Source organism: Variovorax sp. J22G73, assembly GCF_030317035.1.
Taxonomy (GTDB): domain Bacteria; phylum Pseudomonadota; class Gammaproteobacteria; order Burkholderiales; family Burkholderiaceae_C; genus Variovorax.
Genome location: NZ_JASZYK010000021.1, coordinates 1 through 57671, shown reverse-complemented (window position 1 = coordinate 57671; position 57671 = coordinate 1). Strand labels below are relative to the sequence as shown.

Annotated in this window: 45 protein-coding genes and 1 pseudogene (1 of these 46 running past the window's edge); 15 read left to right on the top strand and 31 right to left on the bottom strand. The window is 61.8% G+C overall.

Annotation, left to right across the window (positions count from 1 at the left end; genetic code table 11):
* From QTI51_RS37325 to QTI51_RS37265, 13 genes are all read right to left on the bottom strand, one after another.
* Positions 1-98, bottom strand: the 5' portion of a protein-coding gene (locus QTI51_RS37325) for a peptide arginase family protein (protein WP_286517768.1). It extends 400 nt beyond the left edge of the window; 98 of the gene's 498 nt are visible here — the first part of the coding sequence; it begins with the start codon at positions 96-98; the stop codon falls past the left edge of the window.
* Positions 95-2056, bottom strand: coding sequence for a DUF3732 domain-containing protein (locus tag QTI51_RS37320; RefSeq protein WP_286517770.1), 1962 nt, complete (start codon positions 2054-2056; stop codon positions 95-97). The genes QTI51_RS37325 and QTI51_RS37320 overlap by 4 nt, the downstream gene beginning before the upstream one ends.
* Complete coding sequence (locus tag QTI51_RS37315) at positions 2053-2541, bottom strand: three component ABC system middle component (protein ID WP_286517772.1); 489 nt, start codon at positions 2539-2541, stop codon at positions 2053-2055. The genes QTI51_RS37320 and QTI51_RS37315 overlap by 4 nt, the downstream gene beginning before the upstream one ends.
* Positions 2538-3761 (bottom strand): ABC-three component system protein, encoded by a 1224-nt coding sequence (locus QTI51_RS37310; protein WP_286517773.1) that lies wholly within the window; start codon positions 3759-3761, stop codon positions 2538-2540. Before QTI51_RS37310 ends, QTI51_RS37315 begins: the two co-directional genes overlap by 4 nt.
* 321 nt (positions 3762-4082) lie before the next feature.
* Positions 4083-5465, bottom strand: a complete 1383-nt coding sequence (locus QTI51_RS37305; RefSeq protein ID WP_286517774.1) for a hypothetical protein — start codon at positions 5463-5465, stop codon at positions 4083-4085.
* Between the two features lie 18 nt (positions 5466-5483).
* Positions 5484-5945 (bottom strand): toll/interleukin-1 receptor domain-containing protein, encoded by a 462-nt coding sequence (locus tag QTI51_RS37300; protein WP_286547708.1) that lies wholly within the window; start codon positions 5943-5945, stop codon positions 5484-5486.
* Positions 5946-6028: 83 nt separating this feature from the next.
* Positions 6029-6406 (bottom strand): hypothetical protein, encoded by a 378-nt coding sequence (locus QTI51_RS37295; protein ID WP_286517777.1) that lies wholly within the window; start codon positions 6404-6406, stop codon positions 6029-6031.
* A 96-nt stretch (positions 6407-6502) separates the two neighbouring features.
* A complete protein-coding gene (locus QTI51_RS37290; RefSeq protein ID WP_286517779.1) occupies positions 6503-7495 on the bottom strand; it encodes a hypothetical protein in 993 nt (330 codons plus the stop codon).
* A 29-nt stretch (positions 7496-7524) separates the two neighbouring features.
* Positions 7525-8079, bottom strand: a complete 555-nt coding sequence (locus QTI51_RS37285) for a DUF262 domain-containing protein (protein ID WP_286517780.1) — start codon at positions 8077-8079, stop codon at positions 7525-7527.
* 138 nt (positions 8080-8217) lie between these two features.
* Positions 8218-8916, bottom strand: coding sequence for a phage tail tape measure protein (locus QTI51_RS37280; RefSeq protein ID WP_286517782.1), 699 nt, complete (start codon positions 8914-8916; stop codon positions 8218-8220).
* Positions 8913-10916: a GTPase family protein gene (locus QTI51_RS37275; RefSeq protein WP_286517783.1), complete on the bottom strand. Its 2004-nt coding sequence runs from the start codon at positions 10914-10916 to the stop codon at positions 8913-8915. The genes QTI51_RS37280 and QTI51_RS37275 overlap by 4 nt, the downstream gene beginning before the upstream one ends.
* Positions 10913-13165: a hypothetical protein gene (locus QTI51_RS37270; RefSeq protein WP_286517784.1), complete on the bottom strand. Its 2253-nt coding sequence runs from the start codon at positions 13163-13165 to the stop codon at positions 10913-10915. The genes QTI51_RS37275 and QTI51_RS37270 overlap by 4 nt, the downstream gene beginning before the upstream one ends.
* Positions 13166-13294: a hypothetical protein gene (locus tag QTI51_RS37265; RefSeq protein ID WP_286517785.1), complete on the bottom strand. Its 129-nt coding sequence runs from the start codon at positions 13292-13294 to the stop codon at positions 13166-13168. It lies immediately after the preceding gene.
* A 144-nt stretch (positions 13295-13438) separates the two neighbouring features.
* Here QTI51_RS37265 and QTI51_RS37260 point away from each other — a divergent pair, with 144 nt between their 5' ends.
* Positions 13439-14038 (top strand): nuclease-related domain-containing protein, encoded by a 600-nt coding sequence (locus QTI51_RS37260; RefSeq protein ID WP_286517786.1) that lies wholly within the window; start codon positions 13439-13441, stop codon positions 14036-14038.
* Positions 14039-14072: 34 nt separating this feature from the next.
* On the opposite strand, the pseudogene QTI51_RS37255 reads toward QTI51_RS37260, so the two are convergent.
* A pseudogene (locus QTI51_RS37255) lies at positions 14073-14907 on the bottom strand (helix-turn-helix domain-containing protein); the annotation flags it as partial.
* Between the two features lie 211 nt (positions 14908-15118).
* On the opposite strand from QTI51_RS37255, the gene QTI51_RS37250 reads away from it, so the two are divergent.
* Both QTI51_RS37250 and rpsU read left to right on the top strand, forming a co-directional pair.
* Positions 15119-15385, top strand: a complete 267-nt coding sequence (locus tag QTI51_RS37250; protein ID WP_286517787.1) for a type II toxin-antitoxin system Phd/YefM family antitoxin — start codon at positions 15119-15121, stop codon at positions 15383-15385.
* 893 nt (positions 15386-16278) lie between these two features.
* Entirely contained in the window at positions 16279-16491 is a 213-nt protein-coding gene (rpsU, locus tag QTI51_RS37245) for a 30S ribosomal protein S21 (RefSeq protein WP_286517788.1), read from the top strand.
* A gap of 652 nt (positions 16492-17143) precedes the next feature.
* On the opposite strand, the gene QTI51_RS37240 is transcribed toward rpsU, so the two are convergent.
* Positions 17144-19120, bottom strand: coding sequence for an Ig-like domain-containing protein (locus QTI51_RS37240; RefSeq protein ID WP_286517790.1), 1977 nt, complete (start codon positions 19118-19120; stop codon positions 17144-17146).
* Between the two features lie 514 nt (positions 19121-19634).
* On the opposite strand from QTI51_RS37240, the gene QTI51_RS37235 reads away from it, so the two are divergent.
* Positions 19635-19964 carry an SDR family NAD(P)-dependent oxidoreductase gene (locus QTI51_RS37235; protein WP_286517894.1) on the top strand — a complete coding sequence of 110 codons (330 nt, stop codon included), beginning with the start codon at positions 19635-19637 and terminating at the stop codon, positions 19962-19964.
* A gap of 116 nt (positions 19965-20080) precedes the next feature.
* Here QTI51_RS37235 and QTI51_RS37230 read toward each other — a convergent pair whose 3' ends face one another.
* From QTI51_RS37230 to xseA, 4 genes are all read right to left on the bottom strand, one after another.
* Complete coding sequence (locus QTI51_RS37230) at positions 20081-20725, bottom strand: hypothetical protein (RefSeq protein ID WP_286517791.1); 645 nt, start codon at positions 20723-20725, stop codon at positions 20081-20083.
* Between the two features lie 63 nt (positions 20726-20788).
* Positions 20789-21121: a hypothetical protein gene (locus QTI51_RS37225; RefSeq protein ID WP_286517792.1), complete on the bottom strand. Its 333-nt coding sequence runs from the start codon at positions 21119-21121 to the stop codon at positions 20789-20791.
* 97 nt (positions 21122-21218) lie between these two features.
* Positions 21219-21536, bottom strand: coding sequence for an exodeoxyribonuclease VII small subunit (gene xseB, locus QTI51_RS37220; RefSeq protein ID WP_286517793.1), 318 nt, complete (start codon positions 21534-21536; stop codon positions 21219-21221).
* Positions 21533-23272, bottom strand: a complete 1740-nt coding sequence (gene xseA, locus QTI51_RS37215; protein WP_286517795.1) for an exodeoxyribonuclease VII large subunit — start codon at positions 23270-23272, stop codon at positions 21533-21535. Before xseA ends, xseB begins: the two co-directional genes overlap by 4 nt.
* Before the next feature lie 253 nt (positions 23273-23525).
* Here xseA and QTI51_RS37210 point away from each other — a divergent pair, with 253 nt between their 5' ends.
* Positions 23526-24257 carry an H-NS histone family protein gene (locus QTI51_RS37210; RefSeq protein ID WP_286517796.1) on the top strand — a complete coding sequence of 244 codons (732 nt, stop codon included), beginning with the start codon at positions 23526-23528 and terminating at the stop codon, positions 24255-24257.
* 1488 nt (positions 24258-25745) lie between these two features.
* Positions 25746-27248, top strand: coding sequence for an integrase catalytic domain-containing protein (locus QTI51_RS37205; protein WP_286517798.1), 1503 nt, complete (start codon positions 25746-25748; stop codon positions 27246-27248).
* Between the two features lie 1273 nt (positions 27249-28521).
* Here the strand turns inward: QTI51_RS37205 and QTI51_RS37200 are convergent.
* Positions 28522-28761, bottom strand: coding sequence for a hypothetical protein (locus tag QTI51_RS37200; RefSeq protein WP_286517799.1), 240 nt, complete (start codon positions 28759-28761; stop codon positions 28522-28524).
* Positions 28762-29475: 714 nt separating this feature from the next.
* Here QTI51_RS37200 and QTI51_RS37195 point away from each other — a divergent pair.
* On the top strand, positions 29476-30792 hold the full coding sequence (locus tag QTI51_RS37195) for a site-specific integrase (protein ID WP_286517800.1): 1317 nt from the start codon (positions 29476-29478) through the stop codon (positions 30790-30792).
* A gap of 66 nt (positions 30793-30858) precedes the next feature.
* Here QTI51_RS37195 and QTI51_RS37190 read toward each other — a convergent pair whose 3' ends face one another.
* The 5 genes from QTI51_RS37190 to imuA form a co-directional block, all read right to left on the bottom strand.
* The gene (locus QTI51_RS37190) at positions 30859-31323 is read right to left on the bottom strand and encodes a hypothetical protein (RefSeq protein WP_286547707.1); all 465 of its coding nucleotides are present in this window, start codon (positions 31321-31323) and stop codon (positions 30859-30861) included.
* An 882-nt stretch (positions 31324-32205) separates the two neighbouring features.
* Entirely contained in the window at positions 32206-33522 is a 1317-nt protein-coding gene (locus QTI51_RS37185) for a type II toxin-antitoxin system HipA family toxin (RefSeq protein WP_286517802.1), read from the bottom strand.
* 989 nt (positions 33523-34511) lie between these two features.
* A complete protein-coding gene (locus QTI51_RS37180) occupies positions 34512-37631 on the bottom strand; it encodes an error-prone DNA polymerase (protein ID WP_286517803.1) in 3120 nt (1039 codons plus the stop codon).
* A 38-nt stretch (positions 37632-37669) separates the two neighbouring features.
* Complete coding sequence (locus QTI51_RS37175) at positions 37670-39007, bottom strand: Y-family DNA polymerase (protein WP_286517804.1); 1338 nt, start codon at positions 39005-39007, stop codon at positions 37670-37672.
* Complete coding sequence (imuA, locus tag QTI51_RS37170) at positions 38949-39815, bottom strand: translesion DNA synthesis-associated protein ImuA (protein WP_286517805.1); 867 nt, start codon at positions 39813-39815, stop codon at positions 38949-38951. Before imuA ends, QTI51_RS37175 begins: the two co-directional genes overlap by 59 nt.
* Before the next feature lie 130 nt (positions 39816-39945).
* On the opposite strand from imuA, the gene QTI51_RS37165 reads away from it, so the two are divergent.
* The 5 genes from QTI51_RS37165 to QTI51_RS37145 all read left to right on the top strand — a co-directional run bounded on the left by QTI51_RS37165 (position 39946) and on the right by QTI51_RS37145 (position 41621).
* On the top strand, positions 39946-40197 hold the full coding sequence (locus QTI51_RS37165) for a hypothetical protein (RefSeq protein ID WP_286517808.1): 252 nt from the start codon (positions 39946-39948) through the stop codon (positions 40195-40197).
* A 73-nt stretch (positions 40198-40270) separates the two neighbouring features.
* Positions 40271-40468 carry a hypothetical protein gene (locus QTI51_RS37160; protein ID WP_286517811.1) on the top strand — a complete coding sequence of 66 codons (198 nt, stop codon included), beginning with the start codon at positions 40271-40273 and terminating at the stop codon, positions 40466-40468.
* A gap of 78 nt (positions 40469-40546) precedes the next feature.
* Positions 40547-40669: a hypothetical protein gene (locus QTI51_RS37155; protein WP_286517812.1), complete on the top strand. Its 123-nt coding sequence runs from the start codon at positions 40547-40549 to the stop codon at positions 40667-40669.
* Positions 40670-40860: 191 nt separating this feature from the next.
* On the top strand, positions 40861-41424 hold the full coding sequence (locus tag QTI51_RS37150; protein ID WP_286517827.1) for an ATP-dependent DNA ligase: 564 nt from the start codon (positions 40861-40863) through the stop codon (positions 41422-41424).
* Positions 41421-41621 carry a hypothetical protein gene (locus tag QTI51_RS37145; RefSeq protein ID WP_286517829.1) on the top strand — a complete coding sequence of 67 codons (201 nt, stop codon included), beginning with the start codon at positions 41421-41423 and terminating at the stop codon, positions 41619-41621. Before QTI51_RS37150 ends, QTI51_RS37145 begins: the two co-directional genes overlap by 4 nt.
* 595 nt (positions 41622-42216) lie before the next feature.
* On the opposite strand, the gene QTI51_RS37140 is transcribed toward QTI51_RS37145, so the two are convergent.
* The 4 genes from QTI51_RS37140 to QTI51_RS37125 form a co-directional block, all read right to left on the bottom strand.
* Positions 42217-48930 (bottom strand): autotransporter-associated beta strand repeat-containing protein, encoded by a 6714-nt coding sequence (locus tag QTI51_RS37140; RefSeq protein WP_286517831.1) that lies wholly within the window; start codon positions 48928-48930, stop codon positions 42217-42219.
* A 677-nt stretch (positions 48931-49607) separates the two neighbouring features.
* Entirely contained in the window at positions 49608-49826 is a 219-nt protein-coding gene (locus tag QTI51_RS37135) for a hypothetical protein (RefSeq protein WP_286517833.1), read from the bottom strand.
* 95 nt (positions 49827-49921) lie between these two features.
* Complete coding sequence (locus tag QTI51_RS37130; protein ID WP_286547705.1) at positions 49922-50194, bottom strand: hypothetical protein; 273 nt, start codon at positions 50192-50194, stop codon at positions 49922-49924.
* 345 nt (positions 50195-50539) lie between these two features.
* Positions 50540-50785, bottom strand: a complete 246-nt coding sequence (locus QTI51_RS37125; protein WP_286517838.1) for a hypothetical protein — start codon at positions 50783-50785, stop codon at positions 50540-50542.
* A 401-nt stretch (positions 50786-51186) separates the two neighbouring features.
* On the opposite strand from QTI51_RS37125, the gene QTI51_RS37120 reads away from it, so the two are divergent.
* The 3 genes from QTI51_RS37120 (at position 51187) to QTI51_RS37110 (ending at position 55356) form a co-directional block, all read left to right on the top strand.
* The gene (locus QTI51_RS37120) at positions 51187-52110 is read left to right on the top strand and encodes an SOS response-associated peptidase family protein (protein ID WP_286517839.1); all 924 of its coding nucleotides are present in this window, start codon (positions 51187-51189) and stop codon (positions 52108-52110) included.
* A 62-nt stretch (positions 52111-52172) separates the two neighbouring features.
* Positions 52173-52460, top strand: a complete 288-nt coding sequence (locus QTI51_RS37115; RefSeq protein WP_286517840.1) for a hypothetical protein — start codon at positions 52173-52175, stop codon at positions 52458-52460.
* A 499-nt stretch (positions 52461-52959) separates the two neighbouring features.
* Positions 52960-55356, top strand: a complete 2397-nt coding sequence (locus QTI51_RS37110; protein WP_286517841.1) for a catecholate siderophore receptor Fiu — start codon at positions 52960-52962, stop codon at positions 55354-55356.
* Positions 55357-56009: 653 nt separating this feature from the next.
* On the opposite strand, the gene QTI51_RS37105 is transcribed toward QTI51_RS37110, so the two are convergent.
* Entirely contained in the window at positions 56010-56159 is a 150-nt protein-coding gene (locus QTI51_RS37105) for a hypothetical protein (protein WP_286517842.1), read from the bottom strand.
* Between the two features lie 344 nt (positions 56160-56503).
* On the bottom strand, positions 56504-57671 hold a 1168-nt coding region (locus QTI51_RS37100; RefSeq protein WP_286547704.1), incomplete at its 5' end, for a GAF domain-containing sensor histidine kinase.

Sequence of the window (57671 nt, the reverse complement as noted above, 5' to 3'; positions counted from 1 at the left end):
TTGTGGTTGTCCATCAACCACACGGATTGACCCAGATCGACGAAGTAGTCGTCGTCCCGCTTCAATGATTCAATATTGATGCCTATTCTCGTCGTCATGACGATGAACCTGGCTGCAGAGGCCAGTCTTCCGGTACCAGCGCGGGAGGCTTAGTCCAAGGCTGTTCGACCAAAGCGTCCTGGAACCATTGATTTCGAAGGTTCGCGTGTTCGGTCACGATGAGCTGAAAGCCGGGGACATCAACCTGCGTGAACTTCAGTAGCAGTTCGAACAACCGACGTACCGCAGCCAGATCGGCATCCGCCTCAGTCTTTTGGATAGATCCATCGGCCTCTTGATAGACCTTCTCCGAGGGGAAGTAGACCTGAGTTGGCTGATCGATGAGCATGAACTTGGGAATCGGGCAGTTGTTCTTCGAGGCGAACAGATGCAGCGCCAACAATGCGGAGAGGTGGTAGGCCAGATAATTTTCACCACCACCGGTTCGACTCATCGGAACCGGGCGGTCCGGACGATCAAAGACGATCGTGAGCTGGTTCAGATCAAGCCGTGCAGGATACGGGCTGAACTCTGCCTCGAAGGTCTGAATGTACCGAGACACCTGTGCCGAGATGTTGCTCAAGATGGAGATTAGTCGTTCGTGACTGTCGTCGGCACCAACCTTCTTTTCCAGTTCCTCGACCTTGAACTTCAGGCGACGGTGCTCTGCCTCGCGCAAGGTCAGTTCTGCATTGGGAACGAGGTTTTCCAGGAACAAGCTGATGCGACCTACAACCCGTGCCGCCGCATTGTTGCGCGTTCCCATTTGTGCAATCACTTCATTTGCCGAGATCGCTGCAGAGAGCTCCGCCTCCTTGCTTTTAATCGCATCGACTATCTCTCGCACCTTATTATCTTGTTCAGCCAGGTACGCCTCCAATTTGGGGCGCTGCCCCGCAACGATGCTCATCTCCGCGTCCAGCGTTGCTAGCTCGTTGAGGAGCACTTTCGCGACGGGGGATTCAAGGGCCAGATTCGCTTCGCAGAATGGCCACTGCCATTCACCTGTCTCGGGGTTCTTGGGCAGAGCCTTGACTGAAGCGAGCCGGTCTTTCTGCTCCAAGGCCTCGCTTTCAAACCCACCAGCCTGCTTCGAGAACTGGCGGGCGGCATCGATCTTCGATTGAACCTCACGTCGGTCCTTGCGTAGCTGGCCAATGTTTTCTTCGAGCCGAGATATCCTGTGGCCGTCATCCTCGGGAATCGAGGCTGGTTTCCATTGCAACGCAGTGCGCAAGGCATCGATCACGCCATCGGGCCCGGCCTGTTGATCTTCCAGCGCAATGATGCCGACCGTCTTGGCCTCGGAGAAAAGACCGATGCCTTTCTGCTGGGATGTATCGATGGCGTCACGGGCTTGTTCCAGGAGCTTCGCATTGAGCTTCAGGTCTCGCTGTGCAGCGCGCAATTTCGCTTCCCACTCGTAGCGATCATTGGAGGATATGCCAAGGAGAATCGGCAGCGTGTCACGGATTGCCTGCGGTTGAAATGCCTCGTTCTGTCGGTAGAAGAGCTGATCCTTGTTGGCGACGATACCTTGCTTTTGGAACAGGTAGTAGTGCGTGTGCTTGACGTTTGCGTTGTAGCTCTCTCGACTCTGATCGATCGCGACATCGGTGCGGTTTTCCGGGATGCCAAGCAACCGCGACAGCAGGGCGACCACCGCCTCATCATCGGTGTTGACCACTAGGTCCTTGAAGTCAGGGGCTGCCAGTTGAATTCCCCGTCGCTCCATGGCGATGCCGCAGCTTGTACCGCCGGCCGTTGGCGTGGGTTTCGCAATCAGTACCTGCTCTTGAGGAAACTGATAGATCACAGCGAACCACGCCACCTTGTCGCGAATGATGCCTTCCGGTACGTTGAAGGTCGAGCGCCCCATGCAATATTCGATGATCTCGGAGAGAGCCGACTTCCCGGTGGACGAGCGACCAGTGATGACGTTCAGACCATCGGTCTTGAACTGAAGGTCTCGGCGCTGTCCGTCGTGGCTGTAGATATGAATCGACTTGATCTTCATGGGCGTATTCCAAAGGTCGTGTACACCGTCACGCGGTCCGCGATGCGGGCGAATTCTTTTCCAACGATGCGTGCGACGCGCTGGCAGGAGACGGATTCGTCGGTCCCTGTCACGGACTTTCGGACTCGGTCGGGCACTGTCTTCAATCGGCCGTCCGGCGACACGACAAAGCAACCCCGCTCCATCAGCACGCCGAAGGCTTCGAGCCCAAATGGCAGTAGGTCGCTGACGCGATCGGCGAAGCCGATCAGCAACTGAGGATTCTTCTCGACAGTTTTCAGAAGATAGCTGCGAGGACTACCCGCAATTACTTGACGAGAGTCCTTCTGCAGACAAAGCGGCAACACAAGCAATGCAAGAGAAAACGGCATGCCGTCCGGATTCTCTTCCTCGTAGCCCTGCAACGCCCTGAAGAGCACCAGGCCGCAGAAGGCAGGATTGAAGAGATTCCTGACTTCGAATGGCCGTTGATCCCATCGCTTCATTCCGTGGCCCCCAGAAGCCGACTGACACGGTCGAGGAAGCGAGGATGCCAGTACACCCTTGGACGCGGACGATTGTTCGCAAGAATATGAAATCCTCCACGCACGACGTAGGGCTCGGTCACCCGTTCTCGGATGCGGAGCGTGCTGCTGTCGCCGCTCTCGAGATCTACCCATCGATACAGCGCCTTACCCGCTTCTAGAAGAACGGCGTCGGCGCTTTCCTCATCGAGTTCTTCGAAGACCACGTCCCGGTAGCGACTCCATTCATCAATGAGGCGGTCTTCGTACTCTTCCATTTCTCCGGAAACCAGAAGGCTTTCGCGAGCCCAGGAAGACCGCTGCTCGAAAGCCCGGTAGTAGTCCAAGATGGCGTTGCGTATGCGGTTGGAGGCGATGCCGATTTCTCGCAACTGCACAACGAAAAGTCGTGGATCGTTGTCTGCGTCGATTTCTCCAGCGGGCACCTTCCCTCTGAATGTGATTGGGAGGTTGTCGGACTGGTACTCCTCCGAAAACGCGGAAAGTTTGTCTGAGAGTTCGTAGCCGAAGATGGCGTCTGCGCGCCTGCCGACCAGTAAATTGGTGATGGTGTCGTTCCACCAACCTTCGAGACGCTCGAAGATGGCGTCACGGTTGTCGCGCCGGATGCTGCGCATGTGTTGGCTCTTGATGATCGAAGGCACATCCTCAATGCGAGGCGCCCCATCAAATATCACGATGCGCGAGAGAAAATCTTGCTTCTCATCGTCGTTGAGCATATGAAACTCGACGGCGATTTTACCGACGAGTTTTGCTTCGGATTTGGCAAGGACATCCGCCGCAATCTGTGACAGTGGCGTGACCTGATCGTCTTCCTCGGGCGGGTCAAGTAAGAAGCGCCGCAGGAATGATGTGCTGGAAACAGTACCCGTCGAAAACAGGAAAAAACGCAGACTTGATTCGCTGCGTCCGTCACGGTTGTAGCGCGCGAGCCAGATTCGGACGGACTTCCAGAAGTCTGTGGACAGATCCGTCAGACGATCACCAATCCCTTTATGTTTGAGCGAGGCTAAAGTCTTGACGCCATTCTGATCGATGAAGTCGAGGTCATCGTCCTTCTCAATCAGGATCGATGTATTTTCCGGCAACTGCAAAAGTCGGAGCAGAGCAAAGCGAGGTTGATAGATGTACCCCAGGCCTTGCTCGCCGGCAGAGTACTGATCATTGGAAGCCGGTGCCATGCGCAAGTCCCCCCATCTCGATTCTTGTCTGTCAGCTGAATTGCCCCGCGGTGATCTCTAGCCCCGTCCGCAGCAGCTTGGACTTCGATGCTTGAGTACGGTTGGCTGCATCTTGCTCGAATGGTAACAAAAAGATGCATTCTTGGTCGTGCCCGGTGCTCACCGCCGCGCTCTGCGAAGCATGGGAAGCTCAGACCAAGGTCTTCACGTCGTCCCGGCGAGCCGGGAGGGCCATAGTGAGCAGCGGGCGTCAACGAACGCACTTGGAAAGCGCATGGCACGTTGGCACGACAGCCATGGCGCGGCATGTCGCTGGATGGCCTATTCCTGCCAATGCGGACCAGACCGATTGGCAACACCCGATGCAAGGACCAGAAAGCACCTCTCCAAGGGCTTTTTCTGGGTGGCGCGGATAGCGCACCATTGCGTGGTCTCATCAAACGCCCAGGATTGGTCCGGGGGGCTCTCTGGCACGAAGTAGTGGCAGTAGATGTATTCCAGCTGTTTCTCACCTGGATCGAATTGGCGCGCCGTCGCGAGGATCTTGTCGTAGCGCAGTCGCTCGACCCTGTCTCCTTCGACCGCTTCGAAGCCGATGTGGACGACACATGGCCGACCATCAGGCAGTTGCGCGTTCGCGTTGGACAGATTCTTGCGGATGTCGCGCGCCTTCTTGTCCAGTGCTGCTTCGCTCAGGCTTTCCCAGTTCAGGACGACAGCAAGGTTGCACGCATCGACGTAACGCGGATTCTCCCCGGGCATGGTCCGCAGTAGCGTTTGGTAGGCGGCGTTGCGGACGTAGCGACCCGTCAGCAATTCGAGAATGCGGTGACTGCTGCCCAGCACCAGGTCCTTGGACAACACCGCCTGCAGGGGGCGCAGATCCAGGGTGCCGATGTTGCCGGACGCGATGGCGTCGTCCCAGGCCTGGCTGTCCTGCTTGGAGGCGAGCCAGTCGTGCACTTTGTCCTTCAGGTAGTCGCCAGGAACGCTTGCAAGTTCCACGCGAAAGCTCGCCTGACACAGCGTACTTCGTTCAAGCCCCGCCAGATAGGCGGAAGAAACTGACCAAAGCCTTCCAAGCTGCAGTCGTTCGCTCTCGGCGTACTCCCCGACTTCCATGCGCTTGCACTCGACCGCCCAGCTTTGGCCATGGAGCGTGACGTCCATATCGTGAGTCTGCTTCTTGCCAGGCTTCTCGTCGACGAAAGCAACGGTCGCGCCCGCACGCCTGTAACACGCAGCGACCAGCAATTCGAACAGCCCTCCATTGGGCTGACCTCGCTCTTTGGTGACCATGCGTTGGACGCGCAACTCGCTGCCTTCGACTTGTCTCAGCAGATGAAGATCGCGCCCGATGGCTTGAAAAACAGGCACAACACGGGAGCCGAAAACATAGTCGTAGTTGCCGATGTGGTCCAGGACTGCTTCGGCCAGAAACAGGTACCAGCCGAAACTGTCCTTGGCATCGAAAAAACGTCCACCTTCGTCGCCGATCCCCAAGGCGCTCAGGTAGAGCCGGCGCGCGGCCTGCTCTCGGCGCTGCACCCACTGTTGAGGCGAGATGAAGCTCTTGAACCAGTCCACGGCTCGGCGCAGGTCCGGGTTGTCCGGCCAGAAATCGGGGCGCGGGTCGGGCGGGTCAAAAAAATCAGGTGGGTACGTCAATTCTCTGGCAAGGCGGGCTGCACGGGATTCGGTCATGGACAAAGTTCTTGACGATTAAAATGGAGGCCGTCCGAGAGGCGGCAACGGCACGCCAACGTCATGCAGATCACGCAAGAGGCGCTGCTGGTTAGCGTGCTGCTCCGGGCCGTCTGAAAGGTCTATGTACATGCGCGCGGCCAGTTCGTCGGGCAGTTGCCGAGGGTGGGTTGTTTGCCGGATGATCGGGATGAACTTCGCGGTGCCGACCTCCCTCATGAGCTGCGCCGTGACAAGCACTTGTTCATAGCCGACACCACCTTGGCGTTGTTGCGCTTTTTGTACGTAGGCCTCGGTGCAGATCATCAGCACACGATCGCTCTCGCGTAGCCCTCTTGCCATGAAATGAGCCAGGTCTTCTCCGGGGCGAACATGCCACTGATCAAGTGTCACTTCGACCCCGTTTAATCTGAGCGTCATGGCCAGTTGCGCGACCCATGTGCGGTGCTCCGGCGAATCCCATGAGTAGGAGATGAACACATGCGGAGGGCGTCGCAGAGGCCCCAGCAAGCCCGTTGGGAGCAGTCCGGCGCGGTGCAGGACATCCGCGAGATCAACGTTCTTCACGGCCCAATGGCTGCGATTGACCTCCCCTTCAGGTCGATGTCGAGTTCCGGCAGCAGTTGCATGAAACTGGCATGGGGGATGGGCGCGACGGCGTCATCGAAGTTGAATGTGAACGCGAACTCTTTCTGCCGACGGCTGATGCCGGTGATTCGGCCCACATGGGCCGGCGCGTTCACGAATCTTTCGTAGGCAAAAAGTGTTGGCAGTTCCAGTAGCGCGGCCAGCGCAGCGTCGTCCAGCGTTTCGAACTGCTGCTTGACCTGCGCGTTCGTGTGTTCGAACACGCGGTCGTATTCCATTACCCACGATGTGCCGGTCCACGCCGTCTCATTGCCGGACATCAACAGGTTGTAGAGGTTTTTCTGGATGGCCATGGGTTTGCATCGAGTGAGTGGGTTTGGCGTGCCGGTATGCGCAGCCACGATTTCGCGTCGGCTCCGTACAGAAAGTATAGGAAGCAGGGACGCAGGTTAGGCGATGGCGACCACCTGCTTTTTGAACTTCGGCGCGAGCGTGAGTCTATGTGTCACATAGGTCACGCTCCGCTTGGTATCGCGCTTGTCGGGCACGGTCTTCTCGACGGTATCGGCGGCCTTGCAGATGCCAAACAGGACAATCTCGCTTCCGACCGCGAAGCTGCTCAACCAGACGCCATCCGCATGGGCAACGCTGACCTCGAAGGTCTCCACTCTGTCTGCGCGGTCAGTCTTGCGGTACAGCGAGTCGCAATTGAGGAAGCTCATCCGGTACGTCGCGGTGGGCCCAGGATGGTGATGGCGCTTCACCACGCCGCACAGGGCGATCGGATGGGGGGTGATGCCGCCTTGCCGGACGCACTCCCAGGCCTCGTCGAAACGGTCGCGTTCGAAGAAGAACTGCTTCCACGGAAGCTTCTTGCTGCCCAGGCGCAAGATCAAGTCGTCGGCGAGGTCGTCATCGGACTCGCATAGGGCGCGCAAGGCGAGCAGATCGGCGGTCGTGCGCAGATAGCTGTCGAGTTTCGTGTTCGACGCGAGGAGCTGCATCCTCGTCTTTCCTGCGCCTGTCTCAGGCCCGCGACCCGTGGCTGCCAGTCCATCGCCAGACAGGCCGGGTTTGCTCAAGCCGTTGTGTAGCGCGAGCAGCCGAAGCTCCCGTTTTCCGCCGTCGAGTGCGCTCAGGAATTCCGGGTCGGATTGCGCGGCAATGGCGCTCAGGCGTGCCTGCGCGTTGTAGCGGCAACTGGCGGCGTGCCCGGAGCCCCGGGTGAGTCCGATGTAGGCGGGCACGTCGATCGGCTCGATTCGGTTGGCCCGGTTCTGCTGGTAGCGCGGGACGAAGCGCACGGCACAGGCGCACGTGTGATCGTCGCAGACGAGATCGGCGGCGCCGATGCCTGAGTCGCTCAATCGTTGCAAAGTTTCGACTGTGTACGGATGACCCTGGCGATCCTTGGCAGATCGCATCTTGATGCCTTTGCTCATGTCCTCATCAGTTCCTTGGATGGGGCAGGTCACCTTGGTTGGGTGTATCTAAAGTGGGCTGAGCTTGACCACCAGCCAGGCCTTGTCACGCAGCGCCTGCACATGCTGCTCCTCAGCACCTCGACACGCGACCCAGCGCCTACGACATCGGCGAACTGCCCGCGATCAAGTTGCGTCGGCCAGACCTTGAACTTGTCCACTTCGGCGTCCGCCATCAGTCCCTTGTTGAGCGTGAAGCTGGCGATTTCTCTTGCCATGTCTTCGCAGCCTTGCTCATTGCAGAAATCGCGGAACGCCGACAAGAAAACCTGGAGCGTGGTCAGGCGTTGCTGACCATCAATGACCTGACGCTTGCCGACATGCGTTGCCGGCGTCTGCTTTAAGTCAAGCACCATCGCACCGAGGAAATGAACCGGCGCGTCCTTGCGACCGTCAAGGTAGTCGGTGAACTTGCGCGCGATGTCCTCCCAGAGCGGCTCCCAGTGCTTCTCGCGCTGCCAGACGTATTGCCGCTGAAATAGAGGCACCTCAAGTTGCATCTTGGTCTCGAAGAGGGCGAGCAGCGATACCGCCGTTGCTTTCATGTGCGGGTCCTTCTTTCTATCGGTGTTGAAAAGTGCTGTGAGCCCAAGTCGTCCGCAAGCTCAATGCGCCGTTTGAGTGCTCCGTCGTCGGTAGCGCAAGCCAATCGCACAGGCGCACACGGTGCCTGTAACCAACCATCAGTGAAATTGCCGGATCCATAGTCCCAGGCAACCCAACGCGGCGAGGCCCGCCACCGATGCGACGAGCCACGAGAGTCGTCGCAGACGGTCGAGCTTCTCGTCCACCACTCGCAGCAGCTCCAGGTGTCGCTGTTCGCCGAACGCACGTGCATCCTCTACCACCCTTTGCGACGCCTCTTCTATCGCGCGCAGAAGATCCTGCTGGGTCGAGCGCATCTGGTCGGTGACAGCGACAGCGGCTTTCCGCATTTGCGCTGCAGAGGACGAGGATAGCTCCCTTGACAAGGTCTCCTGGCTGCCCGCGCGTCGTGACAAGTCGTCCAGCTTCGCGAGCGCCTCCCCGATTCGGCTCTCGCTGGTTCGAAGTGCCAGTCCCAGTGGCTCGGCCCCCAACTTGATGGTGTTCTGGAGATTGTCCAATCCCCGGTCAAGAGAGGGAATGAGCGTATCCGTGAGTTCGTCGGCCAAGTCATTGCTGGAACGCCGGAGATCCCCGATTGCCCGATCTACCTTCGAGACCTGCGCCATGAGCGCTGCGATCGTCCCGGTACGGAGATCGTCCACCTGCTGCTCAAGTGATTCGAGACGCGACGTTGTCTTGTCGAGGCCTTCACTCAATGGCTGCAGCGGTTCACGCATGACGCGTTGCAGCAATTCTTTGATTTCGCGCTCCTGGGCGTCAATGTGTGGCGTCATGGCAGGGAGGAAATGGGTGAAGGGGAGGTGATTGGCATTGAGGCACCAGCATGGTGGAACAAGTGGGAGCGGGCCTCGACCATCTGCGCCGCGTTCAGCAGTTCGATAAAGGCAGATGAGGGAGAAGGGTGGCCGCCGATCCGCCGCCGTGACGCGTCCAGCTCAACGCGGTACTCCTCTTCGAGCAGCGCGGTGAACGTCGCGCATCGCGCCTCGTCGGCGGACAGGCGAGCCTGGCAGGCGTCGCGCTCGGCGATGGCGCGAGTGACAAAATCGACGCATTGTTCGTGAACGCCCCGCAACCGGGCCCGGAGCGCCCTGGCGCTCCGAACCGCCTTCTTCGCATTGTCGAGGTCCTGCTCCCATCGATCTACCGCAACTTTCAGAACCTGCTTTCGCTTCTTCTGGAATTCGCGCGTCAGGGATTCTGCGGACGTCTTTATCGCGAGCCTCAACGATTTTTGATCCTCGGCGCGATTGCTCGGGATCAAGTAGCTGTCCAGAAAGTATCCCTCGAGGCGCGTACTAATGGCGCCGAAGTCCTTGTCGATGGCGAGATCGATAGCGCGACCATCCATCGCAGTCGCGGCCAGCATGTTCAGCGGCCAACGCTTGACGATGGCGATGCACTGGCCATGAAAATCCCCTTCGAGCCTGCTCCACTCTCCACGGACCCATGCCCGGTAGTCCTCGATGCGCGCCTTCAATCCACCCACCGTAGTGGGGTCGACGTTCTTGAACTTGTTGGAGAACGCGTCCGCGTCGATTGCGAGGCGGGGACCGGGCGCCCCGGTCTTTATTCCCTCTAGTTGTTCTTGGCACGGCTTGACTCGCTTCTGGCTGCGGAGCAGCGCTTTGTCGGCCATCTCGAGGTCCGTGCGGGCGGCCTCTGCACGCTGGTCGAGCATGGCCAAGCGATTGATCTGTTCTGCCAACTGCGCCTGCTTCACTCGGGCTACGATCAAATGACTCTGCAGCGCTGCACGCAGGCGGGCAAGTGGCGTTGCCGATGCGCGAATATCCGCCAGAAGCTCAGCCTTCAATTCGTGAACAAGCGGCCGCACCCGTTCCGCCAGTTCGGGAGCGTACCTGGCAGCGCGATCCAGACTCTCGCCGAACTCCAGCGGGAAGAGGCGATTCGTCGAGCGGGCCTCGGGCGTCAGGGTGACGAAGGTGCCGAGTTGTTGCAGCAGACGCTCGCGAACAACGCCGGGTGTCAGACCCTCGGCTGCCGTTCGGACGTAGTCCCGCATAGATTCCGAGGTGAACGAGTACGTACTGACGATACGGAAGCGATCAGGCACGATTTGCCAATCCTCGATGCCCGGCAAGGCCAGCCCGCCCGGCTTCATGAAACCGAGGTCGTCGATCCTACCCACGAGCAGGATTAGATCCGCGCCGGGCACATAGCGACCCGCCATCTGGGCAACGTGGCGTCGCTCCACGGGATTAGCCGCCTGGTCGCCCGGAAGATCCAGCATGCGCACATGCAATTCGTCCGCACGGGTCGGCGTGAAGCAATCCGAAGGGATTGAGACACGCACAGGCGACTCAAACACGAGGGCGGCGCCCTCCATGTGTAGGCGCAGTTCTGCGAGGGCCAGCGTCGCCGCGTCGTCGGTGTCGAAGCTGGCCGTAGTACGGCCCTGCTGCAGCCACCATGCACTATCGGGCGAGCGTCCATACTCCATGACCGTGGCGGTGGCCGACTGGCCCCGCGAGCGCCCGCCGCGCAGCACCGTCGAAACACGCTGCATGGCTTCCGGCGCAACGCCCATCAACTCCAGCAGCAGCGTCGTCTTGCCGACCTGCGTCTTTCCGAAGACGACAACATAGGCCTCGGCATTCCCACCGGCGAGGAAGGGGCGTACCTCGTCGCCCACTGACTTGATCAACCGGTCGAGTGCGCGGAACGCCCAGTTGAGGTGGCGTCTGCCGTCCGCCGGCTTTCGCGCGGTGAAGGCGACGTCCGCGGACCTTGCCGCACCGCTTTCCGTCACGCGGGGGTCTCGGAGAACCAATTCACGGACGCGCCGGAACGGGCGATCTCCTCGAGAAGTTCGCGTCGATGCGACTCGACATCCGACAAAGCCTTCGCGAGGCGGTCTTGGGTCATCAGCTTCTCGTCGAGGTGGTACCGCCGCCGGAGTTGCTGCGCCAGCCGTTCGCGCACCCTGTCGAGGACCTCGTCCACTCGCTCCATGAAATGGATCTGATGCCCATCCGCAATGCTGTGTAGCATGCCATGCGCGATGCTGCGCACCTGGCCGTCGTGGCGCCGCACTTCCTGCAATGCCGAGTGCGCCAGATACGCCACCGCGACGACGCCAACGACCGCGCTGGCGACCGTTCCGGCCGCTGCTGCCGCACCACCACTGCCCGTCAGTACGTTGATCAGGGCGGGGACCGAATTGAGCTCTCCGTCGACCCCGACGTCCACGGCCATCACTACGGCGACGCCCCGCATGATCGACTTCGACAGCTCGGTCGCTTGGTTAAACTGCTGGCCGACCTTTTCGAGCGAAGCGGCAAGGTCCGCGGCAGGCAAAGGCTGCAAGGTCTTCGGATCGACGCCGACCAGGCTGGGATGCAGGGTCGCTGTCCGCAGGAACTCCAATGTAAGCGCCGGCAAAAGCTGGATCGTCCTCTCCAACGTTTTGTTGGTTTTCGTGATCGATTTTTCGTTACCGGCCTGCTCGACGGGATACCGGTCATGAAACAGGATCTGTAGATTGGCGATGTCGTCCGCGTTGGGGCGTACGGCATCGGGGCGCTCCGTGGCCCTGGTCTCGGCAGGCGCAGGTTGCCGCGATTGATCGATGGCCAATGTGTGGCTGCCGATGCGCGCAGGCGTTTCGGCGGAGCTTTTCGGAACACCCATTGCAAGCTTCGAAATGCCCTCCGTCTCCTCCGCGAAACGCTTCAAAACCGGGCCAGACATTGCCCATGCATCCTTGACGCTGCTTTCGAGTTGTTGCTGCGATTCGGAGACGGTGTCGAGTACGCCTTTGAACTTGTTCATCAAGCCCTCGTGCCGCTCCGGCAGGATCCTGTCGAGCTCGTTACGCGCACAGTCGAAGTGCTTCTGCGAGAGCTTAGACACCGCTTTCCGTACCTCTTCGCGAAGTTCGTCGCGGGAGCCGTCGAAAGCCTCTAGGAATCGCTTCACGACTTCGGTAGCGCCGCCGACATCCTCATCCACGGCGTAGTGCAGTTGAGCCCGGACTCGGGCAAGGTCCAGCACGCGACCGAGGTCATCGGATACGACGGATTCCAGGCGCGTGAGCTGTGTCTTACGCGCCGCCGATCCGCCCAGACTGATGTCTCTCAAGGCAGCCGAGAGTCGCGGCAGCCACTGCAACGCGTAGTCGGGGTCCGCCACGCCGATGCAGTGGACGCTCGCGTCCAGTCGATCCGAAGGAATGTCGAAAACGTCGGCAGCTCGCTGTTTCAACCGTTGCACGCTCTCGGGCTGGCTGGCCAACCCTTCGGTCTTGCTGATTGCGACCAGCGGCCGCATTCCGTTGAGTTGGGTGGCAAGCATGTCCCGCAGGATCGCGGACTCCTGTTCCCCCGCCATCCGAGTCTCGTCGGTCACAACGATGCAGCCCGCGGCACCCACGAGCGCCAGTCGCATGAGGTTCTGCCAAGCATTGTTGTCGCGGTCGATCACTTCGTAGCCGGGCAATAGAAGCATGGCCTGCCCCTCTCGATGGAAATGCCGAAGCGGGACGAGGAGCACCGGCAGGACGACCTCGGGGAGCTCGCCGCAGACCGCCGCATGGAATTCCGCCGGTTTGACGTCCCGCGTCGCGAGCGCAGTCCTGTCGCCAACACGGTCCAGAACGCGCAACGTCCCCTGCGGAATCTTGCACGCCGGATCTTCAACCACGAGAACGGGCATCTTCTCGCCGCGCCCCTCGTTGGGTTTGAGCCAGGAGTCCGGCCCTGAGGCTAGGCCATAGAGCGCCTGAACCAGCGTCGTCTTGCCAGCCCCCTGCGAGCCCGCCACGGCGATGATCCAGTTTTTCGACATAGTCTCCGCGACGATCAACTGGCTCAGCGCCTGCTTCAGCGCCAGGGACAACTTCGGATCGCTGAGGACAGCGCTCCCCGCATGCAGGTCAAGCAGCGCGGCGTTCAGTTTGTTGAGTAGGAGTTCCGGAGTTTGCATGTCGATCCTGATATTCGTTTCAAAGTGTAATGCCGCCGGATTCGGCCAAGGCGAGGCAGAAGTCTCAATTGGCATTCATTTGATGTTTGCCTCTCCCTTCAGCACAGCGATATATGCGGCAACGCATGCCGAGGACAGGACGCCTGCAGCGAATGCAAGGGCGAAGGCCGCAAGGTTTTCGAGCGGCGAGTAGTTGAGTTTCATGAGGGGCCTTCCGCATCGGCGAATTTCTTGGACGTGGTCAAGTTTTCCGAGCCAGGCGACAAAATATGTCGCAGCGCGTGCGTATTGCACGTTTTCGGTGGCCGGCCTGGGCTGTGGCGGTCCGTGCGTCGCATAGAGTTCTGCATGGCCGAATTGCATCCTGAAGCTTCCCGCGCGTTCAGTCCGGGGCAGTACCGCGAGGGCGAAATGCTGCGCCTGCTGGCTGACGCCCTGCCTGCGGCCTGCAGGATCTACCACGGGCTCCAGATCTCGCATCTGCACGACGCATCCCAGCGCTATGGCGAGCTCGATGCGGTGGTCGTGTTCCCGAGCGGTCACCTGGCTGTGCTCGAGGTCAAGGCCGACGAGGTTGAACTGTCCGAGCGCGGGGTGTTTAAGCGCTACGGCGCTGTCGAGAAGAACCTCGCGCATCAGGCCCACGCCCAATCGCAGGGCTTGATCGGCCGGTTGCGCGAGTGCCAGCTCGGCGAGGTGCGGATCGCCCATTTCCTGCTGCTGCCCGACTTCCGGGTGGCGCAGGGCAGCATCGGCTATCCGCGTGAGCGGATCATCGATGCCAGCCAACTAGACGGCATCGGGGCGTTGCTGACGCAGGCCTGCCAGCATCCGCCGCTGGCGCAGGACCGGGTCGATCGCCTGCATGACTTCCTGGCCAACCGCTTCGGGGTGGCGCCAGACGCGGCATGCCGCCAAGGACAGCGCCAGGCCGCCACGCCACTTTAAAGTAATATCATCTGCGACCTCCCATCCATGCTCAGTCCCGCCTGGCCGGCTTCGCACACCGCGCATTGAAGTCCGCCATGAAGAGCGGGGCGAAGGCCTTTGCCGCATCGCGCGTGTTGATCCCACACAGGCACAGTTCCTTGATCCAGCCGGTCTGCAGCGTCAGCTTGGCACGCTCGACACGACCCTTGGCTTGGCTGGTGTTGGCGCACATGATGTCGATGTTGAGCTCGAACAGCGCACGGCCGTATTGCGTGGCGCCGCGGCCGAAGTCGGTCGAGGTCTGCACCGCGCGAAAGATGGCGGCCTTGTCGCTGTCGAACGCCACCACTTGCCATGCTGCTCGAGGTACGACCACGTGGCTTCGAAGTAAACAAAGCAAAGGCCGATTCCGTCGGCACGAAGTGCAACTGCATCAGACGACTGGTCGCGTCGTCGATGAACATCAGCAGCGCACAAGCCGGCGCACGGTCTTCGAACAGAGCGTGGTCGCTGGCATCCACAGGCCTGTGCCACCATCAACGCGCGAACAGTTTCCTTGCTGAGCACGACACGCATGACATGCGTCCAGCTTCTCGGCAGCCGGCGTCGGGCCGAAGTCGGCGTAGCGCTCGCGTATCAGATTGGCGGCGCGCTCGGCAGCCTTGGGGCCAGTTGGTTATTGCTGGGGCGCCCGCGCTTGCGTGAGACCAAGCCGGAAGGCCCGTCGTCCTGGTACCGGCTCACAAGTCGCTCGATTTGCCTTCGACTCTTGCCAAGCCGCTGCGCCGCTTGGCCGACCCGCGCATCCGGTCGACCACCGCATGAACTGTCTTGAGCCGATCGATTTCTTGCATCGACATGGTGATAGTTGCTGTGGTTGTGGCCATCGCTGTACCTCGGATCCAGAAACTGGACCGCACAACGATGCGACATTTCTATTTGGTCAAAACACGACATTACTAATCAGCGAATACAGAATAAACCAACACAATAAAGCTTATGTTAAATCAAATGGCATGAACGGATTTTCGGGCACCCACACACCTAACTTGCCATTCTCCGCATTTTCCGTAAGGTACGGGTACACGGAGGTGCGTGATGATCACTGTTGCTGCAAGCGAATTCGCCGAAAATTTTGGTTACTACCATGAGGTTGTCCAAGCCGAATCGGTAGCTGTTACTAGCCACAATCGTGTTACCGGCTACTTCATCTCGAAGAGAGAATTTGACGAATTCGAGCGCCTTAAGGCTCGTGCGGTCAGGGCTTATGCGATCCAAGACCTCCCCTTAGACGTCGTTGAGGAAATATCAAAAAGCCGTATGGACTCGAGACACGACGCATTGAACCTACTGCTGGACGGCTAGGCTAGGCAATTGAGTTGCTTGCGTTGAATCAGGTGTGGGTGCATCCGATTGTGATCGCAGAGCTTGCTTGTGGAACTGCGCCGCCGAAAACACAGACTTTCGAAGAGTGATGAGACTGCGGCAGACGCTGCAAGAAATTCTTTGCGAAGTGCTGCCCTTCATTGAGAAGGAACACAACCTCGAATCTTCGAGGGAAGAATCGCTTTGACCAGACGAGCTCGTACAGTTTTAGATCAAGCGTCTCTACGGCCGCCGCCGCGACGCTCGTGAGCCCATGTAATGGCAAGTTCCTTGGCACGCTTCAACGCATCGTCTGCTGAGCCATATTGCTCAGAATCGAGAACAAGGGTCCGAATCTGATCGTCGGGCGGTGCTTTGTAGCGCACTGTCGCCTAGAACACTCCTGAAGGTAGCTGCTCGCCACCGCACAGGAAGTGCCAGCCTTGGTAGTCGAGTGTCTCCAACTCGTCCATCTTCGCCTTCCGATCAAACGTTTTCATTCTTCAGTCGTACGCGAGCTGTTGGACGCACGACGGCTGTTGAATGGCAGCCGTCGTGCAGCAAAGCGCGCTGATGCGAAGACTCGGATGGGTCTGGCAAAGGGCGTCCATGGTAGACGTGGCTTGGTAGAGATCGCGCATGGCACCTGTGCGTCAAGCCTCAAGGACTTTTAGGGGATTCACCACCCAACGTGTCACCGCTGTCTGTCGCGCGAGGTGCTGCTGCACCGAAATGCCCTTCTCCATCGCGAAGGCTAGGAACTGCATCGTGGACATGGAAAAAATACGGACCGTAAAGCGCTGATAATTAGGTTCCGATAACTAAGCGGTATCTCGCGGACCGGCACATCATCTGCTGGGATCCTCGGGTGCCTCCCAGCATCAACTATCTGCATGACCACTGTCCGCATCAAAGACAATGAGCCCTTCGAAGTCGCTTTGCGGCGCTTTAAACGAACGATCGAAAAGGTGGGGCTACTTACGCTGATTCGCGCCCGCGAGTTCTACGAAAAACCCACGACTGAGCGCAAGCGGAAGAAGGCTGCAGCCGTGAGCCGCCAACGCAAGCTGGTCCGCTCTTCGCAGTTGCCCAAGAAGATGTACTGATCCAGCGTTCGATCGCGAAAGCCCGCCTGGTCGCAAAGTCCGGGCGTCTTTTTAAGGGTCGGGCTAAACAGCCATCCCATCTTGACGAAGCGATACCGCCCCTGCCGGCGGGCTAGACTTCGGCTGTCCGCCAAAACCAGACATGCGACGAGGATCACCACTTCGCTTACGACAGCCGCCACAAACCCTGCGACATCAATCTTGGACATCGAAGGTTCGAAGTCACGTCAGCGGTGGTTCCGCAAGTCGACGCACTGTGGAGCGCGTAAATCGAGAGGAAGCCGAATTCGTGCGATGGCGAGATGTGGTCATTCAGGCTGTACCGCCACGGGTCGCAGGTGCTCACGCAGACGCAAAGCAATCTGTAAGGCCTGAGCACCTCGTCGTGCGGGAAGAAATCGGACGCGGCGTACCTGGATCTGGAGCCAGGGTTAATACACGTGTTTGGTCATCACGATGTGTACGAGCCGATGTCGACGTCCAGCCGCCTGAACGCGGGGGCACATCGAACTCCCGTGGGACGGGCTTTGCGACGTATTCTGTTCCGGCGGCTGCACGGGGGCTGTACCCTTTCAGTACCGCGGCATCGCATTGGTGCGCCGCAGTTGATGACAGGGCACGGCTGGGCGTCGATGGCATCGGTCGACGAAGGTCAATAGGTGAGAGTGATCGAACCGTCACCTCCGCGGCCTTGGTTCACGCCCGCACCGATGTCCCTGCCACCGTTGTTGCTGACCGAATAAATTGCGCCGCCGGGGCCTGTACTGCCGCCGCCGCCACCACCGCCGCCGTAGTTGCCGTTGTAACCGCCGCCCCCTCCGCCGCCAAAGCCGGCGCCGCCGCCGCCACCGTTATCGGCGCTGGTACCACCATAGGTGCTGGTGCCGTTCTCGCCGGGCAAGCTGGTGCCGACTCCCGCCGACCCGCCGATCCCGCCACCTCCCCCGGCGCCGCCACCCACGCCGGAGCCCGGGGCTCCTGAAGCCAAGCCATATCCCCCGCCGTCGCCTCCGCGCGTTCCACCGGAGCTGTGGCCGGCACCACCACCACCGCCGGCAATGAGCAACACCGTGACGCCTCGCGCGAACGTCGTCGCATCACCGCCACCTGCGCCAAAGATGGCGATGCCGCCGCCGCCGATACCGCCATTCCCCCCGGCGGCAACGCTGCTGCCGCCACCGCCCATGAAGAGGGTCAATGCCTCGCCCGGCGTGACCGTCAGCAGCGCGCTCACCCGACCGCCGTGGCCCCCGTCATCCGAAAAGCCCGCACCGCCACCGCCGCCGACTGCGACAACCTGCACGGATGTGACACCCGCCGGCACGGTCCAGGTTGCGGCTCCCGGCACAGAGAAAACCGTCTTGGGCTGCACGGTCAGCGGCGCGCTTGCGCTGACACTGCCCAGGGCAGCCGTGATGGTCGCGCGCCCAGCAGCCACGCTGCTCGCAAGGCCTGTCGATCCCGCAGCGTTGCTGATGGTTGCCACGGAGGGAGCATCGGACGTCCACGTCACCAGGCTTGTGATGTCTTGCGTGCTGCCTTCGGTATAGGTTCCCGTGGCGGTGAATTGCGTCTTGCCATCGGAAGTTCCACCGATCGTGGCGCTTGCCGACGAGGGCGTCACCGCAATGGAAGCCAGGATTGCCGGGGTGACGCGCAGCGTCGCCGTGCCAACGGTCGTCCCGGACATAGTGGCCTCGATATTCGCCGAGCCGATTCCCAGGGATTTGGCCAGGCCGAGGGCGTTCACCGTCGCCGTCGAGACGTCGCTCGAGGCCCAGCTGACCTGTGCGGTGAGATCCTGCGTGCTCAGATCGCTGTACGTGCCGACAGCCGTGAACTGCTGCGTCGTGCCAAGCGCGATGCTGGGACTGGCGGGCGTGACGGCCAGCGAGGTCAGGGAGGCTGCGCTGACGTCGAGGGTTGCCGTTGCAGCGGCCGCCGTGGGGCACAGGCTTGCGTTGCGGCAGGTCGCCGTGATCGTCGCACTCCCTACGCTCAGGCCGCTCGCCAGACCGGTTCCGTCGACTGTTGCCACCGCGGTGCCGGATGAACTCCAGGCCACGTCGGCAGAAATATTCTGCGCCGTCCCGTCCGAGAAGGTGCCCGTGGCGAGGAACTGCGCGCGCGTTCCCTTGGCGATGGTTGCAGTGCCTGGCGTGATCGCGATGCTCACCACGGTGGCCGGTGTCACCGTTAGCGTTGTGCTGCCGCCTTGTCCACCGAAGCTGGCCGTGATCGCGGCAGGCCCTGCGGCCACACCAACCGCCTTGCCCGACGCATCCACTGTTGCCACGCTCGCATTGGCGGAGGTCCATTCTGCGCCCGTCGTCACATCGGTGTGCGTGTTGTCGCTGTAGATGGCCGTGGCCGCCAATTGAACCGATGTGCCCGCCGCAATGCGAGGCTCGGCAGGAGCGACCTTTATCGATACCAGCGCGGGCGGCGCCGCCGGCGCGGCAGGCTGAGGAAGCTGCGCAAACGATGCACCCGACGAGCCGCTGCCTCCGCCGCAGGCGCCCAAGGCAGACAGCATCACGAAAGCGACCATCATCATGACGGCGCGCTGGAGGTACGGGGTCCCTGAGTATCCTGAGCGCCGCAGGCGCAATGTCTTGAAGGCCGTCATTTGGTATTCGCGTCTGGAAGGGTTGATGGAACTGCAAACGCGCGCGGCGGCCCACGCGCAGAGCGCGGTAGCCAACCCTGGCATCGATGTCGCGCGACACCGAACGATCCGCACGGAGCGTTCGAATCGGCAGGTTTGGTGTTCGCGGCGGCGATGAAAGCCAGGGGCCCATGCGTTGGTGCGGGGAGCGTTGATCAGACTGCGGGTCGCCCAACCGCGCGTCGCAACACCGCCACGCAACTCACAGCAAGCAGCGAGTCGGGATCCTAGTGGCGAGGGCTTTTCGGGTCTATCGCCGAAAACAAGTAGATCCCGAGTTGAGGGCCAGCCCGTGGTGCACAGGCGTTCGTCCAACCTCAAGGCGTGATATTCACGGTGCCAGCGCAAGGCGCGGTTGCACTGCCGGCCCTTCGGAGGCCATTTCGGGGTAGTGCGGACGGCCTTCTGGAGCGATTTGCTTCAACGGCACATGCGGCTGCAGTCGGTGAGCAAATCGGAGGGAGCGCGCATCTTGATGGTCACCAGCGGGCTGGGCTCGATCACGCTGACCGAAGATATGAAGACGCGCACTTGGAGCCAGCACGCCATGGGTTATTCGGCTTCCATGGCCGCGCTGAACATGTTCACTGCGAAGCTGGAAAAGGAGCTTCTCGGCGACGGCATCAAAGTGAACGCGGGTTGCCCCGGCTCGATCGCCACCGACATGGGCGGTGCAATGGCACCGCGGACGGTCGAACAGGGCGCGGTGATTGCTGTACGCCTGGCCACGCTCGGGTGGGCCGGACCGACCGGTGGCTATTTTCACGACGGCGACGGTCCGGGCCTCGCACCGAAAGCTTGGTAAGTGGCCGCGATTTCTGGACGAGCCTTAAAGTGAGAGCGACATATAGTCGCCTTCCGCTCGGAGCCCCACCAACGTTCTGATGCGGCTCCCCGCTCGGAGTTTGGCCAGAGTCGCCGTTATCGCCGCCAGGTCGCAATGAAATCAGGGCTTCCATTGACAGCACGCGAGAAGATCCAAGGTGGCGTCAGCTTCTCGTGAGGCAGCTGCCAGATGGGCTTCTGTGTGTGCACGTGATCGTTGCCGATGAAGATGTACTCTTCGCACGAGGCGATCAGTGCTTCCTCATCCACACCGGTCAGGCTTCCCCCTGCTTCCGGACGATTTGGTTCGAAACGGTGCGTGACCCAGCATGCAATCACGACCTGTGGTTTGTACTTGGTCACCGCGGCCAATGCATCCAGTTTCTCTACGTTGTCGCCGTAGCGAACCGTGGGCTGCCTGATCTCTTCGTAGTACCCCTTCATGCCCTCCTCTTCCTGTTGACGATTGTCAGTGGCAGGAATAGCGAGCGCCTCAGCGAGGCTTCCGTGACCAGCGCCAATTTCGATCGCAGTTCTGCCTGCAATTCGAGCTCGTAGAAACTCGCAAAGCTCTTCAGTGGGAAAGCTGTACAAGCCCTCACGTACGCCGAAGAGCAGGCGCTCCTGTGCAGTCGTCCTTTTGAGGATGTCTGCGGATACAACCCGAAGGCGTCGGTGGCCGTCGAGCAGCTCGGGTGATATGTCTCGCACCCTTTTCGGATCGATCTTGAATACGTCCATATGGAAGTTTTTGCCCAGGATGACATGGGGTGTTTCCAGAGGCCGGAAAGCGCGTTGAGAAGCTCAGCAGAAATCCGGGTTCAACAGGTCGATACCAGAGCCCTTGCACTTGATCCACGGACCGGATGGATGCTCTTCTCCATCCCATTCCGCGAGCGCGGTCTGAGCGTCGGCGCGGTGCTCGTAGCAATATCGACGTTGATACCCAATAGGGTCCAATCCGACCACGACGGCCGTGGTGTAGTTGAACTGTTTTACCGCGCAGACCTTGCCGTCCAATATGCGTATATCCGTATAGCCGCTGGCCGAAAACACTTCTGTGTGCGCAACCCAAGCAGCTGCGGCTTTTGACTGGCGACGAGCGCGCGAACGAATGACGGGAGCGGCTTGGGACATCTTCATATTGTGCCGACGCTATGGCGCGTGTCTGCTCCAAAGCGCTGAAGTTCTGTGTGAAAAGTCAGGTTCCGGTAGGTCGAAGAGGGCTTCAGAGCTAGAAAGGAATATCGTCGTCCGCCTCTGCCGAGTTTGGGATCGTGTCGCGACTCATGCGACCCGTTGCCGAGTTGGGCGTCCGTGCTCCTGGGCGCACGGGCGACGCCTGCGGAGGAGCGCCTACTCCGACGCCATCAAGCGCTGCTTTCAGAGCTCCTTCCACGGCGTCAATGCGGTCCTTACAGACCTTGTATGCCTCAACCGACTCTATGACGATGGTCAACAGGTCATCGATGTTCGGGTCTTCTTGATCGCGCAACGTCTCTGCATGCCGTTGCAGCACGCCGTAGGCTTCCTTGAATGTTCTCTGGGTCATTTCGATTCCTTTGCTTCGGCGGGACTGATTCGAACCCTGGCCGAACCGTCTCTGAATTGAATATTGAGTGCGATTTCTTCCTTGGCTTGCGCGCTCGACGTCACGGGGTGCCCATCGTCATTTCGCACGATGGCGAAGCCACGGTTCAGCGTTTTCGCTGGCCCTTGACCAGTGACCTCACGCATGAGAGCTTGTGCGTTGCCGCGAGCAGCTTGAACAGCGCCACTGGCACGTTCAGACACGCGCTGGAGCCGGTCGTCGAGCGCCTGCGCTGTTGTGCGTGCCACCGCTGCCGTGCGGTCGACCACAGTATTGAGCACGACGCGCGTCACTGCCCTGCCCTCGCCCAGGGTCGCCAATGCATCAACGCGGATAGCGGTCATCAGCGCAGGCGTTTGCTGCTTGGCCGCGGCCAAGGACTGCAACGTTTCGGAGCGCACTTCGTTGAAAAACGCCAGGCTGTGGCGAGCGGCACCATGCACATGTTGCACCGAGCTCGCGGACACAGCGTTGAGTGCTGCGGTGACGTCCTGCTTCGCACGCGCGAGATGGTTTCTTGCGTCGACTTTGATTCCTGCCTCGCGGCGCTCGATGCTCAGCCGCGCGACACGTGCTTTTTGTGCGCTAATGGTCAGGATCGCGTCGAACGCGGAGCGCGCCTCTCCGACGCGGCGCATGATTTGCTGCTCGATGCCGCCTATGACCTTGCTGGGCGTATCGAATCGTGCATGGGCCACTTCGTCGGGCAGGGTGCTGTCGCGTTCATGCCCGATCCCGGTCAGCACAGGAATGTTCTGGTCGCAGATGAAGCGGGTGAGCCCGTAATCATTCAGCCATGCGAGATCGTTGACTGCACCGCCGCCGCGGATGATTGCGATGGCATCTGGTCGCTCGCCAGCCCTGAGCTCCCCAAGGGCGCGCTCGGCGGCCGAAACGATCTCTCGCGCAGCACCTTCGCCCTGAAAGCGGCTGTGCGCATAAACGAACCGGCAGATACCGAACTTCTCCAAGCGCTGTGCTTCTTTCCTGAAGTCCCCCAAGCCCGCTGCATCCTGCGGGGCGATGACTAGGACGACCCGAAAATCCCAGGGTGGCGGAAGCCGGCGGTTGCGCTCGAACACGCCTTCTTGCTGAAGCCGGGTTCGGATCTCTTTTTTGCGTGCCTCGAGGTCACCCAGGGTGTATTCGGAGTCGATGGCATCGATCTCGAGGCTCAGGCCGTACTGAGCCTTGAAAACGGGCCGAGCGCGCACAAGCAGCTTGATACCTGCGCCGATCACGGCGCCGGTGGCCTTTTCAAATTCCGGTAAGACGCGCGAGGCTGTGCCGGCCCAGATCATGGCGCGTGCCCGAGCAATTGGTTGGCCCGTCGCATCTCGCTCGGCAACCTCTAAGTACACATGGCCGTTGCGCACGGTTGCTTCGTTGACTTCGACCAACGTCCAGACGCCAATGGCAAAAGCTTGTGCAACAGCCGATGCAACGCTGTTGAGCAAACGGGACAGCGCTATGCCTTGTTTGACGTTGGACAGGCTGGTTCCGGCGGGCATCTGAATTGCCAGGCTGGCGGCATTTTCAGATGCAATTTCTCGAGCTGCCGGCAGCCAAGCGGTGAAGGCGCCCAAGTCGATGCCCGCCTCAACATACCAACGTTTGACAGCGCCGTCGAAGCGCGCGCCGAGTGCTTTGGCCGCGTCCTTGGACTTGTATGGAACATCGAGGTACTGACGAGACATAGAAAGGGGAAGCTGACGCGAAGTGCGGCGATTTGTCCCGTCGCGAAGTGGTAGTGAGATGGTATCTCTGAGTGCACCATTTGAGAGCGCCGCACACGCGGTACGGAAGAACGGCAGCACGATTCTCGTTGATTCACGAGTTGTGACACTCACTTCACACTCTGCTTGGTACCTTCGGAATTAGCAGCTTGTGGAGCTTCTTAAGCTTAAGCGGCTATGCTCCGGTCCTCAATCGTTCAATAGGACTCCCAATATGGCACAAACCCTCGCGCAAATTACCAAGCAGATCGAAAAGCTCCAAAAGGAGGCCGATGCGCTTCGCGAAAGTGAGCTGAAGGGCGTGGTGGAGCGCATCAAGGCGGCCATATCCCATTACGGCTTGACGCCGGATCAGCTGGGCTTTGGCAGGACTGCGGTGAAAAGCCCGAAGGTTGTAAAGGCCGGCGCGTCGAACAGCAACAAATCAGCAGCACCGCGATTTGCCAACAACGACGGTCAAGTCTGGTCAGGGCGCGGTCCGCGGCCACGTTGGTTGCGCGAGGCATTGTCCAATGGTCGCTCCTTGGAGGAATTCAGCACTGAAGCCCAGCAGCGCTCGGCGAGTGCATTCGCATCGAAGCAAGGTGATGTAGCTGCGGTTGTGGCGAAGCCTGACACGCTCGATTCGATGGCGAAACGCGCCAAAGCTTCCGCGAAAACGCGTATCGCAAATGCGGCGAACTTGTCGACCGACGCAACCGTTCCCTCGCAAGGGGTATCGAAGGTCGTTGCCCGCAAGGCCCAGCGCCAGGCGAAGACGAGCCCCAAGAAGACGGTACGTGTGAAAAAGACTGCCTTGCCCAAGGCGGCGCGCGCGTCGGTGAAGGGCGCGCCGCAGTCCAAGAGCAAGCGCGTGAAATCGGTGGCACCCGTGGCCAACAAGGGCACTGCGACGGCCGGTGCCGAGAAGTCTGGCCCCTCTGCCACGACGTCTGCAGGGGTCTGAGGCTCAGGTCTCAACACGCTTGCAAACAACCAGCCATTCCAGCTGAGTAGGCCAACTAAGTGAGCATCCGGCAAATGTGCCTGGCACTTGTCGGACAATGAGTGCAATAGCGCTTCAGTTGTTGGGATGCCTTTGGAGTTGATGTGCGGGGTGAACGGGTGCGTGCCCCGGCGTCTCTCACTTCGCGCGGGCCTACTTGTCGAGTAGGCTGCGATGTCGGCAGTGAGGTGTAGAGTTGCTTGGCATTTCCTCACCGAAGCGCATTCAGGTTGCATTCGCAGGGCGGGCGCCTGGCGGTCCGAACTTGCTCGCCGCGACCCTCTTCGAGCCTAGCGTCCACCTAGTTTTAGCTGACGCCTATGCATCCCAGTAGCTCCGATCGCAGAGTCCACCGTGCGTAGTTCAAGAGGTGCATCTTGGCCGAAGGCCGCCAGCCCGGCGCATCGGTTTCGGCTCTGGCCATCGAGTGCGGCCGGAACACCAACGTCGTACGCAGGCGGCTCGCGGCTTCAAGCGCACGGGCGATGCGATGCCTGCGACCAATGGCGTCGCACCTACCCTGCAGCGCGTCCCTGTCGAGTTGCAGCTGGCTGACTCGTAATCGTTCCCCGGCATCTCATCTGGACATCCGCATCGACACGCTTTGGCTGTTTAGCCAGCCGCAAGACCGCGCGCGCAGGGGTCGGCCGCTTGCTCGACACCTCGCGAACATCGTCGGCATAGCCCGAGCGCATCACGGATACCCACCTCGCTAAACATCTGGAGCTGCCGAGCAGCATTGCGCCGCTGCAGTGGGCAGCGTCGCCAGCGGTGGGGTTTCAAAAAGGGAAGCGACCAATAACGCAGTAAATACACTAACGGCATAAGCGTTTATTGAAGGCAAGCCCGGGAGCCATCCATCTAAACACAATCGCCCGCCGTTAGTGTATTTATTGGCTTACTCGGTCGAGTGTTTGCTAGCTAAGCCGTAGGGAGAAAGGCTAATAGTTAAGGAGTTCCAGCGGGCCGAAGGTTCGCAGACAGGCGGTGCAAGCTGGACTTCACCCGTCCCTATGACTGCTGCGCCGCTGAGGCCACAAGTTGGCCCAGCCGCCTATCGACCCAGTCGACAGTAGCGCTAAGCCCGCTGGCTCTCATCTCGCTGCCGATGGTGGAAGCAACCGCGCCGCGTGCACCGAGGCGGCGATCCCATACGCCTCGAAGACCGCCGTGACTTAACTATCAACACTGTGACCTGGTCAGCGTCCGTGGCCGACGCATGCACTTCCGGATGCTCGAGTTACTACTTCGTCCCTGTCGACTCGGTATTGCATGCAACGAGCCCGCTTGACTTGCGCGCCGGCATTGATAAGGCTGCCCGGCGTCAACTACTTTGAGCGGCCGCATTGACTCAGTAGTTTTGCTACCCAAGGCGACCCGTTGCCTCACGCAATTTGCTACCCACCGGATGGTCCGGCGGGAGCAAGCAATGTGAAGAGGCAAATCAGCATGACCACCCGCAAGGAACTCACCGCGGCGATCCGTGAGCGATACCACCAGGCATCCAGCGTTGATCGGAGTCGCATCCTCGATGAATTCGTGGCCGTCACCGGCTATCACCGCAAGCACGCGATACGCGTTCTTGCCGGTGTACTGCCGAAGCCGCGCCGACCTCCGACGAACCGCCTGTACGATGAAGGGGTACGGCAAGCTTTGATCATGCTGTGGGAGGCAAGTGACCGCGTCTGCGGCAAGCGGCTGAAGATGCTCATCCCGATCCTTGTTGGTGCCATGGAGCGGCACGGCAATTTGCGGCTTGACGCCGAGGTCCGCGCCCGGTTGATGCAAGTCAGCGCCGCCACGATTGACCGCACCCTGGCCGCCACGCGTGCCAGCATCGACGGCCAGCGCAAGCGCAGAACAGGCGTGGGTGCGGCCATCCGGGGCAGCGTTCCAGTTCGCACCTTTGCCGACTGGAGAGACCCGCCGCCCGGCTTCTTCGAAGTTGACATGGTTGAACATTGCGGCGGCTCCAAGGTCGGCGGAGACTTCGTGCATACCTTGACGCTCACCGACATCGCCAGCGGCTGGACCGAATGCGTCGCGATGCCAGTTCGCAACCAGGCGCTCATCGTGGAAGCCCTGTCCATCGTCGGTATCGCGCTTCCCTTCGACATGCTTGGCGTGGACAACGACAGTGCCTTTATGAACCAGACTGTCTTCGACTATTGCCGGACGCATGGCTTGGAGCAGACCCGTTCGCGTGCGTACCGGAAAAATGACCAAGCCTGGGTCGAGCAGAAGAACGGCTCGATCGTGCGCCGTCTCGTCGGCTATGGACGCCTCTCTGGATTGCCAGCGACACGCGCACTGGCGCAGCTCTACAACGCCTCGCGGCTGTACGTCAACTTCTTCCAGCCCTCGTTCAAGCTGAAGTCGAAGTCGCGCGACGGTGCGCGCGTGCACAAAACCTACTACCCGCCGGCAACACCGTGCAGCAGGCTGCTGGATTCCGACCGGGTGTCCGATGCTGTGAAACGCAAGCTGCGTGCGCAGTTCGAACAGCTCGACCCGGTGCTGCTGCTGCGAGACATCCGGGTAGCACAGCAAATGCTGAGCGACTTCGCTTCCTCTCCAGCCGGTGCATTGATGACATCGGTTGGAAGCGTGGAGGTGACGGCGTTCGTCGACAGTCTCGCCACGGCATGGAAGGCCGGCGAGGTCCGACCTACGCACCGCAAGAGTCCATTGCCAGAGCGCTGGTGGAGAACGCGCACAGATCCCTTCGAACACGCGTGGGGCGTCGTCGAAAGCTGGCTCGACGATGCGCCGACGTCGACCGCCAAGGAGTTGATGGAGCGCCTCTCGATCATGTTGCCCGACGCCTACCCCACCAAGGCACAGTTGCGAACGCTGCAGCGACGCGTCAAGGCTTGGCGGGCTGAGAAGGCCAAGGACCTGATCCTGGGACAACTGAGAAGGTCGGCGCTGCCTTCGGTTGCCACGCGTTAAACGTGCACGGCCAAGCCGAGGGAGGGGGCGCTGCGCGCCCGGAAGACATTAGAAAAATGAAATCAAAGAAGACAACTTGGCTGAGTAACATTCCTTGGTGAGGCAACACGACCGCTCAAGATAATTGTCGTCCGCCAGATAAGGCGTTGGCCCGGGTCGTGTAAGTCTATGGTGATGCCATGCATGCCTGGCTATGCACCAACCGTTTCGGCACAAGCATATATGTTTCGCGGTTAATGGCTTCGGCGCTTCGCTGGCAGCATGTCGGCTACATCAACGCTAATTCATCCGGCCGCACGACGTGATGTCGGATCGAATGCCGCTGAAGCAATCGCAACTACGAGCTTCTGCATTGGGCTTGTAAACGCGTCGCGGACAACGTGCTTATCCAGTTGCTGCGAGCAAGCGCTGCTGACGCCAATGCGCGCGCCGCTCGTAGCCATAACCATGGAGTCCAATCGCGAGGCAGTATCTGCAGACATCGTTGCAAGCGAGGGAGGTGTATCTTGTGAAAAACCAAAGTCTCGATGACTGCCGCTTGGTCGGGCGCACGTTTGCCGAGATAACGTTGACTCTTGAGAACAACTAGGCCCGAATCGGGCTCTCTGCCAATTCTTGAGCGAGCGAAGTCGGAATGCATTTTTATTCGCACTGGCCTCACAAATGAGCGGCCGGCTCCATGTTGGATGCTGCACCCACCGATTACTCAGGTGCGATCGTGCCGAGCCGTACGCTGCTACCTCTCTGGACGCTTATTAGGAGTTGTAGATCCACATATCCGAGTAGCAACTTGCGCTCTGAAATCACTGCCTCAGCGCATTGACAAGTTCGGAGTAAATTGGCGGTCTCGCCTTTCCTAGCCCGGTAGGCGAATGCAACGCACTGCGGATTCTGCAAGAGCTTCCTAAAACGGCGCTGCATCACATCTTCACCCTAATTCGGACGACTATCTACTTTGCCCATTCAATCATCACCTCTTTCTTCAACGGGCCGGCTTGCACTAGACGGTCTAATTGATGAACTAGTGCTCAAAAATCCGCATCTGTGCGGCGCAATTTTCGCGGCGTGCAGTCGATTTTTAGACGAAAAGGCGATTTGAGTAGCGCCCCAAAAAAATCGAATGGTGAAGCCGTGGGTGTCGAGTGAAAAGGCGTCTGCCCTTCTAGTGGAAAAAACGCCAAGAGCGGCAGCCCTTCAAACGGTCCCGCACGTTGCGAAGGTCCTTCTAGCCCCGCCCGGTCCACACGTATAGCGCCATCGCGAACTAAAGACATCACAAGAGCTGCAGCGCAGCTTCAAATTCGCTGATTAGAGCAAGGCTTGGACTGCTTTTATTCATTTCGGCCAAGAAGGATGCAACTGCTTGACGCTTCAAGCGTTCTGGTGGATTCAGATCACCTTTTCGCACGCGCGCCAGTGTCATCAGAACGCGGAAATCCGCGGGCGATTTTTCCAACGATGGACCGTAGGGTCGATCAATTTGTTCACGACAGACCGCGTCAAGCACATACATGCGTGGCCGTTAGACGTGCCGCGCATCTCACTTGCCAATCATCCTGACCGGCTCGCGTCGGTCTCGCTCCGTTGCACCTGGAACCGTGCGGACCGCAAGCATCTGTTCGGCTTCCATCGAATCCCGAGATCTATCCCGCTGCATACCTGCCCCCGGCATGTCTGCTAGCTCAAACAGGCGCTCATCGAAGTACTTGCTGACATGCCAAGTTCGAGTACATCCCAACATCATGATCGTCGGGGCGAAGCGGACACGAACGGTCACCTTCGGCACATGCCGGCAGCAAGGTATGGCGGATCAGATGGGCGTGTGGCATCACTAGGCGACGATGGCCAGTGCGGCCCGCGGCGAGTAATAACAGCGAGCAAGCAGGAGTCGGCAGGAAAAACGAGCGTGTCGGAACGGAGATTGGCGTCGGGCAACGAAGACCAATCTCCGGCGTCCACGCGCCCGGCGGGTAGCGATCAGCTCGATCGGTGCGATAGCCGGCTATCCGGAGTGCATATCTAAGCTCGCAGAGCACAGATTTATCTGCCTGTGAAGCCAGAAAGAGTGAAGCAAAAGGCAACGGAAGCGAATGTCCGAAACTTCGCAGTAACACTCGCAGTAACCCTCTTACGAACCGCACGTCCGTAGGCCAAATGAGCAAAAGTGGCGCGCTTTTAAACTGGACAGTAACATCAGCGTGCAACACACACGAAGCCCATTCCGCATATGTTTCACAAACAAAAAAAGTTGACCCGCACGGTGGACACGATCGCGCGCTATGAGGGCCTCTTTGACAGGTTTACGCGCGAAGGACTTGAGCGCAGATTTCAACTGGGGCGCCTTCAGATAGCGATCACTTCTGATGAGGAATGGGCAGTGGAGGCATTTCTCGCGACATGCCCGGAATGGGCGGAGGCAACAGAACGCCTCTATCTCGCTGCGATGAAGCATGCGCTTGATTCGAGAATCTCCCAACGTATACCGTACTCACTCGAAGCCAAGCGGAAGCTCCTTGGGATGACGAACCCAAAAGAGGATGTACTGGGCTACTTCGTTTGTGATGAGGCACGAGCCGAGCAAATCGCCGCTTGGGAGGAGAGGCAAACGGAGCGAAAGAAGGCCTTGGAAACGCTCAAACGCTCAAGAAAAGCCGGAAAAACATCGACTCAGAAGGCCAAAAAGCTCTCAAGCCTGGACATCGAGGCAGTGTTTCGCAAGCTCGATCTAAGCAAAAGTAAGTGGAAAAACGACACAAAAGAGTGGTTTCATGCGGGGATTTTGACGGGTTTGCGCCCTAGTGAATGGGCTCACTCGCGCCTGGATCAAGTCCAGAAAAGACTCATGCTGATCGTCGACAATGGCAAAAATACCAACGGCCGCTCCTTCGGCCCCGATCGCGAAATCGATATTTCCGGATTAAATTTTGCTGAAAAGCTGTTGATTAAGCGACATCTTGAACGCGCGAGCGCTCATCAGAAACAGCAAAGCTATAAGGCTTGGTACGACCGCTGCCGCAGGTTGATGCACACAATCTCTCGTGGTACGCCTTCAAAACGAAAAACGCATCCCACTCTGTACAGCGCGCGACATCGGTTCGCGGCAACGGCAAAGAGCACTCTCCCAAAACGCGAGGTTGCCGCACTCATGGGACACGGCTCGGAATCCACAGCCACGCGACATTACGCGCGTAAAGATTCGTCCAACGGCCTACTTCGTGTCAAACCGTCGCAACGCAGCGTCCAAGCGGTTGCTATTCGGAATGGCCTAGAAACAGAAGCACCAGATTTTCCTAAGACGTCAGCTAGGGCAAAAAAATCCGAAAATGTTTCGAAGGCTTCCCCTGTCAAAGGAGAAACGACTGCTCCCAAAGTACCGAACGCAACAAATGATACAAGTGCGCTAGGAACGTTAACTAGCGTAAAGGCGTCAGAAGCTGTTAAGCCTGCAATAGATTTGGCAGCGTCAAGGGCCTTGAACGCACGCCACTTCGTAGAGACAGAGAGTGCAAAACCTCCGAAGCGCCCATACAAGCCGGCACCGTAGGCAGATCCGACGAATGCCACTTGGAGCGCGTGGCCCATGCCGGTGTGCATAAAGAATCCGACGCGCTTAAAGCTCAGCATCATAGGACGCGAAGCGTTCAAACTTTTGCAATAGCTGTCGGAAATGATTCAAGACTCGAGTGTGTAATTCTCGAAAATCCGAATCTGGTTTTCCATCTGCCAAACTTGTTGTCTCGATCAGACAATCGATGACTTGCTCCAAGTCAACGCGAGCGTCTAGTTCGACGTCGTCCGCAAGCAGCGATTGCATGAGTTGTTTACGGGCAAGATCCCCACGCGCGTTCAATGCCTGAACAGAAATTACTAATCTTCCAGCGGCATCGACATTAATATCGCCGTGTCCGTTATAGACAAATCGTTCCTGACCCGGTTCGGGGCTTGTTCGCAATGTTTCCATCTCCCGTGGAACAAAGGCGAACTGAGGAAGTTGCCATTTATGAAGATTCGTTGAGTTAAAAGAAGTCAAGCGAAACGTGTTTTTTTGTTCAGCAGCCTGCAGCATTGAATACACCTAGATGATTATCGAAACCGCAATCATCGTGAGCATCGTCGAAATTTCAAACTTTTTCGGGGTTGCAACAAAATCAACGCACTTCGTGTTGGGAGCAGAGCGCGGATTCGACCCAATCCATTTTATGAAAAACTGACCTCAAATCAACCAAAGGCGCGGAACACGTGCGTTTCGCAGACGGTCAGATCAATCTTGAACGGTCTCTGCCAATGGACAACCGCTCGCAACGCCTTGAGTTCATTTAAGCTTTGTGCACGACTCTATTCGCGCCGCTTTACGTCGATAGCGCAAATTTAATGAATGGTGCTTACTTCCGAGCTCGATCTCAGGGCTGCTGGATCGCGGGAATAGCAAAACGGGTACTTCCACATCAGCAACCACTTGTTGATGGGAGCGAGCAAATCTCGCGTTGAAGCTCAGCGCTTAGTCATGCGAGACTCGGAAACCGGTCCAAGGTCGAGTTAACGTCTGACCCTTACTGCTAGGATCGAACCAGTCGAAAGATCATGCGGCCCTTGCTAACCGATTGGCTGCAATCACGCACAGTTCACTGTTCTCGGTAGCAGGAGCGCTCTACCGCGAATCCGGAACTCGAACTACCGCAAGTTTCAGCCCGAGCATTCCAAAAATCCTATTCATTGTCTGGACTGTGCCGGCACTTCGGCCTTGCTCGATGTCCTGGATCGTTTTCGTGGAAACGCCTGCTAACGAGGCCATCTCCGGACTAGTTAGCCGCATCTTCTTCTTGAGGTGACTTATACACTCTTGGAGAGTCCATTCGGGATGCGAGACGACGTCGTCGATAGCCTGACGTCGCAGGGCGAGTTGCTCATACAAGGGAGGTGCGTTATAGCGCTTGTCCATGACTCACCGGATCGCTCTTCAGCGCACCGCCTCCAGTTGCCTGGCCTGATCCTCGATGCTCTTTCGAAGGTGCGCATGAACGTCCGCCTCCATGCCCATCGCTTCTCCGCGCTGCGCGATCTCCCACAACATCGGCGCCATAGCCCGCAGTCCATTGGCTAGCGACTGACGGTCGAGGGCTTCGTGTCGATCCCCGTTTTGAGGCATAGCGCCCGCGCAAACGCTATCAAGCACGCGCGTCCAGTCCGGCCGACCGTCGTCATTGCCGTCCCAGCGACTGCGTCGCGCAATGCCATCGGGATGCAAGTACATGGGGGCGAAGTCAAACAGCGGCGTCAACCCAATTCGACCATTAAAGTCTCGCTGCAGTGCGGTGTTTCGCGCATGGTTGTCCTTGTTTCCCAGCGCCAGGTTGACGGCATCGCGGCGCAGATACTCGAGGACTTCGGTCTGGGGGTCCGTGCAGATCCGCACCAGCCGTCGGCAAACCTCATCATGGCTGAGCGCGATGCCGAAGCCCGCCGTTCCGGTCATTGCCGCAATGCTTTCTTGGCCAAGACGCTCGACGCCACCTTGCGAGATCCGACGGTCGAACCGCGGAATAAAAAGAGCTCTATCCCTCAAGCTAAGCGGTGCATGCACTCGAAGACCAAGCCTAAGTGCAAGATCCATATACACGGATTCATGGCGAAGAATTTGCGCCAATCGTGGATTGCGCCCACGGCCGAACTTCACGATGTAGTGAACACGCGCACGATGGTCAGGTAGCGTGTGATCTAGGTAAAGAAGACCGTCATCCGCACGGGTAAGCAACAGCTTCGGCCACTCACCCTGGACACCAGAAGAACCGGCAACAAATAGGCCTTGGCTCGCCAAAAACTCGCTGAAATCTTCCTCGCGCGCTGCCACCTCGTCATCCCCGAAGCCACGTAGCGCACTCTCTTTCTGTGCAAGCCATTCAGCAGCTTCCTTGACACGTAAATTGCCAATTGGATTCCCCGCGCCAGCAAGGAGTAGACGCCAATCGGCAGATTCTTCCGCGGTCTCCGGCAATTTCAGTTGCTTCAGCAACTCCTCGCGACCGAAGCCCTGGGGCAACATGTCGATCAAGAAAACTGGCCAGTGTGGATTTTGGAAGTCGGCCACGCCAACTGGAAACTGGCTACTGAAGGCGCGTGCATCTCGCGCATCGATGTGTTCGACCGCCCACGCAGTATCGTAGCCCGCGTGCGTTGAGGCTCGCCAACCCTTAGACGCCGCGCCAGCGAGGCTGACTGCGCCAACGTCCTTCCAGACGCCCTGTGCAAAAAGCTGGATAGTACAAAAATCGGGCATACCGGAGAAATTTTATACAAATCGCTAGAGAATCTGAGTCTATTTTATGTAGAAATCTTCCGTTTTTAAAAAATGGGCGACTACAGTTTTGGATTGGCAAGCGTCGGAACAGAGCTTCGCGGCCCAGTCCATGCACTCGGATGTTCACACCCGTCGACGTACCCAGGCTCGCCATCGAATCCGCGCCCCCCGCTGGCACGGCTTGACCCGCAACGAAATCAAACCCAGACGGCATTCTGAGTCTGAATACATTGGGCGCAACCGCAACACAGCCTGGCCCGCGTCTCCGCCTTCAGACTCGGCGACAAGGCACAACCAAATTCGGGGCGAACCCAAACGACCTACACAACATATGCAGCGTTCGGATGGGCCCCTCGAGTCGGTTCACCATGAGCGAACCGGGATCGTTGCTTCGACGCGGCGAATGCCAGGCAGTGATGAAGAGATTCGTCCGTGTCCAATGGAAATGCCGACTAGCCTTAGTCGTTGCGCTCAGCCATTCCGGCAGCGCTAGGTCTTCTAGTCGCGTCGAGAGCATGTCGGCACGGCGAACACAACCGGCGGACACAAAAATGCCTCGCGATTGCGAGGCATTTTTAGACCCTGACGGATCAAACGTAACCAACCCTGGTGCGCTCCACGATGGACTCCCGGCCTTTCAACCGAAGAAAGCGTGGCGGTGTTGTTGACGCAAGCATATCTCACCGAAGCCTGCGATTGCGCAACGTCATGGGCAGCCACGCTAAAGAATATTCTCTATGAGCGCGCCGCACCGTGCGGCGAGCCACAGGTCGCCAGCCCCTGATTGGTTGTACAAAAAAGCCACTGCCTGTGAATCAATTCGTATTCGGTGATGCGTCCATGACGGTGCCGTGCAGCCCGCCCTCTTCCCTGTAGCAGCAGTTGCTTGAACCGCCAGTTGCAGCACGCCACGGAGATGGAAGGTACTCGCGCACCTAATCGGCGAGTGGCCCTCTGCTCAAGGCCACTCAACGAAAATCCCGACTCACGGTGGCCGCGCCCAACCGCCCCAGCAGTGGCGTCAGGTCTTCCAGCCGCGCTGCGATCAAGGTCTTCACCAGTCCTTCGCGTTGCCACGTGCCGTGCACGACCATGAGCCGGGCACCGAGCAGTTCCTGGCGCTGCACCTCTCGGAGGCTCTTCCACACGATGACTTGGACAACGCCCGTCTCGTCTTCCAGCGACAGGAAGATCGTGCCCTTCGCCGTCTCTGGCTGCTGACGCAAGGTGACGATGCCGCAGTGGCTCACGTGCTCGCCATCCTCGATCCCTTCCAGGTCCTGCGCGGTCATCAGACCGCGCAGCGTCAGGCGCTCGCGCAGCAGTGCGAGCGGATGCCGGCGCAAGGTCAGCCCGGTGGACGCATAGTCGAACACGATCTCCTCGCCCTCGGGCGCTTCGTCCAGCTCGAGGAAGTCCTCGTCGACCGGTGCCTCGCGCAGTAGGCCCGGCGCAGCACGCAGCCCCGCCGCCTCCCAGACCTGCTGGCGCCGGTGACCCGACAGGCTCATCAGCGCATCAGCCGCGGCCAACAACTTCATCTCGTGCAGCTCGAGCTGCGCGCGCAGCGCCAGGTCTTCGGCGCTGTCGAAAACCTGCTGACCGCGCGCCGCAACGATGCGGTCCGCCGAGGCCGCCTTGAGCCCGGCGATCATGCGCAGCCCGAGCCGCACCGCGGGTTCATGGTCCAGGTCTTCCAAGGTGCAATCCACGTCGCTGTACATCACGTCGACGGGCCGCACCTGGACGGCATGCCGGCGCGCGTCCTGCACCAGCTGCGACGGCGAATAAAAACCCAGCGGCTGCGAATTGAGCATGGCGGCCAAGAACTCCGCCGGGTGATGGCACTTGATCCAGCAGCTCGCGTAGACCAGCAGCGCGAACGAAGCGGCGTGGCTTTCCGGGAAGCCGTACTCGCTGAACCCCTTGATCTGCTCGAAGATGGCCTTCGCGAAGCTCTCCTCGTAGCCTCGCGACGTCATGCCGTCGACGATCTTCGAGTAATAGTGCTCCAGCCCGCCCTTGCGCTTCCACGCGGCCATTGAGCGCCGCAGCCCGTCGGCTTCTCCGGGAGTGAAGCCGGCCGCGAGGATGGAGATCTGCATCACCTGCTCCTGGAACACAGGCACGCCCAGCGTGCGGCCCAGCGCTTCCTTCAACGCCTCGCTTGGATACACCACGGGCTCCCTGCCCTGCCGCCGGGCGAGGTACGGATGCACCATCCCCCCCTGGATCGGCCCAGGCCGCACGATGGCCACCTCGACGACCAGGTCGTAGAAGCAGCGCGGCTTCAGCCGCGGCAGCATGCTCATCTGCGCTCGGCTTTCGATCTGGAAGACGCCGACGGTGTCGGCCTTGCAGATCATGTCGTAGGTATCACTGTCCTCCGCCGGAATGTCCTGCATGCCGAAGACGCAACCCTTGCGCAGCCCGATGAAGTCCAGCGCCTTGCGGATTGCCGTGAGCATGCCGAGCGCCAGGCAATCCACCTTGAGCAGGCCGAGCGCGTCGAGGTCGTCCTTGTCCCATTCGATCACCGTGCGGTCGGGCATCGAGGCGTTCTCGATGGGCACCATGCGGCACAGCGGCCCCTTCGTCAGCACGAAGCCGCCTGTGTGCTGGCTTAGGTGCCGCGGGAAGTCGATGAGCTGGCCGGTCAGGTGCATCAGCTGCTGGACCTGCAGCGATTCCAGCGACAGCCCGATCTCCTGCAGCCGCTCGGGGCGAACCTGCCCTCCGTCCCACCACTGGTGGCCTTTGGCCAAGGCGTCCACAGTCTCCAGCGACATACCCAGTGCCTTGCCAACATCGCGGATCGCGCTCTTCGGGCGATAGCTGATCACCACACCCGTGATGGCGGCGCGGTCGCGGCCATACTTTGCGTAGAGGTACTGCAGCACCTCCTCACGGCGCTCATGCTCGAAGTCGATGTCGATGTCCGGCGGCTCGTTGCGCTCTTTGGAAATAAAACGCTCGAACAGCACGCTCATGCGGCCCGGATCCACCTCAGTGACCCCGGTGCAGTAGCAGACCACGCTGTTCGCCGCGCTGCCGCGGCCTTGGCAGAGGATGTGACGGGAGCGCGCGAACATCACGATGTCGGCCACGGTGAGGAAGTAGTGCTCGTACTTCAGCTCGGCGATCAGCGCCAGCTCGTGCTCGATCTGTGCGTGGACCTTGGCCTGAATGCCGTCGGGCCACCGTCGCCCTGCCCCCTCGTAGGTGATGCGACGCAGATAGCCCGCCGGTGTCTCGCCGGCCGGAACGACTTCGTCCGGGTACTGGTAGCGCAGTTCGTCCAGGCTGAAGTTGCAGCGCGCCGCCACCTTAAGTGTTTCGGCCAGCAAGTCGGGGGCGTAGGTCTGCGCAAGCCTCAGCCGCGTGCGCAGGTGGCGTTCCGCATTGGGCTGGAGCTCCAGGCCGCACTCCGTCAGCGGCTTGCCCAGGCGTGTAGCGGTCATCACATCCTGCAGTGGCTTGCGCGAGCGCACGTGGAAATGCACGTCGCCCGCGGCCACCAGCGGGATCGCCGTCGCCTTGCCTACTTCGGTCAGGCGGTGCAGCCACATCTCGTCGTCGAGCAGGCGCAGCTTCTCTACCGCAAACCAGCAGCGGCCCAGGAACTCCCGCAGCAGCCAGCCACCGAGCCATTGCAGCTGCGCGGGCGTGGCCATGCGCTTGGGCGAGGCCAGCACGACGCAGCCTTCGAGTACGGAGCCGCTGATCTCGCCGAGGGGCAACCGGTACGTTCCCTTCTCGGAGACGCGGCGCAGCTTGGTGATGAACTCGGACAGGTTGCCGTAGCCCTCGAGGTGGCAGGCCAGCACGGTGAGCGTGAACGGCGAGGCGTCCGGGTCCAGCGCTTCGGGCTCGACCAGGAACTGGCTGCCGATCAGCAGCTGGAGTCCGACCTCCTTCGCAGCCACATGTGCGCGCACCACGCCCGCGAGGCTGCACTCGTCGGTGATGGCCAGCGCGCTGTAGCCCAGTTGCTTGGCGCGCTCGACCAGTTCGCCCGGCTGGCTCGCGCCGCGCAGGAAACTGAAATTGCTCACGCACCGCAGCTCGGCGTACTCAGGGAGGTCCATCACAAAAGGTCCAACAGCGCAGTTCGATCAGACCGTGCTCAGGCGAAGGTGCCATGCAGGAACCACGCGGTCTCTTCCTGGGCCAGACGCATCTGGAAGATCCACAGCACGCCGGCGTGCTCGCTCACGGCCACCCAGTAGTCGCGTGCTGTCTGCCGTGTGGTCTCCCGCTGGCTCTCGTCACCCTCGGTCGTGCGATCCCACCAGCCGCCTTCCACCCGGTGCGGGCCCGCAAGCAGCTGCAGCACACCCTGGTACAGCGGCCGGTTGTGCTCGGTTGCCAGGCGCAGCGGCTTGGGCAGGATGAAGGTGGGTTGCGGCACGTCGACTGCACGGGATTTGATTCGCGGCGCCGGCTCGGGCGCGGGGCGCCAGCGGCACATCCACTCTAGGCGGTGGTCTTCGAGGATCACGGGGCGCAGCACGCGGTCCGGCCCCAGGCGAGCGGCGATGCGCTCGAGCACCAGCGCCAGGCTCTCGCCAGACTGCCGTGCCTCGGGCAGCATCGAAAAACTCTTCTCCTCCAGCGCCTGCACTTCGGTGGCGAGCAGCTCCAGGTCGCCCACGGGCGCGAGCAGCTCGACCTTGCCGAGGTGCTCGGCCAGCAGTCGGATCAGGTGCTCCGTGTCGCGCGTGGCCTGTGCGGTGCGCACTGTGAGTTCGCCGCCGTCGCCCGCGGTCTTGGCGCGCATCGCGTCGTGGCACCAGCGCAGCGTGAAGGCCGTCACCCCGGAACGCCGAGCCATGAGCCAGCCGGCCATCTGCAGCATCAGACGCCGCGCCCCGAAGAGCATGGCGGGGGCGTGCTCGACGCGCGCCATGAGCTCGAGCTTGGCGTGGAAGGTTTCCGGCAGCTGGGCCCACGGGTAGGTCTCTGGCCGCAGTCCGTAGGCCTGGTCGAGGGTGGCGAGCAGCTGCGCGTCGAAGCGGCGGCTCAGGCCGCCTCGTGGCAGTGCGCGGACCTGCCCCAGGGTCCGGCAACCCAGCCTGGCCAGCGTCGCCTGGTGCGCGGCGATCTGCGTGAGGGCCTCGAGAGGCAAGGCATCGAGGAGCGGGGCCAACGGCTTGGCGAAACCGTTGGACAGGCCCGATCTGGCGACGGCCAGCGCCGCGAGGCTGGTCGGCGCCCAGCTCAGCTGCCGCACACCGAGGCTTGTGCAGTCCTCGCGCACGCGCTCCACCAGGCGGCGCTTGCCGCCGAAGAGACGCACGCTCTGCTCGAGCTCCATGACGACCGCCGGACACCGCAGCAGCGCCTCGAGGACAGCGACGCGGGGCGTGAACTGCAAACACCACGTCGCCAGCCCGTCGAGCGCCTCAGTACGCGGCCGCGGGTCGTCCGGAAGGCCGTCGGGAAGAAGGGCTGCCCACAGCATGGGTGAACTCTCGGGAAAGGTCTTGCGAACGATCTTGGGTTTTGCGCGCGGCGATCAGGCCGCTCGGGTGACGAAGGCGCGGAGTCAGGATCGCTTCCAGCCCGCCAGGCACCGAGGGCAAGGTCAGTTCGCCCTCGTGGGGCGGTCCCTTGCGCTTGAGCAGGTGGATGTGCAGCTCCCAGTCGACCCCCAGGCGCGCCTGCAGGCGCAGCGGCGCGGCGGAGGCCTCGTGCTCGGCGGCCGCGGGCCGGCACAGGATGACGGGCCCGTCGCAACTCTGTGCGCACACCTGCAGCCGCCGGATCTGCTCCTGGCGCGCCTGCGGCAGCCAGGCCACCAGCATGCCGGCCGCGTTCGCCTTGATGAGCTGCTCGGTCGCCCAGAGGCGCTCTACCGGCTTGTCCGCCTGGATCCAGACCAGGTGGCGTTCGTCGAGGCCCAGGTGCTTCAATCCCGGCAGGTGCGGCGGCTTCGGCGGCCCGACGATCACGATCTGCTTGCCCTGGTTGACCAGCGTGCGCATCGCGGGCGCGAGCAGCCGCCACTCAAGCACCGAAGGCTGGACCTGCAGCACCTCGGTCAATGACTGGCAGGGCCACCCATTGCCGGGCAACTCGGCGTCCAGGGCTTCGAAGCCGGTACCGATGGTCGTGGTGACCGGCGTTCCAAGGGCGTCGCCACGCCAGATTGCAGATTCGACGGCGTGCGGCAATGCCACGGGCCAACGCGGCGCGCTGCTCGCCCGGGAGGAAGGCTGGGGGGCCGCCGGCGTAGTTTCGCCATCAGCCCATGACAGGGAGATGGCCATTTGCGGCTCCGATTACTGTATGGATGTACAGTATCGAGGACGCTTCGGCACCGAGCAAGAAGGTTTACAAATTTTGTCGGCCATCTGACCTGCCAACACAGAAGGCCAGCGGTCCGCCATCAACATCGCCATGGAAGACGACATTCCCACCGACATGTGGATCTATTACTGCGCGAGGCAACTGAAGATGCACTGGCGCACCGTCGATCCCGAGCAGCTTGACGAGTTGGCCAACGAGCTTGCTAAGGAACCCATTCTTCGGCAGCTGTCGCCGCAGGCTGCAGCGGCGAAGTGGATGGAACCCGACTTGATCCCCTTCCGCGTAGGCGGTCGGACTGAGGAGTTTGTCAGTTGGCTACAGAATCCCCGTCGCATAGAGTGAGCACAGCTTCGCCACATCTCCCACACTTGAAGAGGTAGCCATGTCGACCGCAACAATTTTTCTCTAAGACGGGTTGCACCAACGGATCGATGCCGCGGCAGGCAGCAACGCCCGGGCCTATGTGATCGCGAACAGCGGGAGCGGCGATACGATGAACGCGATGGTGCTCTTGGGATCGGGGCCTGTCATGCTGGGCGCGCACCCCAACGGCCAGTACCTCTACGCCACCACCGGCGGGGACGGTTCGGTGTCTGTCTATGAGGTGGATTAGGCCGCGCCCGCAGCCACGTCAAGCCTTCGTCAAACAAATCCTCTCGGTTTCGGCAGCGTGGCCGCCTGGCCGCTGGCAGTGGATCCGCTGGGGCGCTTCGTGTTCGTCGGCGTCGCCAACCTCGGCCTGGCCAAGTTTCCGATCCGGGCGGACGGGACGCTGGGCGCGCCCGTCAGCTACTTCTCGTCGAACCTGGTGTAGATCGCGGTCCATCGACGCCGCTCGCGCGATCGCTGTGACGGGATCTGCAAGGCGGCCCATTGGCCTGACGTAGACGGGGTGTTTGCTGACGTCTATGGCATCAGGCGTTCAGCACGCTTTGCCATGGTTAATTTCGACGACTTCCGGCCCATGCTTTTGACGGAGCGCCACATCGACTTTGAGGAGCCCGGATGGCTGTGGGAGATACAGTTCGACGGCTACCGCCTTATGGCGCTGTGCGGGGACGGCCCCATCAAGCTTCGTACCCGAAGCGGGGCCGACGCAACCGCTTGGTTTCCAGAGGTCGCCATGGGGCTTTCCAAGTTTCGCGGTGGCCCGTGCTTCTGGATGGAGAGATCTGTGTTCTCGATCAGCTCGGCCGCAGTGATTTCGCGGCGATCCATGAGAGGGTGCAGAGGCGACGGGTGTATGCGGGTGCTCCTCCTGTGACGTACTGCGTTTTTGATCTGCTCGCCGTACGAGGCGTCGACTTGTCGCAGAGACCGCTCATCAGGCGCAAGCTGGCGCTGAGCAAATTCCTGGCGGCACCACCGCCCTCAACCCTCCTGGTGAGCTATATCAAAGGACGGGCCGAGCAAGTGTTTCATGAGGCGGTTATCCCGTTGCGGCTCGAAGGGTTGGTCGCCAAGTGGGCCGAAAGTGTTTATCAGTCAGGAATTCGCTCGAACGACTGGGTCAAGGTGAAGCGCAAGGGCGTGCGACCACGCAGGCCGGACGAAGTCTTCAATCTATGAAAAAGATTCGCCTTAACGATGAGCAATGGCTCAAACTGACGCGGCTCGTGCCGGCCCCGCGACGGCTGCACGGCCGGATTCCGGAAGCTGTGCGTTCGTCGACGCGTTTGAGCTCGCACGGTCTCATTTGCTCGGATGAGACCGGCCAGGAATTTCTCACCGAGCTTGGCCAGCTCCGGCTGCGTCAGGGCCGCTGATTCACTGCGGGCCCCGACTCGAATTTCGTGGTTGTCTGATGCCACCACGTGGTGCCGCGCTCGCAATTCGTGCGACGCACCGCCACCTTACCCATTTGGTGATCGCGACCCATCGCGTGGACTGTCGTTGGGCAGGCTTCCATGCTCACCACGTCGATTGCAAACCAAGAATCGGATGCGAACGATTGAAAGTATCGCCCGTGTTTTCAGGGCTCGCAGCGGCAGGAGGAGCCTGAGGCTTACGCCGCATTTGGAGCGTTCCGCCCATTCACTTTCACCGGGATCCTCTCCTCGGGCGATGCTTATGCGGTGAAAGTGGAGCGACAGCCTGAGGGTCAAATTTGTACAGTCATTGATGGGCAAGAGGCTGCGGGCGACTTGACTGGAAATTGGCAGGCGCCGTCGCTTCCGAAGTGTCCGTAAAGGATGATCGACGCGAGAAGCTTTCCTCGCTGTGTGGCCTGAATCGTGTCTCTATGCTGCCTTGTAGCGCGCGAGTCCCCTGCAATCTCGACAGCCGACGATGTGTGCGTGCTGTCGCGCGACCTCGGTACCGAGATGCGGGCTCATGCCTTACGGCACGCCCGCCCCCGACTTACCACTTCACCCGCACGCCCAGCGAGCCATTGACCGAGCTCTTCACCTTCGCATTGCCCCCCGATGCCCACAGCTTGCCCAGCTCGCCATACAGGCTCGTCGACGGGCTCAACGCCAGCGTGAAGCCCCCCGCCAGCTCGGAACTCGTGCCGCCCGTGGGCGCCGCGATGTCCGTGTTGGTGGCACCGTTGACGAAGCGCGCGATGTCCGCGCCGCTCGACGTCTTGTAGACGTTGAAACGGCCAAACGGCTGCAGCGTGCCCACGCCGGTGTCGAGCTGGCCCTTCAGCCGCACGCCGGCCCGCGCGATCCAGCCGTTGTCGGCCTGCGGCTGCACCACCGCGCCGGTGATGACGGAGTTGCCCAGGTCCATGTGCTGGTGAATCAGCTGCAGCTGCGGCTCGACGCTCCAGCCGCTGCCGCCCAGCGCGAAGGCCTGGCCCACTTCGATGGAGCCCAGCAGGCTGTTGCCCTTGCCGCCGGTGCCGAAGCTCAGCAGCGGCTCCACCGTGTAGCGGTGGCGCCCCGACTGCACCACGGCATCGGCGTAGAAGCCGCTGTCGGCGGTGTAGGTGCCGTAGACGCCCACGTACTGGCTGCGCAGGTCGTTGCGGCCCACGGCCAGGTTCTGGATGCCGCTGGCAAAGCCCCTCACGCGCGCGTCGCCGTCGAGTTGGCCGACGTACAGGCCGGCGCGCCAGTTCGAAGTGGCCAGCAGGTCGGTGCCGGCCTGGAAGCCGGTGAGGCGGCCCTTGCTGTTCGGCGACACGGCGCCGCCTTGCTGGATGTCGATGTCGGTGGAGAGCACGCGGGCCCAGGCGCGGCGCTCCGAACCCGTCGGGGCTGTCGCCGTGCCCTTCACATCGTCGTCGCCCACGCGCTTGCGCAGGTCGGCCAGCATCGCGAGGTTGCCTTGGCGCAGCTGGCTCGGCAGCGAGGCGAACAGCGACGCTTCGGGCCGGTAGGTGATCACAGGCACCGAGGGGCTGACGGGTGTGGCGGGTGTGACTGGTGGCGTAACAGCATTTGTGCTCGAGCGCAGGTACCAGTTCTCGCCCGCGTTGGCAGCGTCGGCCGCAAACAGGCGGTATTCGTACGCACCCGCATCGACATGGCCGCCCGCCAGCGAGAAGGCGTCCTTCGTGGTCTGCGCGGTGGTGGTCGCGCCGCTTTGCGCGGTGACCACCTCGATGCCGTTGCCCGCGGTGAGCGCGCCCAGGCCGCCGAGGTTGGTCACCTGCACGCTGGTCTTGCCGCTGGCGGTGCCGCCGTTGATCACCAAGCGGTCCGAAGGGCCGGTGCCGCTGAGCGCGGTGCCGAGCTTCAAGACGCCGTTGTTGCCGACGTAGTTGCCGTTGACGGTGAGCGTGGTGCCCGCCACTGCGCCCACCAGCGACACGGTGCCGCTGTTGGCGAGCGCGGCCACGCCCTGGTTGAAGCCGGCAAGGTCGAGCGTGGCGCCAGCGGCCACGCTGTGCGCCGATGCCGCGCTGAAGGTGTTGGCCGCACCGGCCTTCAGCGTGCCCTGCGCGACGCTGGTCGCACCGGTGTAGGTGTTGGCGCCCGACAGCGTCAGCGTGCCCGTGCCCTGCTTGGTGATGAAGCCGCCGCCGCTGATGGCGCCCGCGAGCGTGGCGCTGAAGGCGCCGGTGTCGATGACGGGATCGTTCTGGCCCGTGAGCTTCACGGCGTTGGCGAGCACCACGCCGTCGGCGCTGAAGCCCAGCGTGGTGTCGTCGTCCATCGACAGCGCGCCGGTGCCCAGCGCCTGGCTATGGCCGACGTTCAGGCGGCCCTGGTGCAGCGCGGTGCCGCCGGTGTAGCTGTTGGCCCCCGACAGCGTGAGCGTGCCGCTGCCGACCTTCACCAGCGAGCCGCCGGTGCCCGTACCAGGCTGGACGAACAGGCTGCCCTTGTCGCTGATGCTGCCGGCGATCACGTCGTTGGTGTTCGCACGTCCAAGCGTTAGCTGCGTGGCCCCCAGCACCAGCGCGCCCGCGCCGGAGAGCGCGCCGAATTCGACGCCGCCAGCGACCGTGGAGCCCGATACATCGACCACGCCGCCCGCCGCGTTGGCGATGCTGGCCTTCGAAGCCGACGCGGTGTCCTCGAAGCGCACCAGGCCGCCGCTCTGGTTGACGATCTGCGCGGTGCCAGCCGATGCCGCACCAACGAAGCTCAACAGGCTCTTGTCGCCATTGACGATGGTGGCGCTGCCCGCGCTGGCGTTCTGCTGGAAGAAAACTGTGCCGCCCTGGTTGGCGATGGTGGACGTGGCCGCGGTGCTGGTGGCGCCGAACTGCAACGAGTTGACGCCGCCCGCCTGCCAGCCTGCGCCGTTGACGAAGAGCTTCGACGATGCCGCGGTGGCGTCCTGCGTGAACGACAGCAAGTGGTCCGTGTCGGAGTGGCCTGCGCGGCCCACGTTGTAGCTGTTGGCGCCGGCGCCAGACCCGGCAGTGAAGATGATCTTTGTGCCGCTGCCCTGCTGCTGCACGGCGCCGGTGCCCAGCGTGCCGCCGCCAGCGACGCTGATGCTGGCGCCGCCCTGCACCGTGGTGCCGCCTTCGTAGGTGTTCGGCATGGCGACGGCCAGGGTGCCGCCGGCGCCCGTGACGGTCAATGCGCCCTTGCCGCCGATACCGCCCAGGAAGGCGAGCAGGTTGGTGCTCAGGTCCAGCGTGCCGCCGGCCGCGCCGAGCGTCACGCTGCGCCCGGACACCAGCGCCGCCGTGCCCGGGGCGATGCGCAGCGCGCCGCCGTCGAGCGTGAGGCCGCCGTTTGTGGCGCCCAAATTTGCGTCCGAAGAAATCTGCAGCGCGCCGGCGCGCACTGTCGTGCCACCGGTGTAGGTGTTGGCGCCTTGCAGCGTGAGCGTGCCAGCCCCGGTCTTCGCTAGGCCATCGCTGCCGGCGATGACGTTGGCCAGGGTGGCGTTCCACCCGGCACTGGCGGTGCTGCCATCTCCCACACGCACTTCGACGGGACCCGGCGATGCGGCATCGGCCACCAGCGTCAGCGCGTCGCCGGACAGCACGTAGCCGTTGCTCGCGAACTGGAGTCCGCTGGCCGACACCGCACCGCCGGATTTATCCACCACCACGCTGCCGGCCGCGCCGCCGAAGATGGCGAAGCCTGGGCGCGGCTGCATCACGGAGGTGACCGAGCCCTGCGCATCGGTCCAGCTCGGCTGCGCCACGCTCCAGGTGCCGCTGCCGCCGCCGAGTTGCGTCGGACTGGCCAGGCCGTTGGCGTTCCAGAAATTCAGCACCAGCGCGGGATCGAAGCTGATCAGGTTGACCTGTTTGCTGCCCGTGAGGTACTGGAGCGCGAAGCTGCCGACGGGCACCGTGCCGAGCGTGATGCCGCCGTTGCTTTGCGTGAGTGTGCTGCCGTAGCTGAACAGGTTGTACAGGCCCCGGCCCATGGCCCCGGTGTCGTTGATGTTGAGCGTGGCGCCATTGAGTGCCAGGTCGCCCCCAACCACGACGCTGTCGCTCACCCCAGGCACCGAGACGCTGCTGCCAGGCGTGCCGAATTCGAAGTCGAGCACGCTGCCCTTCGCGAGAGTCAGGTTGCTGTCGATCGAGAGGGTGCCCAGGGAGTTGCCTGGCGCCAGATGCGCGCCGGAATCGATTGCCACGTTGCCGCCGATGCTGCCGTGGCCGCCCAGGGTGGCGCCGGTGCTCACGTTCACCGCGCCCTCGACGCGCGCGCCCGATTTCGTGGCGTCACTGCCCACTACCAGCTTGCCCGCGGTCACGGTGGTGAGGCCGGTGTAGATGTTGACGCCGTCTAGCCACAGCGTACCGCTGCCCTGCTTCACCAGTGAGCCGCCCACGCCTTCGATGACGCCGGAGAAGGTCGACGGGCTGCCTGCATTCGTGCCTGTCGCCAGAGCCTTGTCACCGAGCTGGACCGTGCCCGCGCCAGACAGCTCTGCAATCGTCATGCCCGCGCCGAGCAGGCCCGACAGGCCGAAGGTGGCGCCCGCGGCAACCGTCATGCTTCCCGTGCCCGCCAGCGAGCCGGCGCCGGTCAGTTGGAGCGCGCCTTGACTGACCACGGTGCCCGCTGTGTAGCCGTTGACACCGCTCAGAGTGAACGTACCGGTGCCTTGTTTGACGAGCGAACCGGTGCCGCCGATGCTGCCGGTGAAGCTGGTGCTGGTGTCGTTGGCGCCGACTTGCAGCGACTTGGCGCCCAGCGCGACCGTGCCCCCACCCGCGAGTGAGCCGATGTCGGCGGCCGAACCGGTGATCGTCTGCACGTCGAAGGTGGCGCCTGCCTCGACAGTCACCGCGCCCGTGTTCGACAGGGCGCCGGTGCCTGCCAGCGCCAGCGTTCCGGCATCGATACGCGTGCCCCCGGTGTAGCCGTTGACACCGCTCAGGGTGAGCGTGCCGGTGCCTTGTTTGACGAGCGAACCTGTGCCGCCGATGCTGCCGGCGAAGTTGGTGCTGGTGTCGTTGGCGCCGACTTCCAGCGACTTGGCGCCCAGCGCTACGGTGCCCCCACCGGCGAGAGAACCGATGCCGGGGCCCGATCCAATGATGTTCTGCACATCGAAGGTGGCGCCTGCGTCGACAGTCACCGCGCTCGTGCTCGACAGGGCGCCCGCGCCTGCCAGCGCCAGCGTACCGGCACCGATACGTGTGCCTCCGGTGTAGGTGTTAACACCGCTCAGGGTGAGCGTGCCAAGGCCTTGCTTGAAGAGCGAACCGGTGCCGCTGATGCCGCCGGAGAAGGTGGTGCTGGAGTTGTTGGCCCCGACTTGCAGTGACTTGGCGCCCAGCGCGACCGTGCCCGCACCGGCGAGCGAGCCGATGCCTGTACCCGAGCCGCTGACGGTCTGCACGTCGAAGGTGGCACCCCCGGCCACCGTCTCGCGTCCCATACTCGCCAGCGAGCCGCCGCCGGCCAGCTGCAGCGTGCCCTGGCTGACCACCGTGCCCCCTGTGTAGCCGTTGACACCGCTCAGGGTGAGCGTGCCGTTACCCAGCTTGACGAGCGAACCGGTGCCGTCGACGCTGCCTGAGAACGTAGAGCTTGTGTTGCTGACGCTGACCTGCAGCAACTTGGCGCCCAGCGCGACCGTACCCGCACCGGCGAGCGGGCCGATCCTGGTCAACGCGTCACTGATGGCCTGCACGTCGAAGGTGGCGCCCGCGTCCACCATGACCGCACCCGTGTTCGACAGGGAGCCGTTGCCTGCCAGCGCCAGCGTGCCGCCACTGACACGCGTGCCGCCGGTGTAGGTGTTGGCACCGCGCAGCGTCAGGGTGCCCGTGCCTACCTGGGTGATACCGCCGGCACCTTCAACCACACCGGAAAAATCGCCGGCAGCCACACCCACCGTGGTGGTATTGAGCGTTCCAGTGCGCACCGTCCCGCTGCCAAGCAGGTTGGCTATGGAAAAGGCGGAGGACGTACGGTCGTTCAGGTCGAGTACCGCGCCCGCGGCGACCGCGGTCTCCGGGGCCGCATTCGCCAGGAAGGCAAAGAGGGGGCCCGTGATGCGCAGCGTGCCATAGTTCACCTGGATGCGGCCTGGTATCGAATAGCCGCCCGAACTCGAGGCCAGCGCCACGATGCCGGTCTGACCCGGGGCGCCCACATTGAAGTCCGCATTGAACCAGAGCGGCCCGGCCAACTCCAGGGTCGTGCCCGTCGCGGCCGATACCGTCGCAGGCCCCGCAAGCGTCAGCGGGTTGTTCACTGTGGTGGAGGCGGTGCCACGCAGTTCTCCGTTTGAGAGCCTCACCTCGGAGGAGGAAAGGCCCAGCGCCGCGCTGTCGGCGATGGCAAGCACCCCCTGGTCGATCCGAGTCCCGCCGCTGTAGGAATTCGCGCCGAGCAGGCTCAGCGTTCCCGCACCGGTCTTGACCAGTGCGCCGCTGCCCGACAGCACCCCCGACAGCGTGGCGCTGTAGCCGTTGGTGTCGACCGTGGAGGTGATGCCACTGAGTGTGGCCGGCATGGCGGCGGTGAGGTCGGCGTTGATCACCCGCAACGTGCCGCCGGCGAAGTTGAAGACCCCAGTCGCGCCGGGCATCACGTCGGGCATGGCACCCGCGCCCCCCAATTCCAGCGTGCCTCCGGCGTTCAGGTTGAGCGTGCCCGCGCCTCCTGCCGCGAGGCCGATCTCCACCGCGTACCCGTTGCCCAGTCCGCCGGCACCGGTGGTCACCTTAGCGCCATTGCCGATGGTGACCGTCCCGGTGTTGGCGAAGCCCACCAGCAGGCCACCGGTAGACAGCACGGTGTTTGCGCCGTCGACGGTCAACGCGCCGCTGCTACCGACCCCGACGAAGGTTCGACCCGCAAACAGCTGGCCGCCCGCAATCAGCGACAGACTGGCCGCCCCCCCGTTGCCCAAGACCACGAAGTTCGCTCGCGCCGCTTGCGCGTTGGCGGTCAACAGAACGGTGGACGAGGAAATGATGAACACGTCGTCGACCGCAGTGGGCAGGGCTCCGCCGGTCCAGTAGGTCGGCGTGAACCAGCTGCCCGAAGCGGGCCCGACCCAGGTGATCGGAGCGGCTTGAGCTGGTGCGGCCGCCAAGCCGAGAAGCAATGCGACCGCAGCGAGCGCCGAGCCCACCGTGAGCCCGGAGCCCGGTGCGCCGCCACGCGACGAACTGGCGGTTTCAGGAACGGCTTGGCAAGCGCCGGTACGGCGGTTGCGAACGATGCGATGAGTTCGGTTCATGGAGGCTGGGCGCAATGGCCCTCTGCGTTAAGACTTGAAACCGGGAAAGGCTGCGGCTGGCGCCCGTCCTAAGCCGGCACCACGGATGCGATCCCGTGCGATCGATGTGCCGCAGCTCACCTTCGTGCTGCTGAAGCTGCTGCGGCTGCCAACTGAGACAACCGGTCGCTCTGCGGCGCGCGGCGCAAACGCAATATCACAGATGTAAACACAAATTTACATACCTAATTCCAAGTATTTTCGAAATTTTGTGCCGTTAAGCACGGCAAGCTTTGCGCTTGCCTCCTAGGCTGCTCGTCGCCGGGTTCAGCATGCGCAGCGCTGTCACCATCGGCAGCGACAGTCGGCCATATAGCAAATGCTAGGACTGCGTTGGGCCCATCTGAGACATTGGGCCTCGCCCAAGCCCGAGCTCGACGTCTGGACACCGGCGAGCCCAATGTTCACCGCGCGAAGTGCCGCCTCCGCGGTCTTGTTCGGCGATGGCTCCGTTCTGGTGTTCGGCAGTCCTCCGCCGCTGGCGACAAACTCGACGCGGTCGAGCGCTTCCTGCCCTGACAACTTCGCCGCCGACTGCCTTCGGCTCTCGGTCGTCGCCTATCACCGCAAGCAGCCGCGGCGAAGTGGCTTGAACCCGTTTTGGTTTCGCGCGACTAGTCTGGTCATCCGGTATCGCTTCAAGCTTTTGCGCGCTCCCGCACAACCTCCACCGGTCCGATGCCGTTGTAGACCACCTCGTCCGTCTTCAGCGACGTGACGGTCCAGCGGTTGCCCAGTGTCACCTTGTAGTCCCCCAGGGTCAGCGGAAGCTCTTGCTCTTCATGCACGTCCCGGCCAAGCCAAGAAGGAATTCGGATAATCGTGACTTGGTTATTGAAAAAGTCGGGTTGGCTCATTAAGGCATTTGTCGTCGGCGGCTCACAATGATGAACCGGCGGTTGCCCATGAAGCGATGCCCCTGGGTCTAGCGACATGCGCACACGCGCTTCTTCTAGGCTCGAACCGGCTGGCCGGTGGTCGCCGCACCCTTGTGAAGCCTGAACTGGAAGGTTTGCTGCAAGGGGTTGCTGAGCCATGCCCGTCCAGCGCCTTCTGCAGCAGCGTGTGCCTTCTGCCATCGGAGTGAACGGTCGGAGTCGGCATACGAGTAGCCGTCTCGATTTGGGCGCACCTCCTGCTGCCAGGCGATGTAGCACGCGATCAGCTCGGCAGCATCGGGAAATGCTTCCTCAAGATGCCCGATGTAAACGCTGGTGGCCACCATTGTGTCCTGAAGAGTCGGGCGTGCCCCCTCGATGGTTGCGGAGAAGAGGCGTCCGCTGCCAGTCTGGATATTCCGCATCACGCTGTGCTTGCGCTTCCGGTCGTGCACAGCGGCTAGGGGCGGTGTGCGATAGAAGGTGAGATGCCGCTCGAAAGTGAGAATCGAGGTACGAACACGGTGCTCATGAAAACGGCGTAGGCCGTGAAAAGCAGCATCTCGACGCCGACCCTAGTTGTTTCAGCGTGTTGCGACTGTAGGCCTAAAGGCCGCAAAACCCTAATTGTTGAAAACGGGACCGTGAAAATGCACCCGGGATCGGCCCAACTGCACTCGAACACCGGCCCCTCAAACAGGCGCGGCGCCATCGTCGCAGGCAAGCTTGCGCGGTCCAATGCGTTCGTCGAAAGCGTACTCAATGAGCGCTCTTGCCCCTGCTTGCAGCGCGTCAAGCCAGGTGTCGTAGCCCTGCGCTGCTGACTCAATCTCAAGCCATAACGGGGCCTCGCCGCCTTCCTCCATGAGCACCCAGAAGAAAAGCCCTTGTTCGGGCTCATCGACGAGCACCGAGATACGGCGAATGCGCGAATTCATCTCTTCTCCCGGAAGACGTGCATCGCCTCCGTTGAGTTGCGCCCGGCCCTGCCAGTGGGCAATAAGCTTAGGTCCAGAAAGGTCATCATTGGATCGTCCTTCACTGGGTTCACTCGTTATGCGCCTGACCCGCTTTTCGCTGCCGAGAGAAAAACAGCCGTGGCAGCGCCGAAGCAAGCTCAGCTCGAATTCTGACTTTGGCTGACGCTGGTTCGCTTACGAACCTGCCGTAAGCGATCGGCAAACTTGCGCCCATTTCGAAATTCATTTTGCGCGGGATCGCGTGGACAGTTGATAGCACTCATGAATCGATGTCTGCAAGCGCTTATCGCTCAAGCCAAGAGATTCGATGTTTCAATGAACCTTGGCCCGCGGCCTGCGGGTTTTTGTGGAGTTGCCGCATGTGCTATTCAGCCCAGATCCGAGCCGACTACAAGCAGTTCTTTCGCCTCTTCGGCGGCGTGCTCACCCTGCGCGCGTTCGCCGAGCTGTACTACGAGCGCCAAGGCAATCCGAAGGTCAAGATCCCCAAGGCGATGGACGCGGCCTTCGAGGCGCCAGAGAACGATGAGGAGCGTGAGATCAAAGGGCTGATCGACGCCTTCAACGCTGACCAGGCCCTGAAGCTCGAGCAGGACATCTTCGCGCAGCGAAAGCGCTTGGCCGACGCTGAGCGCAAGCTCTTGGTCAAGACGACGAAAACCGCCACCAACGAGGTGCGCATCGCGACGGCAAAAGTCGAATGGGGGTTGGGCAAGCTGGCTGACCTCAAACGCACGCAGCCCGAATCGCGTGACGCGCGGATCTTTCCGGGCGTGTATGCGCCGGTGATGATCTGGGAGAACGGACAGCGCGTGGTCAAGCCGATGCGCTACCACTGCCGGCCCGCTGGCAAGCCCGCGAACTTCGATGTGCTCTACCCGGGCACCTACAACGCCCGGCGCGACAACCTGGAGGGCTTCTGGCGGAACCAGTTCGGCGTGACGCACGGGGTGCTGGTCATCAACGCCTTCTACGAACACGTCGATCGCGATGGCAAGGACACGATCCTCAAATTCATGCCACAGCCAGCGCAAGACATGTGGCTCGCGTGCCTGTGGTCCAGGTGGACGGCGCCTGGCCAGCCCGACCTTCTCTCGTTCGCCGTGATCATGGACGAGCCGCCGGACGAGATCCGCGCAGCTGGGCACGACCGTTGCCCCATCCCCCTCAAGCCCGAAAACATCGACGCCTGGTTGCGGCCAGACTTGGGAAAGCCGGATGAGCAGTACGCCATCCTCGATGACCGCGCGCGCCCGTACTACGAACACCGCCTTGCGGCCTGACGCGTTTCGATAGGGGCCAACGAGCGCTGCGGATACTCTCTGTGAATACGAGGAGGAAGCGAATGGACGACTGGCTACTGGAATTCTTCGACGGAAACTGTCGCGCCATTCGGCAACGCGGGCGCGAACTCTGGTGGTGCGGGTGGACTGCCGTAGTGCTCCGCGCCATCCCGCTGGTTCTCATGTGGGGCATTGTTCAGTTGCCCCGCGACTCGTTGTTCGCAACATTGGCGTCTTCCCATTCCGGGTGGGGGTCGGCAGCCGCCCTGGTCATTTTGTATGTCGGCTTGGTGATGGCGGCGTCCGGTTGGTATTTGTATCGTTTGAGCAAGCGGCTGCAAACATCTTGATTTGTGTGCCCCGTGCGTAGCGCTCACGCAGCCGTGATGAGTTGTCGCACCATTCAGTGCTGGTACCGGGCACATACGTGGAAGCTTGGTCATGCATGTATCGACGCGCGCCGGCTCGAAGTCTTAGAGATACATCCGATAGCCGCCCAGTGCATGCTCTTCAGATAGGCAACCTTGAGCCGTGGCGACGCTGCAGTTCAGCAACCAAGGGGACGGACGCGTGCGCGCATTCCGGTAAGTAGAGGGTGCACTGGCGCCGTAGGCGCTGACCAGCGTTCCATTTTTTGTTGCCAACCGACAACAGGAACAGGCGAAACCCCGCTGGGCTGAAAACAAAGCTGTGCTTTTGGTATTGAGAACCAATATCATTCTCAGCGATTTGCAAACACTTTGTAAATCGACTCACCCAGCCAGTCCGCCCAGCTTCTCCGCGAGAACGCCGCCGTCAGGACGTCGCCAGTCGAGTCCTAGCCGCCGCCCCCTTTCGGAGAAAAACTTCATGGCCTACATCAAGAGCCGCAAACACACCGTTGCGCGCGCAGTTCCACACCTGTCCGGCGCCGCCGCTGCCACGCTCATGGCCATCGCCTCCTCATCCGCCTTCGCTCAGTCGTCGAACGCGCTGCCCGAAGTGCGCGTGCAGGACTCGTCTTCCGTCACCGACTACAAAACCGACACCTCCGCCAACCCCAAGTTCACGGCACCGCTGGTGAACACACCCCAGACCATCCAGGTCATCAAGGAACAGGTCATTCGCGACCAGGGCGCGACCACACTGACCGAGGCGCTGCGCAACACGCCCGGCGTGGGCACGTTCTTCCTCGGGGAAAACGGCGCCACCAACACCGGCGATGCGGTGTTCATGCGCGGCTTCGACAGCTCCAGCGCGATCTTCGTGGATGGCATTCGCGACCTGGGCTCGGTGTCGCGCGACGTGTTCAACATCGACCAGGTCGAGGTCGTGAAGGGCCCGTCGGGCACCGACGTGGGGCGCACCTCGCCGACCGGCTACATCAACCTCGTGACCAAGAAACCCAAGCTGGAAGACAGCTTCCTGGGATCGCTCAGCTTCGGCAGCGCGGACTTCAAGCGCGGCAGCGTCGACTGGAACAAGTCGCTCAGCAGCGCCAACGGCATCGGCGCGGCATTCCGCCTGAACGCCGTGGTCGAAGACGCCGGCGTGGCCGGGCGCGACTTCGTGAAGAACAAGCGCGAGGCCATCGCGCCCTCGATCGCACTCGGCCTGAACAGCCCGACACGCATCTTCCTGGACTACCTGCACGTCAAGCAGAACAACGTTCCCGACGGCGGCGTGCCCACTATCGGCCTGCCGGGCTACACCACGCCCGACGCCACGGCGATCCGCAGCGGCCTGACCCGCCGCACCTACCTGAATGCCGCGCAGCGCGTGGACTCGAGCAACTTCTACGGCACCAGCTCCGACTTCGACAACGTCACGGCGGACATGTTCACCGCGCGCATCGAGCACGACCTGACGCCCGACGTCACCATCCGCAACACCACGCGCTACGGCAAGACCTCGCAGGACTACATGCTGACGTCGTTCATGGGCGGTGGCCTGACGTCGACGAACGGCGTGGGCACGCTGCCGGCCGCCAACGCGGGCTTCTTGAACACCGTCATTCCGACGCTGCCCGCCAGCTGGACCGTCACGCGCAACCTGCCGACCAACAAGGACCAGGAAAACACGATCTTCACCAACCAGACGAGCGTGTCGGCCAAGTTCGACACGGGCGGCATCGGCCACTCGTTCAATGGTGGCCTCGAGTTCATTCGCGAGACGCAGCGCGCCAACAACTTCTACGCGCCGGGCTTCGCCAGCGTGGGCACCACGCTGGCCGCGGCCGGTTCGTGGCCTGCCGCCAACCTGTACAACCCGAACCCCTATGTGAGCGGCTACAACCGCGTTCCCAACGGCACGGGCTCCGACGGCAGCACCGACACCATCGGCCTGTACGCCTTCGACACGCTGAAGTTCAACGAGCAATGGCAGCTGACCGCCGGCCTGCGCTACGACCACTACTCGACCACCTACGACGCCACCGCGCTGACGCTGGCACGCACCGGCAACGGCCCGCAGACCGCGACGATCGCGCCGACCAACCTGAAGCTCTCCGACAACCTGCTGTCCGGCAAGATCGGCCTGGTCTACAAGCCGACCGAGAACAGCAGCGTGTACGCGGCCTACGGCACGGCGGCGCAGCCACCGGGCGGCGCCAACTTCCAGCTGGCCGCCGGCGGCACCGGCAACAGCGCCGCTCGCACCGACTTCCTGCCGCAGAAGGCCAAGACCTACGAGCTCGGCACCAAGTGGGACGTGCTGAACAAGCGCGTGGCGCTGACGGCCGCGCTGTACCGCACCGACGTGAGCAACGAGGTGGTGCAGGACTCGGTCTCGCAGCAGTACTACCAGACCGGCAAGAAGCGCGTGCAGGGCGTGGAGCTGGGCGTGTCGGGCGCCATCACCGAGAACTGGGGCGTGACCTCGGGCTTCACAACCATGAACACCCGCGTGCTGAGCGGCCCCTCGGTGCTGGCCGACGGCTCCACCGCCCTTGCCTACACGCCGAAGAAGGCGTTCACGCTGTGGACCACGTACCAGCTGCCGTTCGGCCTGACCGTCGGCGGCGGCGCACGCTACAACGGAAAGCTCTCGCGCGGCACCGACGGCGCGGTGGGAACGCCGGCTTTCGTCGACGCGTACTGGGTGGTCGACGCCATGGCGTCCTACCGGATCAACAAGAACATCGACATCCAGTTCAACGTTTACAACTTGTTCGACAAGGACTACGTGGCATCCATCAACAAGAGCGGCTACCGCTACACGCCGGGCGTGCCGCGCTCTTACAAGGTCACCGCGAACTTCGCGTTTTGATCGCTGCGCGCGATAATTTTTACAGCCGATGACGCACGAATCCCCTCCAAGGTCGTGATTCTTTGGTTAGGACGGCCACAGGGCTCTGACCCCTGTGGCCGTTCGCCTTTTCGGGCGTCAACGTCGTTCATCGCTCCCGCTGGGTGTGCCAGGCCGAGGGCATTCACCTGAACGCCGGACCATGCTCGTTGCCGAGCTGCGAGGCGCGATACGCAGATCTACAACGTCGCCAGCGAAGCGGCCTGCAACCAGTGGAGATGCAAGCCGGTGGAGGATGCTACGCATCGGCATGTGCCTCGCCCCACCATCGGCAGAATAATGCGACACGCTTGTGCTGTCGCCTCCCATCCAAAACATCGCAGGGATGGCACTGTGTCGGATTCGTTGAACTCCCGTGAGCCTCCAGATCGACCATCTTGAAAGCTGGCTCGGAGCTACGGGCCATCGCCGTCGATCGCATGAGCACGCAGCAAAAGATTGAGCTTGCTGACGAAACCCACGTCCAGCAGCCCAACCCGCTGGCCTCAATCCCTCGTGTTGCCTCGCAACGGTGTCGACATGCTGCAGCTCGAGGTGCCAATCCACGTTCTGCTGGTCGCCTTCCAGGCCATGATGCACTGTGTGCACGCCTTGGCAACGATCTCTACAAAATTCTAGGAAACCTGCTTGCGGCGGGTGACGGCGACGGTGAGGTTCACCGAAGGCGTGCCGCCAGACCTCGTCGAATAATTGACCACAAAGTCCTGCGCCGACCACCCGAGCGCTGCCTGCTTGCGTTCGTGTCCGTCTACCTCGGCGAGCACGACCCCCTCCGCGTGCGAACTGACGCCGAGAAATTCTTGCTGCTGGCCGTCCTCATCTCATAGAAAGCGTTGCTCGTCGGAGCACGGCAGCAGTCCGAGTGAACCGCGTGCGGCCGGTGAAGATGGGATGACTGGACGCTTACGTTCAGCGGACGCAATTGGCACTTGAGTACGTCCTCGATTCGCTCGCTGCGCACCACTGCACCGGCCACGCCCGCCTGGGTGTGAGGGGCCGTGACTTAAATACCAAAATCATTGTCAAGTTGTTCGGGTGGTTGGCGTGGGCTGCTTCTAGTATCGATAGCCCGTTAAAACTGCACTCTACGCGGCCCCAGATATGTGATTCACCTTGGAATCCGCACCGTGAACACCACCTGTCCATCGACATGGCTGTACGCGATGCTCCCGTTGTGCGACTTCACGATGGCCTGCGCGATGTGCAGGCCCAGCCCGAGCCCGCTCTTGTTGCGTTCGTTCGGCCCGATGCGACGCTTGAACGCGCTGAACAGCTCGGGCACCAGGGCCGCGTCGATGGCCGGCGCCGTGTTCGCGACCCGGAGCACCACCACATTGCCTTCTTGTTCTAGCGCCACGCGCACCGGTTCGCCGGGCAAGCCGTGGTGGCGCGCATTGCTCACGAGGTTGCCGATGAGCTGGGCCATGCGGTCCGGGTCGCCGACCATGGCGAGCGACTTCGGCGCCTTCAGCTCGATCTGCGAACCAGGGTAGGCCGTCAGGGCCTCGTCCATCGCGTCTTCCAGCAAGCGGGCGATGTCCATCGGCACCGCCTGCACCTGCAGCCCGAGACCGCTCTGCAGGCGTGACGCATCCAGCACCTGGCCAATCAGGCGCCCCATGCGGCTGCTCGACGACTGGATGCGCTGCCCCAGACGCTCGCCCACCGTGTTGCCCTCGGGCAGGCTGCGTTCCATCAGCTTGGCGGCCATGGAAATCGCCTGCAACGGGTCGCGCAGGTCATGCCCCAGCACGGCAATCAGCTCATTTCGAGATTTGTAAACCTCGGCATTGCGCGCCGCACTGGCGCGAATCAGCTCGTCGCGCAGCTGCCCCGCGAATTCGACTTCAGGCGCGCCCCACGGCACGCTGGTGTCGCTCACGGTCTGCTTCCAGATGTCGAACGAGCCGCGCGGCGTCAGGCGCGGGCCCAGCGGGCCCGACACGTAGTGCTTCTCGGGCTTGCCGCCCCAGTTGATGGTCTCGATCTGTTCCTTACGCGCGAGCAGCAGCCAGCCGTTGTCGATGGCGTCGAAGCGCAGCGCCAGAAAGCCGCACCACACGCCGCACAGCGGCTGCAGGTGCTCGGGCAGGCTGGCGCGCTCGTGCAGCGTCACGATCTCGTCGCTGGCCCGCGCCGCGGACAACCACTGCACGACGGCCGCGGCCGTCTCGTGCGGAATCTCGCCCTCCACATGCAGGCGCGACTGCTCGGCGATCACCGCGGCCTGGGCCTCGAACGCCGCGGCCAGCGGCCCGGCCAGGCTCGCCAGGGCG

What these genes read in the sequence shown, in the direction of transcription:
- QTI51_RS37290 (WP_286517779.1), bottom strand. Translation starts at nt 7,495, where the DNA reads ATGAGCAAAGGCATCAAGATGCGATCTGCCAAGGATCGCCAGGGTCAT.
- QTI51_RS37140 (WP_286517831.1), bottom strand. Translation starts at nt 48,930, where the DNA reads ATGAACCGAACTCATCGCATCGTTCGCAACCGCCGTACCGGCGCTTGC.
- QTI51_RS37240 (WP_286517790.1), bottom strand. Translation starts at nt 19,120, where the DNA reads ATGACGGCCTTCAAGACATTGCGCCTGCGGCGCTCAGGATACTCAGGG.
- QTI51_RS37320 (WP_286517770.1), bottom strand. Translation starts at nt 2,056, where the DNA reads ATGAAGATCAAGTCGATTCATATCTACAGCCACGACGGACAGCGCCGA.
- QTI51_RS37285 (WP_286517780.1), bottom strand. Translation starts at nt 8,079, where the DNA reads ATGAAAGCAACGGCGGTATCGCTGCTCGCCCTCTTCGAGACCAAGATG.
- QTI51_RS37295 (WP_286517777.1), bottom strand. Translation starts at nt 6,406, where the DNA reads ATGGCCATCCAGAAAAACCTCTACAACCTGTTGATGTCCGGCAATGAG.
- QTI51_RS37120 (WP_286517839.1), top strand. Translation starts at nt 51,187, where the DNA reads ATGTGCTATTCAGCCCAGATCCGAGCCGACTACAAGCAGTTCTTTCGC.
- QTI51_RS37150 (WP_286517827.1), top strand. Translation starts at nt 40,861, where the DNA reads ATGGCTGTGGGAGATACAGTTCGACGGCTACCGCCTTATGGCGCTGTG.
- QTI51_RS37130 (WP_286547705.1), bottom strand. Translation starts at nt 50,194, where the DNA reads ATGGTGGCCACCAGCGTTTACATCGGGCATCTTGAGGAAGCATTTCCC.
- QTI51_RS37200 (WP_286517799.1), bottom strand. Translation starts at nt 28,761, where the DNA reads ATGTATGTGCTTGACGCGGTCTGTCGTGAACAAATTGATCGACCCTAC.
- QTI51_RS37110 (WP_286517841.1), top strand. Translation starts at nt 52,960, where the DNA reads ATGGCCTACATCAAGAGCCGCAAACACACCGTTGCGCGCGCAGTTCCA.
- QTI51_RS37145 (WP_286517829.1), top strand. Translation starts at nt 41,421, where the DNA reads ATGAAAAAGATTCGCCTTAACGATGAGCAATGGCTCAAACTGACGCGG.
- QTI51_RS37280 (WP_286517782.1), bottom strand. Translation starts at nt 8,916, where the DNA reads ATGACGCCACACATTGACGCCCAGGAGCGCGAAATCAAAGAATTGCTG.
- imuA (WP_286517805.1), bottom strand. Translation starts at nt 39,815, where the DNA reads ATGGCCATCTCCCTGTCATGGGCTGATGGCGAAACTACGCCGGCGGCC.
- QTI51_RS37225 (WP_286517792.1), bottom strand. Translation starts at nt 21,121, where the DNA reads ATGTCCCAAGCCGCTCCCGTCATTCGTTCGCGCGCTCGTCGCCAGTCA.
- QTI51_RS37270 (WP_286517784.1), bottom strand. Translation starts at nt 13,165, where the DNA reads ATGCCAATTGAGACTTCTGCCTCGCCTTGGCCGAATCCGGCGGCATTA.
- xseA (WP_286517795.1), bottom strand. Translation starts at nt 23,272, where the DNA reads ATGTCTCGTCAGTACCTCGATGTTCCATACAAGTCCAAGGACGCGGCC.
- QTI51_RS37115 (WP_286517840.1), top strand. Translation starts at nt 52,173, where the DNA reads ATGGACGACTGGCTACTGGAATTCTTCGACGGAAACTGTCGCGCCATT.
- QTI51_RS37210 (WP_286517796.1), top strand. Translation starts at nt 23,526, where the DNA reads ATGGCACAAACCCTCGCGCAAATTACCAAGCAGATCGAAAAGCTCCAA.
- QTI51_RS37175 (WP_286517804.1), bottom strand. Translation starts at nt 39,007, where the DNA reads ATGCTGTGGGCAGCCCTTCTTCCCGACGGCCTTCCGGACGACCCGCGG.
- QTI51_RS37250 (WP_286517787.1), top strand. Translation starts at nt 15,119, where the DNA reads ATGATCACTGTTGCTGCAAGCGAATTCGCCGAAAATTTTGGTTACTAC.
- QTI51_RS37315 (WP_286517772.1), bottom strand. Translation starts at nt 2,541, where the DNA reads ATGAAGCGATGGGATCAACGGCCATTCGAAGTCAGGAATCTCTTCAAT.
- QTI51_RS37235 (WP_286517894.1), top strand. Translation starts at nt 19,635, where the DNA reads ATGGTCACCAGCGGGCTGGGCTCGATCACGCTGACCGAAGATATGAAG.
- QTI51_RS37260 (WP_286517786.1), top strand. Translation starts at nt 13,439, where the DNA reads ATGGCCGAATTGCATCCTGAAGCTTCCCGCGCGTTCAGTCCGGGGCAG.
- QTI51_RS37125 (WP_286517838.1), bottom strand. Translation starts at nt 50,785, where the DNA reads ATGAATTCGCGCATTCGCCGTATCTCGGTGCTCGTCGATGAGCCCGAA.
- QTI51_RS37185 (WP_286517802.1), bottom strand. Translation starts at nt 33,522, where the DNA reads ATGCCCGATTTTTGTACTATCCAGCTTTTTGCACAGGGCGTCTGGAAG.
- QTI51_RS37180 (WP_286517803.1), bottom strand. Translation starts at nt 37,631, where the DNA reads ATGGACCTCCCTGAGTACGCCGAGCTGCGGTGCGTGAGCAATTTCAGT.
- QTI51_RS37195 (WP_286517800.1), top strand. Translation starts at nt 29,476, where the DNA reads ATGTTTCACAAACAAAAAAAGTTGACCCGCACGGTGGACACGATCGCG.
- QTI51_RS37310 (WP_286517773.1), bottom strand. Translation starts at nt 3,761, where the DNA reads ATGGCACCGGCTTCCAATGATCAGTACTCTGCCGGCGAGCAAGGCCTG.
- QTI51_RS37205 (WP_286517798.1), top strand. Translation starts at nt 25,746, where the DNA reads ATGACCACCCGCAAGGAACTCACCGCGGCGATCCGTGAGCGATACCAC.
- rpsU (WP_286517788.1), top strand. Translation starts at nt 16,279, where the DNA reads ATGACCACTGTCCGCATCAAAGACAATGAGCCCTTCGAAGTCGCTTTG.
- QTI51_RS37265 (WP_286517785.1), bottom strand. Translation starts at nt 13,294, where the DNA reads ATGAAACTCAACTACTCGCCGCTCGAAAACCTTGCGGCCTTCGCCCTT.
- QTI51_RS37135 (WP_286517833.1), bottom strand. Translation starts at nt 49,826, where the DNA reads ATGAGCCAACCCGACTTTTTCAATAACCAAGTCACGATTATCCGAATT.
- QTI51_RS37305 (WP_286517774.1), bottom strand. Translation starts at nt 5,465, where the DNA reads ATGACCGAATCCCGTGCAGCCCGCCTTGCCAGAGAATTGACGTACCCA.
- xseB (WP_286517793.1), bottom strand. Translation starts at nt 21,536, where the DNA reads ATGACCCAGAGAACATTCAAGGAAGCCTACGGCGTGCTGCAACGGCAT.
- QTI51_RS37230 (WP_286517791.1), bottom strand. Translation starts at nt 20,725, where the DNA reads ATGGACGTATTCAAGATCGATCCGAAAAGGGTGCGAGACATATCACCC.
- QTI51_RS37165 (WP_286517808.1), top strand. Translation starts at nt 39,946, where the DNA reads ATGGAAGACGACATTCCCACCGACATGTGGATCTATTACTGCGCGAGG.